Annotated in this window: 60 protein-coding genes and 1 pseudogene (2 of these 61 cut by a window edge); 31 read left to right on the forward strand and 30 right to left on the reverse strand. The window is 34.2% G+C overall.

Annotation, left to right across the window (positions count from 1 at the left end):
• The 21 genes and pseudogenes from pseB to BST93_RS08520 form a co-directional block, all read left to right on the forward strand.
• On the forward strand, positions 1-806 hold the 3' portion of the coding sequence (gene pseB / locus BST93_RS08425) for a UDP-N-acetylglucosamine 4,6-dehydratase (inverting) (RefSeq protein WP_105018808.1). It extends 223 nt beyond the left edge of the window; 806 of the gene's 1029 nt are visible here — the last part of the coding sequence; its start codon lies beyond the left edge, outside the window; it ends in the stop codon at positions 804-806.
• 1 nt (position 807) lies between these two features.
• Complete coding sequence (gene pseC, locus BST93_RS08430; RefSeq protein WP_105018809.1) at positions 808-2001, forward strand: UDP-4-amino-4,6-dideoxy-N-acetyl-beta-L-altrosamine transaminase; 1194 nt, start codon at positions 808-810, stop codon at positions 1999-2001.
• Entirely contained in the window at positions 1994-2680 is a 687-nt protein-coding gene (gene pseF, locus BST93_RS08435; RefSeq protein WP_105018810.1) for a pseudaminic acid cytidylyltransferase, read from the forward strand. Before pseC ends, pseF begins: the two co-directional genes overlap by 8 nt.
• Before the next feature lie 4 nt (positions 2681-2684).
• A complete protein-coding gene (locus tag BST93_RS08440) occupies positions 2685-3224 on the forward strand; it encodes a GNAT family N-acetyltransferase (protein ID WP_258150506.1) in 540 nt (179 codons plus the stop codon).
• Positions 3221-3618: pseudogene (locus BST93_RS08445) on the forward strand (formyltransferase family protein); the annotation flags it as partial. The gene BST93_RS08440 and the pseudogene BST93_RS08445, both read left to right, overlap by 4 nt.
• A 39-nt stretch (positions 3619-3657) precedes the next feature.
• Positions 3658-4089: a hypothetical protein gene (locus BST93_RS08450; protein ID WP_105018813.1), complete on the forward strand. Its 432-nt coding sequence runs from the start codon at positions 3658-3660 to the stop codon at positions 4087-4089.
• The gene (gene pseI / locus BST93_RS08455) at positions 4089-5021 is read left to right on the forward strand and encodes a pseudaminic acid synthase (RefSeq protein ID WP_258150507.1); all 933 of its coding nucleotides are present in this window, start codon (positions 4089-4091) and stop codon (positions 5019-5021) included. The genes BST93_RS08450 and pseI overlap by 1 nt, the downstream gene beginning before the upstream one ends.
• Positions 5018-5128, forward strand: a complete 111-nt coding sequence (locus BST93_RS14830) for an SAF domain-containing protein (protein ID WP_373420738.1) — start codon at positions 5018-5020, stop codon at positions 5126-5128. Before pseI ends, BST93_RS14830 begins: the two co-directional genes overlap by 4 nt.
• Before the next feature lie 38 nt (positions 5129-5166).
• Positions 5167-6360: a polysaccharide biosynthesis protein gene (locus BST93_RS08460; RefSeq protein ID WP_105018814.1), complete on the forward strand. Its 1194-nt coding sequence runs from the start codon at positions 5167-5169 to the stop codon at positions 6358-6360.
• Positions 6351-7574 carry a hypothetical protein gene (locus BST93_RS08465; protein ID WP_105018815.1) on the forward strand — a complete coding sequence of 408 codons (1224 nt, stop codon included), beginning with the start codon at positions 6351-6353 and terminating at the stop codon, positions 7572-7574. The genes BST93_RS08460 and BST93_RS08465 overlap by 10 nt, the downstream gene beginning before the upstream one ends.
• Positions 7555-8310, forward strand: a complete 756-nt coding sequence (locus tag BST93_RS08470; RefSeq protein WP_105018816.1) for a phytanoyl-CoA dioxygenase family protein — start codon at positions 7555-7557, stop codon at positions 8308-8310. The genes BST93_RS08465 and BST93_RS08470 overlap by 20 nt, the downstream gene beginning before the upstream one ends.
• 14 nt (positions 8311-8324) lie before the next feature.
• The gene (locus BST93_RS08475; RefSeq protein WP_146104999.1) at positions 8325-9608 is read left to right on the forward strand and encodes a hypothetical protein; all 1284 of its coding nucleotides are present in this window, start codon (positions 8325-8327) and stop codon (positions 9606-9608) included.
• On the forward strand, positions 9595-10809 hold the full coding sequence (locus tag BST93_RS08480) for a glycosyltransferase family 4 protein (protein WP_105018818.1): 1215 nt from the start codon (positions 9595-9597) through the stop codon (positions 10807-10809). The genes BST93_RS08475 and BST93_RS08480 overlap by 14 nt, the downstream gene beginning before the upstream one ends.
• A complete protein-coding gene (locus BST93_RS08485; RefSeq protein ID WP_105018819.1) occupies positions 10802-11401 on the forward strand; it encodes a sugar transferase in 600 nt (199 codons plus the stop codon). Before BST93_RS08480 ends, BST93_RS08485 begins: the two co-directional genes overlap by 8 nt.
• Before the next feature lie 3 nt (positions 11402-11404).
• The gene (locus tag BST93_RS08490) at positions 11405-11998 is read left to right on the forward strand and encodes an acetyltransferase (RefSeq protein ID WP_105018820.1); all 594 of its coding nucleotides are present in this window, start codon (positions 11405-11407) and stop codon (positions 11996-11998) included.
• On the forward strand, positions 11988-12518 hold the full coding sequence (locus BST93_RS08495) for a sugar transferase (RefSeq protein WP_105018821.1): 531 nt from the start codon (positions 11988-11990) through the stop codon (positions 12516-12518). Before BST93_RS08490 ends, BST93_RS08495 begins: the two co-directional genes overlap by 11 nt.
• A 26-nt stretch (positions 12519-12544) precedes the next feature.
• The gene (locus tag BST93_RS08500) at positions 12545-13684 is read left to right on the forward strand and encodes a DegT/DnrJ/EryC1/StrS family aminotransferase (RefSeq protein ID WP_105018822.1); all 1140 of its coding nucleotides are present in this window, start codon (positions 12545-12547) and stop codon (positions 13682-13684) included.
• Between the two features lie 500 nt (positions 13685-14184).
• Positions 14185-17469, forward strand: coding sequence for a T9SS type A sorting domain-containing protein (locus BST93_RS08505; protein WP_105018823.1), 3285 nt, complete (start codon positions 14185-14187; stop codon positions 17467-17469).
• A gap of 69 nt (positions 17470-17538) precedes the next feature.
• The gene (locus BST93_RS08510) at positions 17539-19476 is read left to right on the forward strand and encodes a polysaccharide biosynthesis protein (protein ID WP_105018824.1); all 1938 of its coding nucleotides are present in this window, start codon (positions 17539-17541) and stop codon (positions 19474-19476) included.
• Between the two features lie 5 nt (positions 19477-19481).
• A complete protein-coding gene (locus BST93_RS08515) occupies positions 19482-20264 on the forward strand; it encodes a polysaccharide biosynthesis/export family protein (RefSeq protein ID WP_105018825.1) in 783 nt (260 codons plus the stop codon).
• 8 nt (positions 20265-20272) lie between these two features.
• On the forward strand, positions 20273-22663 hold the full coding sequence (locus BST93_RS08520) for a GumC family protein (protein ID WP_105018826.1): 2391 nt from the start codon (positions 20273-20275) through the stop codon (positions 22661-22663).
• 17 nt (positions 22664-22680) lie between these two features.
• Here BST93_RS08520 and BST93_RS08525 read toward each other — a convergent pair whose 3' ends face one another.
• From BST93_RS08525 to BST93_RS14665, 15 genes are all read right to left on the reverse strand, one after another.
• Positions 22681-23415, reverse strand: a complete 735-nt coding sequence (locus BST93_RS08525) for a tyrosine-protein phosphatase (protein WP_105018827.1) — start codon at positions 23413-23415, stop codon at positions 22681-22683.
• A gap of 4 nt (positions 23416-23419) precedes the next feature.
• A complete protein-coding gene (locus BST93_RS08530; protein WP_105018828.1) occupies positions 23420-24805 on the reverse strand; it encodes a tetratricopeptide repeat protein in 1386 nt (461 codons plus the stop codon).
• 101 nt (positions 24806-24906) lie between these two features.
• A complete protein-coding gene (locus BST93_RS08535; protein ID WP_105018829.1) occupies positions 24907-26097 on the reverse strand; it encodes an aspartate aminotransferase family protein in 1191 nt (396 codons plus the stop codon).
• Positions 26087-27787: an OstA-like protein gene (locus BST93_RS08540; protein ID WP_105018830.1), complete on the reverse strand. Its 1701-nt coding sequence runs from the start codon at positions 27785-27787 to the stop codon at positions 26087-26089. The genes BST93_RS08535 and BST93_RS08540 overlap by 11 nt, the downstream gene beginning before the upstream one ends.
• A gap of 7 nt (positions 27788-27794) precedes the next feature.
• Positions 27795-28583 carry a hypothetical protein gene (locus BST93_RS08545; protein WP_105018831.1) on the reverse strand — a complete coding sequence of 263 codons (789 nt, stop codon included), beginning with the start codon at positions 28581-28583 and terminating at the stop codon, positions 27795-27797.
• Entirely contained in the window at positions 28580-28813 is a 234-nt protein-coding gene (locus BST93_RS08550) for a DUF6095 family protein (protein ID WP_060522665.1), read from the reverse strand. Before BST93_RS08550 ends, BST93_RS08545 begins: the two co-directional genes overlap by 4 nt.
• A 2-nt stretch (positions 28814-28815) precedes the next feature.
• Entirely contained in the window at positions 28816-29631 is an 816-nt protein-coding gene (gene murQ / locus BST93_RS08555; protein WP_105018832.1) for an N-acetylmuramic acid 6-phosphate etherase, read from the reverse strand.
• A gap of 22 nt (positions 29632-29653) precedes the next feature.
• Positions 29654-30790: a 3,4-dihydroxy-2-butanone-4-phosphate synthase gene (ribB, locus tag BST93_RS08560; RefSeq protein ID WP_060522662.1), complete on the reverse strand. Its 1137-nt coding sequence runs from the start codon at positions 30788-30790 to the stop codon at positions 29654-29656.
• Between the two features lie 46 nt (positions 30791-30836).
• Positions 30837-32267, reverse strand: a complete 1431-nt coding sequence (locus tag BST93_RS08565) for an LptF/LptG family permease (protein WP_060522660.1) — start codon at positions 32265-32267, stop codon at positions 30837-30839.
• A gap of 1 nt (position 32268) precedes the next feature.
• Positions 32269-32934 carry an outer membrane lipoprotein periplasmic chaperone LolA1 gene (gene lolA1 / locus BST93_RS08570; protein ID WP_240919377.1) on the reverse strand — a complete coding sequence of 222 codons (666 nt, stop codon included), beginning with the start codon at positions 32932-32934 and terminating at the stop codon, positions 32269-32271.
• Positions 32915-35356, reverse strand: coding sequence for an FtsK/SpoIIIE family DNA translocase (locus tag BST93_RS08575; RefSeq protein ID WP_105018833.1), 2442 nt, complete (start codon positions 35354-35356; stop codon positions 32915-32917). The genes lolA1 and BST93_RS08575 overlap by 20 nt, the downstream gene beginning before the upstream one ends.
• Before the next feature lie 79 nt (positions 35357-35435).
• Positions 35436-35813 (reverse strand): diacylglycerol kinase, encoded by a 378-nt coding sequence (locus tag BST93_RS08580; RefSeq protein WP_105018834.1) that lies wholly within the window; start codon positions 35811-35813, stop codon positions 35436-35438.
• Positions 35814-36314, reverse strand: coding sequence for a thiol peroxidase (tpx, locus tag BST93_RS08585; RefSeq protein WP_105018835.1), 501 nt, complete (start codon positions 36312-36314; stop codon positions 35814-35816).
• Positions 36315-36316: 2 nt separating this feature from the next.
• Complete coding sequence (locus tag BST93_RS08590) at positions 36317-36841, reverse strand: NADPH-dependent FMN reductase (protein ID WP_105018836.1); 525 nt, start codon at positions 36839-36841, stop codon at positions 36317-36319.
• 67 nt (positions 36842-36908) lie between these two features.
• On the reverse strand, positions 36909-37352 hold the full coding sequence (locus BST93_RS14665) for a c-type cytochrome (RefSeq protein ID WP_308736865.1): 444 nt from the start codon (positions 37350-37352) through the stop codon (positions 36909-36911).
• Between the two features lie 211 nt (positions 37353-37563).
• Between BST93_RS14665 and BST93_RS08600 the strand changes: the two genes are divergently transcribed.
• Positions 37564-38496 carry a LysR substrate-binding domain-containing protein gene (locus tag BST93_RS08600; RefSeq protein WP_105018838.1) on the forward strand — a complete coding sequence of 311 codons (933 nt, stop codon included), beginning with the start codon at positions 37564-37566 and terminating at the stop codon, positions 38494-38496.
• 75 nt (positions 38497-38571) lie between these two features.
• Here BST93_RS08600 and BST93_RS08605 read toward each other — a convergent pair whose 3' ends face one another.
• From BST93_RS08605 to holA, 3 genes are all read right to left on the reverse strand, one after another.
• On the reverse strand, positions 38572-38769 hold the full coding sequence (locus BST93_RS08605) for a hypothetical protein (RefSeq protein WP_042278618.1): 198 nt from the start codon (positions 38767-38769) through the stop codon (positions 38572-38574).
• Between the two features lie 185 nt (positions 38770-38954).
• A complete protein-coding gene (gene menA / locus BST93_RS08610) occupies positions 38955-39953 on the reverse strand; it encodes a 1,4-dihydroxy-2-naphthoate octaprenyltransferase (protein ID WP_105018839.1) in 999 nt (332 codons plus the stop codon).
• Complete coding sequence (gene holA, locus BST93_RS08615) at positions 39950-40957, reverse strand: DNA polymerase III subunit delta (RefSeq protein WP_105018840.1); 1008 nt, start codon at positions 40955-40957, stop codon at positions 39950-39952. The genes menA and holA overlap by 4 nt, the downstream gene beginning before the upstream one ends.
• A gap of 34 nt (positions 40958-40991) precedes the next feature.
• Here holA and BST93_RS08620 point away from each other — a divergent pair, with 34 nt between their 5' ends.
• From BST93_RS08620 to BST93_RS08630, 3 genes are all read left to right on the forward strand, one after another.
• Positions 40992-41438, forward strand: a complete 447-nt coding sequence (locus tag BST93_RS08620) for a type I restriction enzyme HsdR N-terminal domain-containing protein (RefSeq protein ID WP_105018841.1) — start codon at positions 40992-40994, stop codon at positions 41436-41438.
• Positions 41435-42442, forward strand: coding sequence for a glycosyltransferase family 2 protein (locus tag BST93_RS08625; RefSeq protein ID WP_105018842.1), 1008 nt, complete (start codon positions 41435-41437; stop codon positions 42440-42442). Before BST93_RS08620 ends, BST93_RS08625 begins: the two co-directional genes overlap by 4 nt.
• Positions 42443-42521: 79 nt before the next feature.
• A complete protein-coding gene (locus BST93_RS08630; RefSeq protein ID WP_105018843.1) occupies positions 42522-43394 on the forward strand; it encodes an OmpA/MotB family protein in 873 nt (290 codons plus the stop codon).
• Positions 43395-43440: 46 nt separating this feature from the next.
• Here BST93_RS08630 and BST93_RS08635 read toward each other — a convergent pair whose 3' ends face one another.
• Positions 43441-44133 (reverse strand): NUDIX hydrolase, encoded by a 693-nt coding sequence (locus BST93_RS08635; RefSeq protein ID WP_105018844.1) that lies wholly within the window; start codon positions 44131-44133, stop codon positions 43441-43443.
• A gap of 10 nt (positions 44134-44143) precedes the next feature.
• Here BST93_RS08635 and BST93_RS08640 point away from each other — a divergent pair, with 10 nt between their 5' ends.
• On the forward strand, positions 44144-44863 hold the full coding sequence (locus BST93_RS08640; protein ID WP_258150508.1) for a peptidylprolyl isomerase: 720 nt from the start codon (positions 44144-44146) through the stop codon (positions 44861-44863).
• An 86-nt stretch (positions 44864-44949) separates the two neighbouring features.
• Here BST93_RS08640 and rplS read toward each other — a convergent pair whose 3' ends face one another.
• The 3 genes from rplS to trmD form a co-directional block, all read right to left on the reverse strand.
• Positions 44950-45303 carry a 50S ribosomal protein L19 gene (gene rplS, locus BST93_RS08645; RefSeq protein ID WP_042278627.1) on the reverse strand — a complete coding sequence of 118 codons (354 nt, stop codon included), beginning with the start codon at positions 45301-45303 and terminating at the stop codon, positions 44950-44952.
• 121 nt (positions 45304-45424) lie between these two features.
• A complete protein-coding gene (locus tag BST93_RS08650; RefSeq protein ID WP_105018846.1) occupies positions 45425-45787 on the reverse strand; it encodes a T9SS type A sorting domain-containing protein in 363 nt (120 codons plus the stop codon).
• A gap of 59 nt (positions 45788-45846) precedes the next feature.
• Positions 45847-46527, reverse strand: coding sequence for a tRNA (guanosine(37)-N1)-methyltransferase TrmD (gene trmD, locus BST93_RS08655; protein ID WP_105018847.1), 681 nt, complete (start codon positions 46525-46527; stop codon positions 45847-45849).
• 104 nt (positions 46528-46631) lie between these two features.
• Between trmD and mtaB the strand changes: the two genes are divergently transcribed.
• From mtaB to cmk, 3 genes are read left to right on the forward strand one after another with little or no spacing between them, the layout of a single operon-like run.
• Positions 46632-47954, forward strand: a complete 1323-nt coding sequence (mtaB, locus tag BST93_RS08660; protein WP_042278629.1) for a tRNA (N(6)-L-threonylcarbamoyladenosine(37)-C(2))-methylthiotransferase MtaB — start codon at positions 46632-46634, stop codon at positions 47952-47954.
• Between the two features lie 57 nt (positions 47955-48011).
• On the forward strand, positions 48012-49025 hold the full coding sequence (porQ, locus tag BST93_RS08665; protein WP_105018848.1) for a type IX secretion system protein PorQ: 1014 nt from the start codon (positions 48012-48014) through the stop codon (positions 49023-49025).
• Entirely contained in the window at positions 49025-49717 is a 693-nt protein-coding gene (cmk, locus tag BST93_RS08670; protein ID WP_105018849.1) for a (d)CMP kinase, read from the forward strand. Before porQ ends, cmk begins: the two co-directional genes overlap by 1 nt.
• On the opposite strand, the gene BST93_RS08675 is transcribed toward cmk, so the two are convergent.
• The 3 genes from BST93_RS08675 to BST93_RS08685 are packed head-to-tail and all read right to left on the reverse strand — an operon-like array spanning position 49714 to position 52167.
• Complete coding sequence (locus BST93_RS08675) at positions 49714-50979, reverse strand: hypothetical protein (RefSeq protein ID WP_105018850.1); 1266 nt, start codon at positions 50977-50979, stop codon at positions 49714-49716. The two genes, cmk and BST93_RS08675, sit on opposite strands and share 4 nt — an antisense overlap.
• A 3-nt stretch (positions 50980-50982) precedes the next feature.
• The gene (locus tag BST93_RS08680) at positions 50983-51444 is read right to left on the reverse strand and encodes a DUF1801 domain-containing protein (RefSeq protein WP_105018851.1); all 462 of its coding nucleotides are present in this window, start codon (positions 51442-51444) and stop codon (positions 50983-50985) included.
• Positions 51445-51453: 9 nt separating this feature from the next.
• Complete coding sequence (locus BST93_RS08685) at positions 51454-52167, reverse strand: outer membrane beta-barrel protein (protein ID WP_105018852.1); 714 nt, start codon at positions 52165-52167, stop codon at positions 51454-51456.
• An 80-nt stretch (positions 52168-52247) separates the two neighbouring features.
• Here BST93_RS08685 and BST93_RS08690 point away from each other — a divergent pair, with 80 nt between their 5' ends.
• Together BST93_RS08690 and BST93_RS08695 are read left to right on the forward strand one after the other, a co-directional pair.
• Positions 52248-52535 carry a 4a-hydroxytetrahydrobiopterin dehydratase gene (locus BST93_RS08690; protein WP_060522635.1) on the forward strand — a complete coding sequence of 96 codons (288 nt, stop codon included), beginning with the start codon at positions 52248-52250 and terminating at the stop codon, positions 52533-52535.
• 46 nt (positions 52536-52581) lie between these two features.
• Positions 52582-53499: a hypothetical protein gene (locus BST93_RS08695; protein ID WP_105018853.1), complete on the forward strand. Its 918-nt coding sequence runs from the start codon at positions 52582-52584 to the stop codon at positions 53497-53499.
• Between the two features lie 2 nt (positions 53500-53501).
• Here the strand turns inward: BST93_RS08695 and BST93_RS08700 are convergent, their stop codons facing one another.
• The 5 genes from BST93_RS08700 to uvrB all read right to left on the reverse strand — a co-directional run.
• Positions 53502-53825: a translation initiation factor gene (locus BST93_RS08700; protein WP_042278637.1), complete on the reverse strand. Its 324-nt coding sequence runs from the start codon at positions 53823-53825 to the stop codon at positions 53502-53504.
• A gap of 2 nt (positions 53826-53827) precedes the next feature.
• Entirely contained in the window at positions 53828-54379 is a 552-nt protein-coding gene (locus BST93_RS08705; protein ID WP_060522631.1) for a mechanosensitive ion channel family protein, read from the reverse strand.
• Positions 54376-55287: a septum formation inhibitor Maf gene (locus BST93_RS08710; protein WP_105018854.1), complete on the reverse strand. Its 912-nt coding sequence runs from the start codon at positions 55285-55287 to the stop codon at positions 54376-54378. The genes BST93_RS08705 and BST93_RS08710 overlap by 4 nt, the downstream gene beginning before the upstream one ends.
• A gap of 74 nt (positions 55288-55361) precedes the next feature.
• Positions 55362-56870 carry a hypothetical protein gene (locus BST93_RS08715; protein ID WP_105018855.1) on the reverse strand — a complete coding sequence of 503 codons (1509 nt, stop codon included), beginning with the start codon at positions 56868-56870 and terminating at the stop codon, positions 55362-55364.
• A gap of 142 nt (positions 56871-57012) precedes the next feature.
• Positions 57013-57671 carry the 3' portion of an excinuclease ABC subunit UvrB gene (uvrB, locus tag BST93_RS08720; protein ID WP_085774585.1) on the reverse strand. It continues 1339 nt past the right edge of the window, so only the last 659 of its 1998 coding nucleotides appear in the window; its start codon lies beyond the right edge, outside the window; it ends in the stop codon at positions 57013-57015.

Raw genomic sequence — 57671 nt, forward strand, 5'->3', positions numbered from 1 at the left:
AAGCATTTGAAGGAATAGATATTGTTATCCATGCTGCTGCAATGAAACACGTACATCTTGCAGAATATAATCCCATGGAATGTGTTAAAACAAATATTAACGGTGCAGAAAACGTAATTGACGCAGCTCTAGAATCAAATGTTCAAAATGTAGTAGCACTTTCTACCGATAAAGCAGCAGCACCTATTAATCTATATGGAGCGACAAAATTGGCTTCAGATAAGTTGTTTATTGCTGCAAACAACATCAAAGGAAATAGAGATATTAAATTTTCTGTGGTTCGTTATGGTAATGTTATGGGATCTAACGGTTCTGTTATGCCATTCTTTTTAAAGAAGAAGAATGACGGAGAGTCTTTTCTACCAATTACAGATAACAGGATGACAAGGTTTAACATTTCGCTTGAGGATGGATGTGAAATGGTTTTCTATGCTATTGAAAACGCATGGGGTGGAGAAGTATTTGTTCCTAAAATACCGTCTTATCGAATTCCTGATGTTGCAACTGCGATTGCTCCAAACTTGGAACAAAAAGAAGTCGGTGTAAGACCTGGTGAGAAACTTCATGAAGAAATGATTACAGCATCTGATTCATTCAATACTGTTGATATTGGTAAATATTATGCTATTTTACCACAACCTTCTCCCTATTCAAGATATACCAAAGAGGAGTATAAAAAGGCATTTAATGGAGTTGATGTTGAAGATGGATTTGCCTATGATTCTGGTACTAATACAGAATGGGAGTCAATTGAAAGCTTGAGAGCGTTAGTTAAAAAGCATGTAGATCCTAATTTCTCAGTGTAATATGTCAGTAAGTATTCCATATGGTAGACAAAATATTCAGCAATCAGATATTGATGCTGTAGTAGAAGCTTTACAAGCAGACTATTTGACTCAAGGTCCTAGGATAAATAAATTTGAAGAAGAATTTGCTAATTACGTTGGGGCTAGATTTGCTGTGGCGGTATCTAACGGTACGGCAGCACTTCATTTAAATGCTCTTGCATTAGGGGTTTCCCCAGGTGACAAGGTAATTACTACTCCTATTACATTTGCCGCTAGTGCAAACTGTATACGATATTGCGGTGGTGAAGTAGTTTTTGCGGATATCGATCCCCAAACCTATTTGCTTGATATAAACAAAGTTCGTGAGTTATTAGAAGCATCTCCTAAAGGTACGTATAAAGGTATCATTCCAGTAGATTTTGCTGGTAGAGCGGTCGATTTAGAAGCATTCAGAGCTTTAGCCGATGAGTATGGTCTTTGGATTATTGAAGATAGTTGTCATTCTCCAGGAGGTTATTTTATAGATAGTTCTGGAAATAAACAACATTGTGGTAACGGACAATTTGCAGACCTAGCCATCTTTTCATTTCATCCAGTTAAACATATTGCTTGTGGAGAAGGAGGGATGATAACAACTAATGATGAAAGGTTATATAAAAAATTACTCAGTCTAAGAACACACGGTATTGTAAAGGACGATTCTTTATATATTAATAGTAAGGAGTTCGCTTCCGCGAAAGCGGAAACACAAGAATACCCAGGATGGTATATGGAAATGCAGGATTTAGGATATAATTATAGAATTACTGATTTTCAAGCTGCGCTAGGAAGTAGTCAATTAAAAAGAGCTGATCAAGGAATACAAAGAAGAATTAAAATCGCAAAAACCTATAATGAGGCTTTTATCAATAAATCGTTTATCCATGGTCAATCAGGTTTTATTGAAGGGCATGCTTATCACCTTTACGTTATAGAGGTTGACGATAGATTAGAGTTATATAACTATTTAAGGCAAAATGGCATTTTTGCTCAAATTCATTATATACCTTGTCATTTAATGCCTTATTATAGAGAGTTTGGCTGGAAAGAAGGTGATTTACCTCATGCGGAGAGTTACTATTCTAAATGTATAAGCTTACCGATGTTTCCTACTCTAACAAATGAGGAACAACAATTTGTTTTGGATACAATAGATAATTTTTACAATGTCTAAACTATGTATTATACCGGCTCGTGGTGGTAGTAAAAGAATTCCTAGAAAAAATATAAAATCATTTTTAGGAAAACCAATTATAGCCTATTCAATCGACGCAGCATTAAATTCAAAACTATTTGATGAGGTTATGGTTTCCACTGATGATGAGGAAATTGCTGAGATTGCCATGAAATACGGAGCCACTGTACCTTTCTATAGGTCTGAAGAGAACTCAAACGATCATGCTACAACATTTGATGTTTTAAAAGAGGTCATAGAGGAATACAAGCTTAGCTACAAAAAGGAATTTAAATATGCTTGTTGTATTTATCCCACGGCACCTTTTGTCACATCCAAGCGATTGAGTGAGTCATTAGATACTTTGATTAAAAACGATTTTGATACCGTATTTCCAATAATAAAATTTGGATTCCCGATTCAAAGAGCACTAAAGCTTTCGGAATCTGGTAAGATTGAGTTCTTTAATAAAGAACATAAAAACACAAGGAGTCAGGATTTAGAGTCGACATTTCATGATGCTGGTCAATTCTACTGGTTTAATGTGATTCGATGTTTAGAAGTAAAAACGTTAATAACTCAAAACTGTGGAAGCGTAATAATAAAGGAAACCGAAGGTCAAGATATAGATAATGAAATAGATTGGAAACTAGCAGAACTTAAATATGAACTCTTATAAAGCTTTGACCACGCAAGTTTTTTCAAATGATGAGTATAGAATAGTTCCTATTCGTATAGAAGATCGTTATGATATTATGCGATGGCGTAATGAACAAATATATCATTTAAGACAAAATAAGCCATTAACTAAAAAAGATCAGGACAATTATTTTGAAAATGTGGTTTCTAAATTATTTGATCAGGATAAGCCATCTCAATTTCTATTTTCATTTTTAAAAAATAACGTTTGTGTTGGTTATGGTGGTTTAGTACATATCAACTGGATTGATAAAAATGCAGAAATATCTTTTATTATGGATACAAAATCAGAAGATATTTATTTTGAAAAGTATTGGACTATTTATTTAGACCTAATTGAAAAATTAGCTTTTCAAGAACTTAAAATTCATAAGCTTTATGTTTACGCGTTTGATTTAAGACCTCATTTATATAAGGTGTTAAAGAAAAATGATTATTATCTTGACGCAATACTCAAGGAGCATTGTTATTTTAATAATAGATACTTAGATGTAGTAATTCATTCAAAAATTGATTCTAAATGAAAATTGGTGTACTAGCTAGTGGTAATTTAGGTTTTGAAGTAGTTAAAGGGCTTACTAAAATTCATCAAATTGAATTCATTTGTACCGACTCAAATTCAAATAGTATTATAGAATTTGCTGAATCAAATGGTATTAAAAATTACAAAGGCAATCCAAGAAATGGAAAAGCGATTAGAGTGATTGGTGATATTCGTGTGGATGTTTTATTATCAATTAACTACTTGTTTTTGATCGAGGAAGATTTAATTTCTTTACCTTCTATAATTGCAATAAACATTCATGGTTCTTTATTACCTAAATACAGGGGAAGAACCCACATGTTTGGTCCATCATTAATGGAGAAACGGTGGCAGGAATTACCATCCATGAAATTAGTAAGGGTTGTGATGAAGGTAAAATTATTGAGCAGTTAAAAATTCCAATTCATTCTGAAATGACTGGAGGAGAACTTCTGGCTGCGTATGGAAATAACTATTTACCTTTACTATTAGAGACTCTAAACAAAATAGAGAATAACGATTATCAACTAATCACTCAAAATGAAAACTTCGCAACTTTTTTTGGAAAAAGAACACCTGATGATGGATTAATTAATTGGGATTGGAGTAGAGAAAGAATTTTCAATTGGGTACGTGCGCAATCCAAGCCTTATCCTGGGGCCTTTACATACTTCAACGGGCATAAAGTTGTTATTGATAAAGTAAGTTTTAGTAATTTAGGATTTACATATGATATGCCAAATGGCATGATCCTGAGTTTAGATCCTATTGTGGTTAAATGCTGTAATGGTGCATTGGAGTTAAGGGATGTTAGAGAAAGTGAAATAATTAATAAAAGAATAAAAATTAAAGCAGTTTTTAATTAATGAGAATAGGAAATTTTAATATAACAAATCACGGTTCTTCTTTTATAATAGCAGAGTTGTCCGCAAATCATAACGGTAATTTAGAGGTTGCCTTACAAACAATTGAGGCGGCAAAACGTGCTGGAGCCGATGCCATTAAATTACAAACTTATACTCCGGATACTTTAACTATTGATGTGGATAATGAGTATTTTAGAATTAATGGAGATACCCTTTGGGACGGTAAAAGTTTATATGAGCTTTATAGTGAAGCTTACACTCCGTGGGAGTGGCATAAAAAGCTATTTGATAAAGCAAAAGAGTGTGGTCTGATTTGTTTCTCGTCACCATTTGATTTTACGGCAGTTGATTTTTTAGAAAACTTGAGTGTTCCTGCTTATAAAATAGCCTCTTTTGAAATTCAAGATATTCCCCTCATTAAGTATACTGCTAGTAAAGGAAAACCTATCATAATTTCCACAGGGATTGCTAACGAAGATGATATTCAATTAGCTGTTGACGCCTGTAGATCAGTCGGAAATAATGATATAGCTTTATTAAAATGTACAAGTTCATATCCCGCCCCTTTAGATATCGCAAACTTGAAAACAATTACAGATATGGGGAAAAAGTTTGATGTTAAAGTAGGTTTTAGTGATCATACTTATGGCTCGCTTGCGCCTGTGGTAGCTGTAACTTTAGGAGCAAAAATTATTGAGAAACATTTTATTTTAGATAAATCAATTGGAGGACCTGATGCTGATTTTTCTTTAGATGAAAACGAATTTACTCAAATGGTCACTGATGTTCGTAATGCAGAGAAATTAATAGGTAATATTGACTACACAGTTACGAAAAAAGTTGAAAAAAACAGAAAGTTTGCTCGTTCCCTTTTTGTAGTTGAGGACGTTCAAAAAGGTGAAATGCTTACTTCAAAAATATTCGTTCCATAAGACCAGGCTATGGATTACATCCAAAATATTATGAAAGTGTAATTGGCAAAACTGTAAATACTGACCTTTGTAAAGGAACTCCTTTAAAATTAGATCATATTAACTAAAATCTTGTCTTATAATAAATAAGATTTTACTCAGTTTTATGAAATTTAATGTTCTTTATTTTAACACTTTAGGTACGCTCTTTGATAAAGTGTTGCCTTTAATTATAACGTTACTTTTATCACCGTTTATTTCATCCTCAGATTTTGGTGAATGGGCATTATACTATCAATTTTTATTGTTTTCAAACGCGGTTGTTATATCTCCTTTACTTGGTTTTTTTAATCGTAAGTTTTTTGATGCTAACAGCCCAAAGAAAATGGTATTATATAACTACCCGATTTTATTAGTGCTTTTTGTTTCATGTCTGGTAGTTTATTACACCTTTTTTGCCTATTCTATCAGTAATTTATGGTACGAGGTTTTCGTAATCATTGGCTTTATTGCTTATAATTATTACACACAATATCTTAGATTTAAAGAACAAGATAGATACTACTTATATGTGTCATTAGGAAGATTAATCGTATTCTGTACCTATTTAGTGTATTCTAAATACTTGAATGAAATTATAGTATATAAAGATTTACTTATTGCAATGGCATTAGCGCATATCCTAGTATTGTGCTTAAGTATTTTTAATATGAAACTTTCACCAGAAAAAAAACTAATTGAAACTAAAGAATTTCTGAGTCTTTCATTCTACGGATTTTTCACGTCTAGTATTAATGGAATTGATAAATTTGTGATTGTAGCTTTAGGCTTCTCATCTCAGTCGCTTGGTATTTACTCTTACTTTTTGTCAGTGGCAGCTACTCCAAATTTGCTAGTTGAAATTGCAAAAAAAATTTTTACACCACTTCAATTCAAAGAGTTTTCAATGTTTGGCGAGATAACAAAAGAAACAACAAGAAAAATAAATTTATTCCTAGTTGGATTGTTCTTTTTACAAATAATTATTCCGCAGATTGTTTTTATAGTTCTAAGAGAATTAAATTTGATCAATCAAGACTTTTTGGCTTTTCAATCACCAATACTATTACTATTTATATTCTCAATAGGATTGTATATTTTTAGTATATACCATTTTATAAATCCGGTGCTTATTTATTTTAAGAAATCTATATTTATGTCTATTTCTTTATTTGTTTCCGTGGTCGTTTATCTATTGTTGATGTATATGTTTTCAGATGCTTTTGATATAATACTTTTCAGTTTTATCAAGAGTATTATGTTGACTATCGCTGTAATTATTACTTGGCTATTTGTTAAAAAAGTACGTAAATGGAATTAATTCATGCGTTCAGATTTTATAAAGATAATTATGATTTAATACAAAAGTTAAATCACAAAAGATATGTAGTTGTAGAGTATATTATTTTAATATTTCTCAGATTAGTTACATGGACTTATATAAATCGATTATTCAAGCTTTTTCTAAACCGATTGCTTAAGTCAAAGAAGTTCTCTGAAAGCCAAGTTGTGGTCTTCATTTTTGGACAGAACCATGCTAATGTATACCGGGAACTTGAAAATAACGGTTTTGATTTTTGTATTTACAATATCCTATCTTCTTCTGCAGTTGATAATTTGAAAGGTGAAACGATATCAATAAATAGATTATTATTGTTGATTTCAATTATGGCCAACTCTTCAAGATTCTTAAATTCTTGGAAAAATGGTAAAGACCTATATTATATCAAACATAATTTTTTTAGAATGTTGAAATTAAGTGGCTTAGAGTTAATTTTTGAACATCTTTTAAAGGATCAAAGAACCATATTAAAATTTAATGATCATAATCCATATAGTTTTTTACTTTTTGATCTGGCTAAAAAATTAAATGTTAAAACAGTTTATATCCAGCATAGTCCCGTTTCAGAACGATTCCCTGAATTACATCATGATTTGAATGTGTTATTTAGTGAAGATAGTGTTGAAAAATATAAGAATGAGAATAATAAGAGGATTATTAAACTTTTTGATTTCCGATTTCTTTCAGGTCTTAAATACAGAAAGTACAAAACTAGAAATAGAAAAATTTTAATAGCTTTCAATCAATTAGATGACTTGGACCAAGTTTTGAAAATTGTAAATAATCTAAATGCCGATTTTGAACTAATTTTAAGACCTCATCCTGCAGATAAAAGGGATATTAAGTCAATTGAGTTGATTGATAATGTAAAACGTAGTAGGAATAAATCCATTTTTGACGATCTTAAAGAGGTAACTTATGTCATATGTAATGAAACCGCCGTACCTTTGGAGTCAATATTTTTGGATAAATTAACTTTTAAAGCAGCATTTTTATCTGAAAGTTTTGATAACTATGGGTTTATTAGACAAGGATTGATTAAAGAAGAATTTACCGAACTACAGGATTTGGTAAACTCTATCAAGCAAAATAAGAACTTTAGTAATAAAGATAAACTCACCTTTTTTTTAGGTGATTTAACAAACCATAAGGATAAAATACGTAAGCTATACCATGAAATATTATCTGTCTGAAATAAAATACTTAATTAATGAAAAATTCAATAAACTTAGCAAGTCTGATGAGGAATTCTATGAAGTTTTAAGTAATGATGGAATAGCAGTTATTGAAGATTTTCTTAGTGATGATACTTGTAAGGAAATTAGAAATAAAATTGATCACCTGATAGATGTAAAATCCAAAGCTAACTGGGAAGATAAAGAGAAAAGCGATCAGAGGATTATGGGCGTAGAGCGTTTTGATAAGCGTTTTACGGATCTATTTGAAGTTGAGAAACTGAATAGTATTTATGCTAAGTACATTGATTCAAAAAACATGCATGGTTTCATCATGACCAATAGGGTTAACCACATGGAAAATAATTCTGGAAGTGGTGGTGGTTGGCATAGGGACATGATGAATAGGAGGCAGCTCAAGTTTATGGTTTATATTAATGACGTTTCAGAATCAAATGGCTGTTTTGAGTATTTGGTTGGAAGTCACAAACCTTCCATGAAAAGAAAATTGAATTCATCTTTAAAACTACCGTTAAGTACTTATCGATATTCTAAAGAAAATATAACTGAACTTAATAAACTAGGATATAATTCAACGTTATATCCTGCAAAGAGAGGAACTTTAATTGTTTTTGACAGTAGTGGAATCCATCGAGGGAAGCCACTATCATCAGGTGTACGTTATGCGGTAACCAAGTATATGTGGGACACTGCCATACCCAAACATATTTTAGATTTATTAAATAATAATTAATTCTTTTGGATTACTTGAATCATAAACTTGGAATTCCTAAATTAACTAGGCACATCTCAACTCAAGGATTTCGAGTCATTTTGTTATATCTATTTATTTTCTATTTGATACCTTTTATCGGTGTTTTCTTTTACTTTGATGATTATGCATTTCAATTCAATGGAATAGAAAACACTTATAACGTAGTCTATATTCCTTTAATTCTATTATTCGTTGTAATTCTAGATAACCTAATTGAAGATTTTAAGTTAGGGAATAAATTGTTAACTATGGTACTGTTGAATAAGAGATTGAATTTTGCATTATCATTTATAGGAGTAGCGTTATCAATAAACTTTTTTTTAAATTATTCTATTAATTACCGTCATGCAGGAGAAGGACTTGCGGAATCGGGTTTTTTAGTTATTGCTTTAGTAGCTTTAAAAGCGTATTTCAGGGTTTATTTAGTCTATCAATTGATTATATTTTCTCACGGTGATAAATTTAGCAAAAGTGATAGATGGTTGTCTTTTTTGATCTTGTTAATGTTTCTAATTAGTATAAATGCTTCCTTAGAGGTTCTCACAATTTTTCTATGTCTTTTATTAGCCTTAGGTATTAGCAAACCATTATTTATAGAAACGATTAATGTAATTAATCCGATCAAGCCCATTTTTAGGGGAGTGGTGTTAGGAATAGTGGTCATTTTAGTTGTGTTTATGGGTAATGCCAATAAAGTGGGTACTGATAAAGCCATTGAAAGATTTACTAATAAAGAAGAAATTAATAATACAGTTTTCAGGACAATTAAAAGAATATCAACTTATCATGTTAGCCTTTTAAATGTACCAACTCAATATCATGAGGACAATGAATTTGTATATGAGGGAATTCAAGGAACTTGGGATAATCTTAAGCTTCGAGTTTGTTTAGTATTTAGTAATGATTGTGGAAGTAAACCTCAGGTTTGGTCTATTTTTAGAGCTAACTTTCTTCAAATAACAAAAGTCATATTTAGTGATCGGGCAGGTGCTTCCCCTGGATTGTTTGCCTCAGCATTCTATATACCTTTTTTTCCTCTAAATCTTTTTATTATTTCCTTTTATATAGTTTTAATTTTAAGAGTTTTTTCAAAAATATTTAGTTATTCAAAAAAGAAACTTTCTTGGATATTTTTCTTTCTTCTACTTTTTTTAATTACCTACGTATTAGATAGTCCAGTAGATATTATAAATATTTTAGGTCCTCAATTTATTTTCTTAATCTTTCTTTTCTCTCTTCCTAACGCTTTAAGTTTAACCCTAGATGAAAAATGTTAATAAAATTCTATACATTCATCAATACTTTATCACTCCAGATCAACCTGGTGGAACTAGATCCTATTGGATTGCAAAAGAAATGGTTTCTCAAGGTTATCGTGTGACCATGCTTACCAGCAATTCAGATGGAGATAATAAAGTAAAACAATGTGAAATAGACGGTATAAAAGTAATTTACCTACCAAATAAATATTCCCAAAACATGGGTGTTCTAAGAAGATTTTATTCTTTCATTTCATTTATGTTTAAAGCTTCTATTTATGCTTTAAAAGAGAAGGAAGTAGACTTGATTTATGCTACTTCCACCCCATTGACCATAGGGATTCCAGCACTTCTATGTCGTTGGTTTAAAAAAATACCGTTCATATTTGAAGTTAGAGATTTATGGCCTGAAGTACCTATTCAATTAGGAGCTTTAAACAATAAATTTTTACAATGGGTAGCCATTAGTTTAGAAAAGATCATATATAAAAATGCTTTGTGGATTATTGCATTATCACCAGATATGGAAAAAGGTGTCAATAGATTTGGTTCAACTTTTGGCAAGACATCCATGGTTCCTAATATGTCAAAGTTAGAGGAGTTTAAAAAAGAAAGACCAAAAGAAGAAATTATTAAAAGATTTAATGTAGATAAAAGTATTTTTAATGTTGTTCATTTTGGATCAATGGGAATAGCAAATGGCCTTGACTACATAATTAAAGCCGCAAAGATTTCTGAAGATAATAATAATCCAATTCATTACCATTTTTTAGGTGCCGGACAAACAGAGGAAGAATTAAAAAAAATGTCTAAAAAACTAGACTTAAACAATGTTTTTTTTCATGGCCCACAACCCATGAAATTAGTTTCTGATTTTTTGGATTTATGTGATGTATCATTAGTTTCATTTGCAAATTACCCCATATTAAAATCTAATTCACCAAATAAACTTTTTGATAGTTTATCTGCTGGTATACCTTTGGTTGTTAATTCAGCTGGCTGGACGAAAGAAATGGTAGAAAAGGAAAAGTGTGGAGTGTACGTAGATCCAAATTCACCAAAAGATTTAGCTGAAAAGCTCGAATTGTTAAGAAATTCACCTGAGTTATTAGTATCCTACCGACAAAACGCAAGAAAACTTGCGGAAGAAAAGTATGATAAAAAGATACTTTGTAGACAAATTATGGATAAACTTAAAGATTTAGATAGGCATGTATGAAGTGCTAAAAATAATTTTAGATAAAGTTGTTGGTATTTTGTTATTGATAATTGTTTGTCCAATCTTTTTAATTGTGTTATTGCTATTGTCTTTTGCTAATTCGGGTAAACCCTTTTTTACTCAATTACGACCAGGGAAGAATGGAGACATCTTTAGAATTATCAAGTTCAAAACCATGAATGATAAAAAAGACGAAAATGGCGAGCTTTATCCAGATGATATTAGGTTAACGACAATAGGTAAAATCGTAAGAAAAACTTCATTGGATGAATTACCACAACTTTTAAATGTAATTAAGGGAGATATGAGTTTCGTAGGTCCTAGACCTTTGTTACCAGAGTACCTTCCTTTATACTCTAAAGAGCAGGCCCGTAGGCATGAAGTTAAGCCTGGAATTACCGGCTGGGCACAAGTTAATGGGCGTAATGCTATAAGCTGGCAAGAAAAGTTTAAATTAGACGTTTGGTATGTAGATCATCAATCCTTTGTTTTAGATTTAAAAATTTTATTTAAAACAGTTAAAAAAGTATTTATTTCAGAAGGTATATCTGCGGAAGGACAAGCAACAACTACAAGATTTAAAGGAAATTAATCTATGTATATTTACGGTGCTAGCGGTCACGGCAAGGTGATTTTAGATATTCTCAGACTCAATGAAATATGCGTGAGCGGATTTATAGATGACAATAGTAATATAAATACCTTTTGCGATCACCCAGTTCAACAAAACAGTTTGGTTGATAAGTTAATCATTGCAATAGGAGATAATCGGGTAAGAAAATTTATAAGTACTAAATATCTAGATAATAATTTTATAAAGTTATTTCATCCTAGATCTATTATAGCAATTGATAGTACTATAAATACAGGTAGTGTTACAATGGCAGGTGCTGTTGTAAATAGTGCAGTTACGATAGGCAAACATGTTATTATTAATTCTAATGCTACGGTTGAACATGATTGTGAAATTAAAGATTTTGCTCACATTTCACCTGGATCAACATTGTGTGGTAACGTTTCCATAGGCGAAGGGACCCACATTGGTGCAAATGCAGTTGTGATTCCAGGAATAAAAATAGGTAAATGGTGTAGGGTAGGAGCTGGAGCTGTAGTCATATCGGATTTACCAGATTATTGTACGGTAGTCGGCAATCCTGCACGAATTATAAAAATGGGCAATGAAGCGTAGTTTTGACGTTGTACTATCGTTTTTGTTATTACTACTTTTATTACCACCGCTACTTTTTGTAGTTATATTTTCATCAAGTTTGATTTTTACTCAGTATCGAATTGGTAAACACGGTGAACCTTTTCTAATTTACAAGTTAAAAACCATGCAGAATGGAAAAGTAACCCGAATCGGAAAGTGGTTAAGAAAGTATAAAGTTGATGAACTACCTCAATTATGGAACATCCTTAAAGGTGAAATGAGTTTTGTAGGTCCTAGGCCAGATATCCCTGGCTACTACGATAATCTTAAAGGAGAGCAGCGCACAGTGTTACTTTTGAAACCTGGATTAACCAGCCTTGCCGCTATAAAATATAGAAATGAAGAGCTCTTACTTTCTCAACAAGTAAATCCACTCGAATATAACGATACTGTAATTTTTCCAGATAAGGTAAGAATGAATTTAGAATATTTGGAGAAACGCTCGTTTTTATATGATTTAAAAATCATAATCCTAACTATAAAATCTCTTTTTAACTAGGCTATCTTTGCCACAAATAAATTTCTATGTCACAGGATAAAATTTGGTTGTCTTCTCCACACATGGGAGGAACTGAACGAGACTTTGTAAAAGAAGCTTTTGATACAAACTGGGTAGCACCATTGGGTCCTAATGTTAATGGATTTGAAGAAGATTTGAAAAATTACCAAGGAGAAAATGTTCACGTTGCAGCCTTAAGTAGTGGTACTGCGGCCATACATTTAGCCTTGATTCAGGCTGGCGTAGGACCAGGAGACGAGGTGCTTTGCCAAAGTTTTACTTTTTGTGGTACCACAAACCCTATATTGTATTTAGGAGCTATACCTGTTATGGTAGATAGCGAACCAGAGACATGGAACATTTGTCCAGAATCCTTAAAGCAAGCTTACGAGGATCGGGTTAAAAAGGGAAAAACACCTAAAGCCTTGCTTTCTGTTCACTTGTATGGAATGCCTTATAAAATAGATGAGATTCACGCTTTCGCGAAAGCGAAACAACTCACAGTCATTGAGGATAGTGCCGAGGCTCTAGGAAGCACCTACAAGGGTAGGAAGTGCGGAACTTTTGGAGACTATGGGATTTTGAGTTTCAATGGGAACAAAATCATTACTACTAGTGGTGGTGGTGCGATGGTAGTACCTTCTAAAGAAAGAAAGGAAAAAACAGTTTTTCTAGCCACGCAAGCTAGAGACAATGCACCGCATTATCAACATAGTGAAGTAGGATATAATTATCGAATGAGTAATATAAGTGCAGGAATAGGGCGTGGTCAAATGCAGGTATTGGACAAGCATATTTCCCTGCGTAGGGATATGCATCAATTCTATAGCAAATTATTTAATCAAATACCTGGGGTTATACTTTTAAGTGAACCCAATTCTGATTTTTATAGTAATCATTGGTTAAGTGCTATTTTAATTGATCCTAAAAAATCAGGTGGTATTACAAGAGAGGATTTACGTCTTGCGTTTGAGGTAGAGAATATAGAATCTCGACCTTTATGGAAACCTATGCACCTGCAACCTTTGTATCATGAATACCCATTTTATGGAACTGGAGTTTGTGAAAGGCTATTTGAAAATGGATTGTGTTTACCTTCAGGATCTAACTTAACCGATTCAGATAGAAGTCGAATAGAGGAAGTGGTTCATAAGCTTTTTAAGTAACAAAATTCGTTACTGCAAATAAAAATTTTTAGACTACAACATTTCGTAGTGTCTTGTTTTTATTGGTTTCAAACCATCCAAAAAGTCAGTATACATAGTGATAGTGATTTCATTTTAATAAAGGATAGTGATTTTTAATGTTTCGAATACTAGATGATTCTATTACATTGTTCTAAATCTGATTTTTTTAAATTGATTCTAAGCAGATTTATATATTGGTTAGTTAATACAATTGTTATCTCATTTAAAACTAATAGTTTATAATTTTTACCTAAGGAATCAAAGCAGGTAACTAATACGAAGTCCCGTTTTGTGATTTCAAAACTTATTCGATAAGTGGTTGTTTATTCTTTATGATCTATCCGAATTATCCGACAAACTGATCGGTTTTTTCTATTAACAACCCAAGCCATTTTATTTAATATAACCTTAATATTCAGAGCTTAAAAAAGAGTTAAAAACAGACTATTTTTGAGATCTAATTAACTATTAATCAACTTATGAAAAGAATTTTACTATTAGTTGTGTTATTTACTAGTTTGTATTCTAACTCTCAAACGGTCTTCTACACTCAAGATTTTGAAGTTTCTCAAACAGGATATACCAATACACCAAATCAAACGCCAGATGCTGATCCTGGTGATCAGTATTTTAGCAATGCCGTAGCTACTAATACATCAATATATGAGAGTGGTTCACAGTTATATACGAACGTTACCAACAGCTCACTTTTTGTTGGAAGTGCTCCCAATGTAATTAATTCAGGAAATCCAGGAATTTTGTTACTAGATCCCATTTCAGTTTCAAATGCGACAGATGTTGAGATCTTAGCTGATTTTGGTGCAGTTCCTAATGACTGGGACGATGTTGATGGGCTTTTTATGGAATATAATTTTGATGGAGGTCCGTGGCAACCTTTACTTGAATTTAGTCATTCAAATGGTTCAAACGATCCTCTGGTTCTACAAGTTAATAATGGTGTAGGGACAACTGATTCGGCTACTGGATTGGTTTTAACTTTTAACCTACAGACAGTTAAAGCTACCTTGGGATCGACGGGAAGTATTTTAAATGTTAGAATAATATGTGATTCAGGTAATAATTACGAGGCATTTGGAGTTGATAATATAATTGTAAGAGGTACTCCAGTCGGAGGTAACCCAGCTCCTGGTATAGCTAATGTATCCGTTTCTCCAAACACGCCAACATCAAGTGATAATGTTACCATTAGTGCTGATGTTACTGATGACGATGGAATAGATAGCGTTGTATTAAATTGGGGTACTTCGAGTGGAAGCTTAGGGAACTCCATCGCCATGACTGTGTTGTCAGGTGATACTTATACTGCTGATATTCCAGCTCAAGCTAATGGTACTGAAGTTTTTTTTGAAATCGTAGCTACTGACGACAATGCTAGTCCAGAGATTACTACTACTATCGAAGCTTCTTATCAAGTCTTTGATCCAGAACCTCAAGGTTTTGGCGTTCCAAATACAGATGTTAGATATACCATTGATTTTGGTAACACCGTGGCAAATGTTAATAACGGTAGTTTTGATGGATCCGGTTTAGCTCAACTTCCATCAGCAGGTCAATTGGATTCAAATACTTTCTCCTTTGACGGATTTAATGATGGAGATACCGATTTTGATGCTGACTACACTTCAGGTGATTATGCCAGAGGTCAAACTACAGGTGGCGTGAGTAGTGGTGGTTTGTATGCATTTGATCTAGGTGCAGGAAATACAGCACTTGGAATTCAACCTACAGGTTCAGATTTTACTCCAGGTACCGTTTATTTTAAATTTAGAAACGATACAGGTGAAACCGTAACTAATATTTCAATTGCTTACGATGCATACTTCTTAAATAATGAGAATAGAACAAACAGTTTAGTACTTGCTCACGGTCCATCAAAAACGAATCTTACTTCAGTTACTGATTCTTTTATTGAAACAGGGATTGGACAAGATGCCGTAGAAGAGTGGGAACGTAACTTTGTAACAGCGGATATCACAGGTCTTTCCATTTTAGATGGTGAAACCTATCTTATCGCTTGGGAATCTAGTGATAGTGGTAGTGGTAGTTCTGATGAGTTAGCTATTGATAATATCCAACTTGTAGTAAACCCAACATCAGAAAGCCCAAGACTTTTTGGAGACGTTAATTCTTTAACTGTGTTAGGAGATGTAATTGTTAGTTCAAGCAGTAGCGTAAAGGAATTTGTTAATCTAGTAGATGGTGTTGTATCGACCAATGATAATTTAAGTTTATCAAGCTCAGACGGAGCAAGCGCTTATATTGCAGAAGTAACAAATGGATCATTGAACGGTGATTTAATAGTGGAGCAATTTTTTCCAGCTAGACGTGTATTTAGATTCGTTTCTTCACCAGTAAACATGACATCATCGGTTTTTGATCAATGGCAACAATCGGGTCTTAATCCAGGAGATATTGGTTATCAGGATAATGTAGGTACACAAATTACAGGTGGAATGGTCTCCAACGGTTTTGATCAGTCACCAACAAACAATCCATCGATTTTTAACTTTGACAACTTGCCGTCCCAAACATGGAATGCAGAAGCAGCTACAAATAATTTAAATTTAAATGCCGGTGACCCTTTAAGACTATTTATTCGTGGTGACAGGTCTGTAGATTTAACATCGGCCACTCAAACCGCAACAGATACTAAATTAATAACCAAAGGAAGTTTACAAACAGGAGATGTTGTGAATTCTTTTTCAAATACCTTATCTAACGGAGAGTTCTTGTTTGTAGGAAATCCATATCCTTCACAAGTTGATTTCAATTTGGTTTTACAAGATGGTGGAACAACTGATATTAATGCAGCTAATTACTACGCTTGGGATCCAACTGTTCAAACTAATGGTGCTTACGTATCCTATGACTTTGGTTTAGGAATAAATACGGTAGCAGGTTCACAAGTTGATGAAAATTTACAGCCTACTCAGGCAGTATTTGTTGAGGTAAGTGATGATAGTACAGCTCCTTTTGATCCACAAATAACATTTAAAGAGTCTCACAAGATTGCTAGTAATCAAACTAATGCTGTTTATAGATCTAGTAGTATGGATTACTTTAGAGTTAATTTGAGCCCAATAACTAATGGAACAACTATCGCCGCCGTAGATGGGACTATTGCTAAATTTTCTAATCCTACTTCTTCTACTATGACCAAGTTCATGAATCTTAATGAAAGTATTTGGATTGAAGATAATAATGAAAATTACGCGATAAACTCCTATGGTTTACCATTTGATGGGATGGAAATTCCGTTGAATTTATCTGGATTAATAAATGCTCAATATGAGCTCTCACTTGACCTACAGCTTACAGGTACTAATCTACAAGTAGTTTTAGAAGATGCTTATACTAATACTGAAAAGGTATTAACTGCTTCAGATAATACGTACGTGTTTACCCAAGATCCTGCTACTACCTCTAGTTTCACAAACAGGTTTACCATCAAGTTTACTACTGTGACATTAGGACAAGGTGATATCGCTTTCGCGAAAGCAGTGACCGTGTATCCAAATCCTATTAGTAACGGTGATGTATTAAAAATGAATGGTTTAAATCCATCATCATCATACTCCTGGAGCGTAACCGATCTAAGAGGAAGAGTTTTAACTTCCAATATCCAAAAAGGTAGCGAGATTATGAATGATGGATTGTTAATTACGAATTTGAAGTCTGGTGTTTATCTCGTGCAATTGGAATCCAATGGTGCCCTAGCAACTCAAAAAATTGTGGTTGAGTAATCTTACAAAATTTAAGAATAATTAGGAAAGGTAATCCGTACGGATTACCTTTTTCTTTATTTTTGCGGCATGAAGTGGAATTACTTTAAAAAACGATCAGCCAATGTTTTATGGGGTGAGAAAAGCTCTTTGAGTTTTAAAAATTTGAATTACCTACCTAGATGGGTGATCCTTACCATAGATCTCACCATAGTTCTTATCTCTTTTTTATTGAGTTTTGCGATCATTAACCGCATTACCCCTAATTTTTATCATGTACTTACTCTAGAGCAACAAGGCTTAACTATTGGTCTAAGTTATTTGATGTTCTTTTTTATTTTCAGCACCTATTCTGGTTTAATTCGTCACAGTACGTTTGTAGATTTATTTAAAGTAGCGGTGGCTTGTAGTTCGAGCATTCTTTTACTTTTAATAATTAATTATCTGTATTACTTCACTTTTCATTCAAAGATTTATTTAGTTCCTTTTTTACTGGTAGATCTTATGGTGACTTTTACCTTATTATTTGCTTTTCGATTTACCGTAAAAGGTTTCTATAAGCTCTTTTCTACTATCAATACGGAGTCCATTAATGTCCTAATTTGGGGCGTAAATGATAATTCTATTGCTTTGGCTGAGGCAATTTCCATATCGGATAATGCAAAGTACAACTTAAAAGGATTCATAAGCTCCTCTAAAAGGATGGGGCGAATTAAGATTCAAGGTAAGAGTGTTTTTAAAAACGATGATGAATTATATGAGAATATCGCTCCCTTGAAAATAGGCGGAGTTATTATAGCTGACAATACGATTTCTCGCAAAGAAAAGAATAAAATTGTCGATAGTCTACTAGCCAAAGGACTTAAAGTGTTCAATGCTCCTAAAATTGATGAGCTAGACGGATCCTCTAATGTGAATGAAAGTATTAAGAAAATACAAATTGAAGATCTTCTAGAGCGTAATCCGATAAGATTATCAGACGATAAAATTAATGAATATTTAAGAGGTAAAACAATTCTCGTTACTGGTGGAGCAGGATCTATTGGAAGTGAGATTGTCAGACAAATTTCAAATTACAAGCCCAAGAAAATTTTGGTGTTAGATCAGGCTGAGTCACCACTATATCATGTTGAAATAGAGGTGAAAAAAGCATTTCCTGAGCAGGAATACGATTTTCTTTTGGCCGATGTTAGAGAGCATCATCGATTAGAGTCTATTTTTCAGAAAAATGATATTTCAGTTGTTTTTCACGCGGCTGCTTACAAACATGTTCCATTAATTGAACACAATCCTAAGGAAGCTATCAATGTAAACGTTTTGGGAACTACACATCTTGCAAATTTAGCAGTTAAGTATGAAGTGTCTAAATTTGTGATGGTAAGTACTGATAAGGCTGTTAATCCAACTAATGTGATGGGTGCGAGCAAACGTTGTGCCGAAATGTACGTACAGTCTCTACAAAAAGAAAATCATAAAACTACTTTTATAACTACCAGATTCGGTAATGTACTTGGTTCTAATGGATCGGTGATACCTTTCTTTAAAAAGCAAATTGAAGAAGGTGGACCTGTAACAGTTACTCATAAAGATATTATACGTTTCTTTATGACTATACCAGAAGCCTGTCAATTGGTACTCCAAGCCGGGACTATGGGTAAAGGAGGTGAGATTTTTGTGTTTGATATGGGTAAACCAGTGAAAATTATGAATCTGGCAGAGCGTATGATAAGGCTTTCTGGGTTTGAACCGAATGTTGATATAGAAATAAAAGTAATAGGTTTAAGACCTGGTGAAAAACTCTACGAAGAATTGTTAACGGATGAGTCGACTACTTTACCTACACACCACGAAAAAATCATGGTAGCAACGGTAGATTCATACCCATATACCGATATACATAATAATATCGAGGACTTAAAAAAGCTTACCTTAGGTTGCAATGATGAAAGTATTGTTTCCAAATTGAAGGAAATTGTACCTGAATTCAAGAGCAATAACAGTATCTTTGAGGCCTTAGACAAAAATTAAATTACATGAAAATTGCTAAGCTTAAAAGCTTAATACTATTACTTGTCCTTTCAGCTCTTTCTTTTTCGTGCACGACAAGAAAGCAGATTGTATATGTTCAGGATATTAACGAAAATCTTCCTGTCGAAAATAACAATTATGAGGTAACGATTAAACCCGATGATTTACTGCGTATTACTGTAACAACAGATGATATGACAACGGCTCAACAATATAATAAGTTTGTTCCAGCGATAAATCAAAATACTACCCAAATTGTTAGTCAACAAATGCTAGACGGTTATTTAGTAAAACCTGATGGAACAATCACATTTCCAGAGTTAGGGGAAATCTTGGTTAAAGGTAAAACCTTAATGGAAGTCTCGGAATTATTAACCTCCAAGCTCTCCAAATACCTGAAACAACCTGATGTCGAAGTGAGATTACTGAATTTTAAATTTACTGTAATAGGAGAAGTAAATCGTCCAGGGACTTATGATTTTAAGGATAACCGAATTTCGCTTATACAAGCATTAGGTTATGCTGGTGATTTGACTATTGATGGTAGAAGAGATGAAGTTCTTATTATTCGTGACAACGAAGGAAATCAGGAAACCTTAAAAGTTGATTTAACTAGTTCTGCTTTTATAAATAGCGAAGCTTACTATTTAGAACAAAATGATACTGTTATAGTGCAACCTAATGGTGCTAAGGCTAGCTCAGGAGGTTACACTCGATATGCAGGTGTATTCGTGAGTATTGCGAGTTTAGTGTTATCAGTAATTATTTTAATTACACGTAATAATTAAAGATATATATGGATTCAAATAATCGAACAAACCAGAATAATCTTAATTTAGCTGATCAACTAAAACCTTATTTAAAGGCCAGCCCTTTTATTATATTTTCAATATTTCTCTGTACAGTTTTAGCATTTATATATTTACGCTATGCTGTGAACGAATATTCAGCGGATACCTCAGTGATCATTAAGGATACTCAAATGGGAGGCGGAATATCCGAACAGTTGGCTTTAGGGGATATTGATGCTTTTGGAGCTTCTTACAATTCTTTAGAAAATGAAATGGAAATTTTAAAATCTAAAAGGTTGATAGAAGATGTAATTAATAAACTCGATTTGGCCACCAGTTATCAAGTCCTAGGGAATATAAAAGATTCATATGTTTACAAACAATCTCCTATTTTAATTAAACGATTTACCGATAGTCTGCATTATAAAATAGATAAGCCAATCCATATTTTTTTAAAAAACCCTACTGATGAGGCCGTAAACTATAAATTGTCAGATAAGGATAGTTGGAAAAGTATCAAGTTTGGATCACCTTTATTAATAGGAGATCGGTTAGAGATCATCTTGTTACCTAATCTATCAAATAAAAATAGTCAAGAAAGTTTAGAAAATTTATCTGAAAAAGAGTTTCAGTTTACTTTAAAGCCTATCAGTAAAACTATTCTCTCTTATCAATCTAATTTAAAACTAAGTAAACCTGATAAGAGAAGTAGTGCCTTGAAATTATCTATTACTAATCCAAATAAGGAAAAGGCAATAGATTTTTTAAATACCTTGGTAGATGTATATAATCAGGACGCTATTCAGGATAAAAATATAGTAGCCTTAAACACCATTGATTTTATAGATGAACGTTTAAAAGAAGTTCAAAGAGATCTAGATAGTGTTGAAACTACCCAACAGTCCTTTAAAGATTCTAGAGGTATCACAGATTTATCTGTTGAAGCTGGTTTGGATTTACAGCAGTCAAATCAACTTCAAGCCCAAATAACTGCCGTACAATCTCAGATTGAAATGGCGAAATCTGTCAAAAGATATATGAATACAGATTCGAATACCACATTGCCTACTGGTATTGGGCTGGAAAATCTTACCATTGCTGATTTGTCAGAAAAATATAATACCCTTGTATTAGAATATAATAAACGACTAGAATCTGCTACAGAAGAAAATCCGGTAGTTATCAATTTATCGACTCAGATTGATGCAGTAAAAACATCCATTGAAAGTTCGATTGATTCTTATATTAAGAACTTAGAAATAAATTTAAACAATTTAAGAAATCAAAAGGCGAGGATAGCAGGACAAATTGCCGCAGTCCCAGATAAAACAAGATACAGTCGAAGTATTGAACGTAACCGTTCAGTAATTGAAGCTATTTATCTCATACTAAAGGAAAAAAGAGAAACTACAGCTATTTCTGTGGCTTCTGCTACTCCTAAAGCTAAAATAGTAGATAGGGCGTGGGCTACAGATGATCCTGTTTCACCTAAACCAAAAATTATTTATTTTGCCGCTTTAATTATTGGTTTATTAATTCCCGTCGCCGTCATTTATCTCAAGACTCTTTTTAATAATAAAATAGAAAGTCGTAAGGATCTTGAAAAGTCGCTGGCTGAGACTGCAATTCTAGGCGAAATCCCAAAACTTGCTAAAGATGATAAGGATCGTATACAGACGAACGATAGATCCGTACTTGCTGAGGCATTCCGAATTCTTAGGACGAATTTAGCTTATAAGCTAAATGCTTTACCTGAAGAGCAACGTGCTCAAAAGGTTCTAGTCACATCAACGGTAAAAGGAGAAGGGAAAACTTTTGTAGCCTTTAACTTAGCACTTACTAATGCTTATTCAGGAAAAAAAGTATTATTAATTGGAGGTGATATTAGAAATCCACAATTACACAGGTTTTACAACAAACAATTTAAACGCAAGCGTGGAGTAACAGAATTTCTGACTAATGATTCAATCAAAATCAAAGATCTTGTTATTACCGATCCAGATAATTCAAATCTAGATATAGTACTGTCTGGAGCTATACCGCCGAATCCAGCGGAGCTTTGGATGCAAAAAAGAACGCAAGACTTATTTAATGAAGCTGAACACAATTATGATTTGATCATCATCGATTCGGCACCAACTATTTTAGTAACCGACACCTTGTTGATTAACAAATACGCCGATGTTACCGTTTATGTAACTCGTGCCGATTATACAGAGTTTTCACTATTAGAGTATATTTCAGATACTCTGAAATCAGAGAAGATTAAGAATGCTGCATTAGTGATTAACGATGTTAAGATGGCCAACTTTGGTTATGGTAATAAGTATGGTTACTCTTACGGAGCGGAAAAACAAAGTTTTTGGACCTCTTTGAAGGAGAAGTTTAAAAGATAATAGACCAGACCATTTTACTAGGAATTAAAAATAAGCTGGTGGTTCTCCATCAGCTTTTTTGTTGCAGGTAGCCACTTACTCTTAATTTGAATATTTTTCAATTTTTCTAAGTGTTCTGGCTTGTGAGCATCGGTGCCTATGTAGCTGTAGTACCCTTGAAGTAAGTATTTTTCAGCTTTCGAGAAAGCATCCTTACCATAATGATCACTTAACGATAATAAATTAAGTTGTAACTCAAAACCTCTTTCTATCAAACTCTCCATTTTTGAACTTCCAAAATACCGATAACGTTCTGGATGAGCGAGTATCGGAATTAAGTCCATAGAACACATTTTAAATACAAGATCGTTTAAATTTTGTGGTGGTTGAAAGTAACTTAACTCGGTAAGGATATAAGTATCCTTGATACATAAATATTTATCTTGATCGAGAAGGGATTCAAAACTACTATCCATCATATATTCAGATGCGGCATGAACAATAAAGTCACGAGCATGTGTTCCTACTAATTCTTGTTTTGTATTACGAAAATGGTTTGTGATTTTTATATCATCATTGCCGTAGTAATCCTCCATAGTGTGTGGAGTAGCTATAGCGTGTTTAAATCCACACGACTTCATTCCTTCTACCATTTTTAATGTCATGTCTAAATCCTTAGAGCCATCATCAATATTGGGTAAAATATGATTGTGAATGTCGGTTAATCCGTCAATCAAATCAACAAGGAAATGCTTTTTTGAAAAAAAGAACATATAATTATAATCCTGTTATTAACTGTTGAATTTCATCGGACTTATACACCTTGGGGAAAAGTAATTCAAAAGCAATGATTTGTTCAGGTTCAGCCTTTAAACAATTTTGCAAATAATACTTTCCCTTGAAAGGTTTCCCGGTGAGGTAGTAAACTCCGCTCAATCTACATTCTAAGTCTGGATTATTAGGATAAAACTCAAGACCATGTTCCAAGGTAATAATGGCAGCTCGCCATTCTCCAAGTTGAATAAGGATATCTGCACGCTCTATCCATGTGTCAAATTCATAATTTCCTAATTCGATAGCTTTTCTATAACCGTATTCAGCCTCTTCAAAAAAATTGAGTTTGTTATTTAACACTGCAAATCGAATCCAGTATAAAGCGTTATCACCATCTATTTCTATTGCTTTGTCTAAATAGTTGAGCGCTCGTTGATAATTTAATCTCTCGGTATAAAAATCCACAATGGCTATCCAACCTTTGTCTAACAGTGGATCTTCTTTTACGGTACGTTTTAGATATTTAATCGCTTCTTCTTCATTCCCTAATTTAAGATGACACTTTCCTAATCTTAGGTAGGCAAAGGAAGTTGGATCGTCTAGCCCTAGGGTAAGCTCATAATTAAAAATGGCTTCGTTGTATCGCCCGAGTTTTTCAAGGACTTTACCTTTTTCTAAATAAGCACCGACAAAGGTATCATCAGATATTATTGCAAAATCAAATGCAGAAAGTGACTTTTCATATTCTTTAAGGTCAAAATATTGCTTTCCTACTTGATGCCAAGCTACCTCACTATAAGGATTGGAGTCCAAATACTTGTTTAAATAGTCTATCGCCAGCTGATTTTCTTTTAAAAAATCAAAACAGTAAATGATGTTGTATAAGGCAGCATAGTCTTGATCGTCTAGCTCTAGACACTTCATAAAGTTCACCTTAGCATTAGAATAATCCTCCATAAAAAGAAATTCCATGCCGATCAAATTATACACATCAGCTTGATCCTCGGTGAGGTCTAAAGCTTCATTTAATAATTTTATTGCCTTGTCGTGATTCTCAGTCTTTGAGTAAATATTTGCCTTTTGAATAAAAAGTTCGGCATTATTGGGCTCCATTTCATATAGCTCATCTAAAAGCGCATGAGCCTCTTTAAAATGATTATCAAATATGAGCATTTCTGCCTTGAACAAACGTATAGTAACTGAACTAGGGTGTTGTGATAATGCTAGACTAATGGCTTTACGAGCTGTAACCATTTGCCCTACATTAAGATAGTGTTCTATGATTTGCTCAAATTCGTCACTATCGAAAAATCCTACTTCATTACTGCGTAGCATAAGTTCAAATTTCTCAATGCTGTGCTCGTGTTCATTATTATACTCAAAATGCATAGGCAGAATTTTAAAAATTCGCGTACTTAAAATTGTAAATATTATTGGTTAGTCAGCGGTTGTGCTTCAAAGTGTTGTCAACAAATTATAAACAGGCTTATTTAACTGCTATAATATTCATCAATAGTTTCTTTTAAAACCGCACAGGCATGATCAATTTCTTGATCAGTAACTGTATAAGGTGGACTTATACGTATTGCTCTTTTTTCAAACAACAATAGGAAAAAGATGACACCTTTCTCTCTACATCTATCCACAATTCGTGCCGTATATTGATCGTCAGGTAAAATAGCGGCAATCATAGCACCTTTTCCACGTATTTCCTTAATGTTATTGTGTTGTAAGCTTTCGCGAAAGCGTAATTCTATTTCCTTAACTCGTTCTGGATAACCTTTGTCCTCAATAGCTTGCAAGGTTGCCAGGGCAGCAGCGGCTATAACGGGATTTCCACCAAAGGTAGTTATGTGACCCAGCATAGGAAACTCTTTAAACTGTGTCATGTGTGACTGTCTGGCAGTGAGAGCTCCTATCGGTAGTCCACCTGCTAGACCTTTTCCAGTGATAACCATATCTGGTATGATATCATGCTGTTGAAAATAGCAGAAACTTCCTGTGCGCCAAATCCCTGGTTGAATTTCGTCAACGATTAATAATGTCCCTGTTTGATTGCATCGCATTCTAAGGTGTTGCAACCAGTGACTAGAAGGCACTTTAAAACCAGCACCACCTTGAATAGTTTCAATAATTACCGCAGCTGTATTTTTAGTAATTAATCTTAACTCTTGAACACAATTAAAGGTAATGTGGTGAACGTCTGGTAATAGTGGTCTGAAAGGTGCTTTACGCTCTTCATAATCCATTAATGCCAGAGAACCGGTTGTATTGCCATGATACGCATTTTTCATAGCAATAATTTGTGATCGACCGGTAACTCTTCTAGCTAATTTTATGGAAGCTTCTGTAGCCTCTGTTCCGCTATTTACCAGATAAGTAGTGTCTAATGGATCGGGCAGTAAGGATGCAATTTTTTTACATAATAGGGTAGCAGGTGACATGGCATATTCTCCATATACCATAACATGCATATACTTATCTAGTTGATCCTTGATAGCTTTTACAACAGCAGGATGTGAATGTCCTAACGGTAAAGCACTTACTCCAGCGACCATATCTAAATATTTATTACCATGAGTATCAAAGAAATAGTTCCCATTTGCATGGCTTATTTCTAATCCCGGAGCAAATGGATTGGTTTGTGCTTGATATTTAAAGAAATCTGATTTAATTCCCATTATTTTCTTCACCTGATGGTTGCTGTAATTCTTTGGACTGATTTTCTATACGATTTTCTAGTTCGCCATTTTGCAAGACCGAATTCTCATTAAGTTTTCCATCATCTTCATCAAAAAAACCTTCATCCAGTTCAGGTAAAGGAATTCCTTTAATTTTTGTGAATACAGGTGGTTTTTTGCCTTTGAATAAATCAGCTTTTGTATTTAATCGTTCATCACCTCGCCAGTTAAATCCTCTCAGAGTTCTAGCATTCTCTGGTAGTTCTTTTGGTGGATAAAGTATGTCTTCAGAATTATCAGCAGGAGCAATGATGGATATTGCCTTGTCTTCAAATTCTATTTCCATGGTTCCACTTGTACCTTTGTTAATTCCTATTAATTCCTGTTTGTCGTTACGGCTATAAATGAGGTTTTCTACATTTTTATTGAGAAAAACTTTATCTAATTCATTGTTCTTGAAAAAGCCAGTCAATTCCTTTCCTTTAATTTGGTTAAAGCCGCCACTGGAGTCTTGATCAATGATAAACGCGTTATAGAAAACTCTTAAACTATCTAACTTTTCGGTTTTGACATTACTTTGTAAGAAAATCGAATCACCCGTCATTTGACTTTTACCACTCCATAGTATTGGTTTCCTAATCATTTTGGTTAATCCAGTGCTTTGTCTTGTGGTTATAGAGTCACATTTACCGCTTAAGTCTGTTTTAAAAAGTCTTACATCGTTATAACCTCTTACAAATCTATTGTCTTTGGGACCCGTTACAATTAGTTGGTTTGCAGTCATGTAAACACTGTCTTGCTGTTCTATCGTTATAGCTAGTGGACGTTTAGTAATCATAACCGAATCCTTATCTCTGTAAACTTCGGCGTAATGTCCTTTGATGATACTATTATTGATCGTATCGGTCACAACTATATTGTTAGTTGCGCTTGCAAAATTTCTGGGCCTACTGAAATAAAGACTATCTCCTGTAATAGTTCTCGTGTTGTAATCAATTCGGGAGTTTTTTACAAAATAACCTGTATCACCTCGAGTATCATAGAAACCTCGTTCACAATATACCTTACTGGTCTTACCTGTTATGGTACTCGGTCCATACATAAAGGCATGTCCATTTTCTTCGTAAAAATCTAGATGATTCGAGTTTATGGTATATTCAGGATTAGTTACTACTACATTGTCTATAAATCGGTACTTCTGCTCTTGTATATAAAATCTTCCTACTCGGCTTGTTAATGTGCTAGCACTATCTCTAACGGTACCACCAGACCTATAATAAGCTTGCTGTTTTATTCGATTGAAAAATAGAGTGTCGGTAGTTAAACGAGTATCGGGTGTAATCATATTTACCTTTTCACTCGCGAATGCTAATTGGGTATTACCATTATATTCGGCATAATTACATGTCATTGTGATACTATCACCTTGTTTCATGATGACGTTTCCTACTGCGCGTAAAAAGTTATCTTTTTGATATAAAACAGCTCTATCGCAAGTCATTTCAATACCTCTATGATTCACTACAACCCTGCGAGCATTATCCTTAGAATAGATAACTGCATCGGGTAGGACTGCTTCATCGATAGTTTGATATCCTGCAGTTACCCGGATAAGGGAATCTACTGGCTGTTCTTGTGCTGTGAGCGCTTTCGCGAAAGCGAAACATAAAAAGACAATGAGATATTTCAATCTTTATTTAATTTATTTGAATCCAGTCTACAGGAGAATTGTTTACTGAAGTTGATGTATAGGTAACGAGACTAGGCCTTGCGGTATTGTCTACTTTAACAACCTCTTGTACACTATAAGTAATTAAATTCCAACCTTTAAGTAGGTTGATGTCGTACTTGTAATTAGTTGTAAAAATACTAGTCGAATAATCTTCAACTAGATTGTCTTGCTGGTACTCACCTTTAATTAAAACGGGATTATTAGTATAAATATAATATGAAAGCCATCCTGTTTGGGTTTGAGGTATTGCTTGAATCTCATTTTTAATGAAGGCAGCGCTGCTTGCAGGAGCAATTAGAACTTGATCATCAACATCATCTTGCGCCACTTCAAAAGTATAGAATTTACCGGCAAGGCTTATTTGTGAATCTAAACCTTGAGTTTTTAAGCTGTCATGAGGAAGAAATAATTCTGCAGCGTTAGAAAGCTCTAATTCATATTCGGCAGAGTCGCTTTTGTTGTATTCTTCAAATTTATTTGAGGAAATTTTATTAAAACTAGGTGGTAATTGAAAGGTGAACTTTCCACGGTCATCCACACTTCCTGTGTTTTCTGGTTGAACATAGAATCCCAAAATATTAATAGGACCTTTATCACCTTCATAATTAATTACGTTACCAGTTATCGTTGCTTGTTCGACAGGTTGTACTATAGACTCCTTAGATGTTGTTTGAGTTTCACCAGTAGCATCTGTAGCATTGTTTTGTTTGCACGATATTATGGAAATGATTAATAGTAGATAGATAAATTTCATCTTGACTTTTTGGTTTTAAACATAGCATCTAATACGGTCATAATACCACTAAAAATTAAAAATATGGCCAATATACTAAAGGCTATTCCAGGCATGAGAAAAATGATCGGATGGTCACTTCCTGCTCCTAAATAAATTAAAATAGGACCAGCAAATATAAATAGGACACTTAAAGCTAGTCTTTTAAGTCCTTTTCCTAGTATTTCTTTATCTGTAGATGGCTGTTCCATAATTAACAAATACCATAATTATCCAGTGCAGCTCTTACGCTTCCATGTTCTAGCAATAAGTTATGAGCCTTTTCATAACCTAGACCTGTGTTTTCCATAATCATTCTTGTACCACGATCTACTAATTTATCATTGCTAAGTTGCATATCTACCATTTTATTGCCTTTTACATGACCTAACTTGATCATAACACTGGTACTAATCATGTTAAGTACCATTTTTTGAGCAGTGCCAGCTTTCATACGGCTACTTCCTGTAACGAATTCTGGTCCTACAATAGGAACTATGGAATCATCGGCTATTTGATCAAGTGGACTGTTAAGATTGCAGGTTATCCCTCCGGTATGTATACCTAATTGTTTACAAGCTTGTAAACCTCCTATTACGTAAGGCGTTGTTCCACTTGCAGCAATTCCTATGACTACATCTTGGGCATTTATATTGTATTTTTTTAAGTCTTTTATAGCTTGTTGATCGTTATCCTCTGCATTTTCAACAGCTTTTCTAATTGCCGCATCACCACCTGCGATTAATCCAATAACTTTGTCATAAGAAACACCGAATGTAGGTGGACATTCACTGGCATCCAATATGCCTAACCTTCCACTTGTACCAGCCCCAATGTAAAATAAACGACCACCAGATTTCATTTGATCAACAATACGATCAACTAGTTTTTCAACAGCTGGCAGTACTTTTTTAACAGCTACTGCAACCTTGTGATCTTCGGCATTGATGTTTTCAAGCAAAGTTGCCGTTGACATCGTCTCTAGATTTTGATAAAGCGAAGACTCTTCTGTTGTTTTTTTGAATTGCATAAAAGCTGAGTAGTTCTTTTGATTAGTAATCGGTAGTATTCACTACTTCTAGGCCATAACCAACCATTCCTATACGTTTACTTTGCTCAGAATTGGTCATTAAATCTAATTTACTAATGTTTAAATCATGTAAGATTTGCGCGCCTATTCCATAGTCACGATTGTCCAGTTGTTTACGCGGCGCTTTTACTTGTCCAGACTCCTGAATTTCCTTGAGCGTTTCAAGTCTAGCTAGCATATTTTCTGGTTCAAACTGTTGATTGATAAATACAATGGCTCCTGAACCGCGCTCATTAAGTTTATGAAACATTGCATCGAGTTTTCTGTCAGCTTCAGAGGTTAGGGTAGAGAATAAGTCGTTATTAACTTTGGTACTATTCATTCTTGTTAAGACTGTTTCATCGTCATCCCAACTTCCTAATGTTAAGGCCAAATGAATTTGCCCATTTGTAGTTTGTTGATAGGCTCTTAAACGATATTCTCCAAATCTTGTGGTAAGCATGAAGTCTTCTTTCTTGATAATCAAGCTGTCGTTTTTCATGCGGTAGGCAACAAGATCCTCAATAGAAACCAATTTTAGATCAAACTTTTTTGCCACTTCATAAAGTTGTGGAAGTCTAGCCATGGTTCCATCTTCATTCATGATTTCTACAATCACTCCAGCTGGTTCATGACCTGCTAGTCTTGCAAAATCAATGGCAGCTTCGGTATGACCAGTTCTTCTTAAAACTCCACCGTCTTTTGCTCTTAAAGGAAAAATGTGACCTGGTTTACTAAAATCGTGAGGTCTAGTATCTGGATTAATTAAGGCTTGAATAGTTTTGGCTCTATCGCTAGCGCTTATTCCAGTTGTTACTCCATGACCTCTTAAATCTATTGAAACTGTAAATGCAGTTTCCATAGGGTCGGAGTTATTAGTTACCATGGCTTGTAAATCTAATTCTTTACATCTTGAGTCTGTAATAGGAGCACAAATCAAACCACGACCATGAGTGGCCATAAAGTTGATCATTTCTGGTGTTACAGATGCTGCACTAGCCAAAAAATCACCTTCATTTTCACGATTTTCATCGTCTACAACAATGATTACTTTACCTTTTTTAATGTCTTCTATTGCGTCTTCAATGCGATCCAGCTTAATTTCTGCAGGAGCAATCATATCTTTAATTTTTAAGGAGTAACAAAGATAAGGATAAGCAAGATGCCTATGCCTTATTTGGCTTTTTTTTGAATATTCTAAATAGGCTATCCATAGCACCACCTACATCAAAGAAACCTTGATCTGAAGTCGCTCGATAGGTAAGAATAACCCCAATAGGAAATATGATCATGGTACCCAGCCATGCACCTAACCAAACAGGAATAGCACCTCGTGTGGCAGACTGTTCAGCACCAATGTTAATAAAGTGATAGGTAAGGAAAAACACAACAGCAACTACAAGAGGTAGTCCTAATCCACCTTTTCTAATTATTGCTCCTAACGGAGCACCAATAAAGAAAAGAATAATACAGGCTATACCTAGTACGTATTTTTTGTGTATTTCTATTTCGTGTTTCCACAACCGTTCATTTTCAGTTTTTTCAAAGGATATCCTACTTTGAATGGCAGATCGATCAGATTTAGATCTATTAATCGCATTTTCAATAGCCCTGCGTTGATCAAAGATGCTCATCGTATCAAAGAAGTTTTCTTTGTAAACAATCGAATCAATTTCTTTAACTCTATTGTCTATATTTTCAGGAGTCCATTTAGTGTGTTGTGTTTGATGATACACTTTCATATTTTGCTCAAAAGTGTTTACAAAAGTGTCTATACGTTCTTTCAACTCGTTTATTCGTAGCATCTTTTGATTGTCGGTGACAGTTTCCGTATCTAGATCTACCTCGTTAAGTTCAGAAACGTCAACATTCAATTCGTATTCCTTAAACTCACCCTTGATAAAAGGAAGGCTTATACGTTGTTCAGCAGTTTTGGGAATCATTTCTTCGTAATAATTACCATCATAAAGTACCAGCTGGATTACGTCACTTTTTAAACTACTTTTAAGTTCACCTTTTTTACTTTTAATTACCGTAAAATTTCCGGTACGATTGGGTGTTTTTTTATGTATAATCACATCTTCCAGAAATCTACCATTATCACCAGATTTCTTGGTCACTTTAATATTATAGTCTCCTAATTGCTCAAAAGAACCTTCAACGATAGCCATAGCTGGCTTCATTCTTTTAATATTATTAATGAGGTTTTTTTGTTTTAAATTACCCCATGGTATCACTGTATTTGCAAAGAAAAATGATGTGACACCTATACTAAGTATAATTATAGTAAGAGACCTCATAGCACGTTGCAATGAAATACCATTGGATTTCATGGCTGCAAATTCATAGTTTTCTGCCATCTCACCAAATACGAGTAAAGCGGCTAACAGCACACTCAAGGGTAATGATAAAGGAATCGTAAGTGGTATGTTGTAATACAGAAAGAGAAAAATAGTTTCTGCATCTAGATCTTTACCAGCTAGGGCCTTTATATATAACCAAATAGCTTGTAAAACTAGAATAAACGTAAATACAATAAAGACGCTTAAAAACGTCTTTGTAAATTTAGTTAATATGTAGCGGTCTAGAATTTTCAAATTAGTCCAACTCTTCTATGTCGTAGCCGCTGTACTCTTCTTTATTAAATACAAAAGAATTCTCAGGCAAGGGCTCATTTACCTTCAAAGATTTAATGGTAAAGGTTATAACTGTCCCGTTCTTTTCAGTAACAATAACTTCATTAATATGCTTTGTATTGGAGTCTATACCTATTAAAACACTTTTGTAATTGCTATCTGATTTAATTGGAGTAAGTTTTACAAATTGTATTTTACGACCGCCTACATTTTTGACAATATCCATCTTTTTATTATAGCCTTTATTGTAAAAGGATAACATGTTTGATGGTGTTATAGATTGTGCATTGTCATCATCTAGGGTTGATACTGTAACCTGCTCATCCTCGCTATTAATGACATACTGTTTAGTACCGTCAAAAATTATGGTGGTTCCTAAATAACCTACGTTATATTTTTCGCCAGACATTCTCGCACTTCCTTGAATGTCCATATTAGTTTTACTTTTTGCGTTGCGTAAATTCCCTTTGTACAAAAAGCTGATGTTTTCATAGGATTGGAATTTTGCTGTTACTTCATCAAGTAATTTTTCTGCTTTAGCATCTTGTGCTGTTACCGCTTTCGCGAAAGCAAAAATCATAAACACTGCTGTAATAATGTGTTTCATTTTAGGAGTTCTTTTCTTCATTTAACAATTGTTCTAGAGAGTTTAAATCCGGTACTAGGACTTGTCTTGCTTTACTACCTTCAAAAGGGCCTACAATTCCTGCAGCTTCTAATTGATCAATGATACGACCAGCTCGATTGTAACCTAACTTTAACTTACGTTGTAATAAAGAGGCGCTTCCTTGCTGTGCCGTAATAATTACCTCGGCTGCATCACGGAATTTACTATCTCTTTCTTCTATGCTTATATCAAGACTCGTGCCACCGTCTTCTCCTACATACTCCGGAAGTAAGTGAGCATCTGGATATGCTTTTTGCGAGCCTATAAAGTCGGTAATTTTCTCAACTTCTGGAGTGTCTACAAAGGCACACTGAATCCTGATTAATTCATTTCCAGCGGTGTACAACATATCTCCACGGCCTATTAATTGATCGGCACCACCGCTATCTAGGATGGTACGGGAATCAACCTTTTGCATTACTCTAAATGAAATTCTGGCAGGGAAGTTTGCCTTAATCATACCAGTAATTACATTAACCGATGGTCGTTGAGTAGCAATAATCAAGTGAATACCAACCGCACGTGCAAGTTGTGCAAGACGAGCAATAGGAGTTTCTACCTCTTTTCCAGCAGTCATTATCAAATCGGCAAATTCATCTACAACCAAAACTATGTAGGGTAAAAATTTATGCCCATTTGCAGGATTAAGTTTACGCGATTTAAACTTGGCATTATACTCCTTAATGTTACGACACATAGCATCCTTAAGAATGTCGTATCGTTGGTCCATTTCAATACATAAACTATTAAGTGTGTTGATTACCTTAGAGTTATCAGTGATGATGGCATCCTCGCTATCTGGTAGTTTTGCTAGATAATGGCGTTCTATTTTATTAAAAAGAGTAAGCTCTACTTTCTTTGGGTCAACAAGAACAAATTTTACTTCGGCAGGATGCTTTGAATAAAGCAATGAAGTAAGTATACAGTTTAATCCTACCGATTTACCTTGACCGGTGGCTCCAGCCATCAATAAGTGAGGCATTTTTGCCAGGTCAACAACAAAGGTCTCGTTTGAAATATTTTTACCAAGTGCAATAGGTAATTGCATTTCGGCTTTTTGAAATTTAGGAGACGAGATTACCGATCGCATCGATACGATTGACGGCTTTTGGTTAGGTACTTCAATTCCTATTGTTCCTCGACCTGGAATAGGTGCTATAATTCGAATACCTAATGCACTTAACGATAATGCAATATCGTCTTCAAGATTTTTAATTTTAGAAATACGAATCCCAGCTTCAGGTACAATTTCATAAAGAGTAACTGTAGGACCTATGTTTGCAGTGATTTTTGCGATTCCTATTTTGTAGTTCTTAAGGGTTTCTACAATACGATCTTTATTGGCTGCAAGTTCTTCTTCATTAATAGTGATGGTTTTACCTTGTGAGTAATCCTTTAATAAATCAATAGGAGGGAACTGGTAGTTACCCAATTCAAGCGTAGGGTCAAACTCTCCAAAATCTTCTACCAGCTTTGAAGCTTTATTATCTATAAGTTGCTCTTCATCAATTACTTCACCTACTTCTAGATCGACTTCCTTTTCTGTGGTTTTTAAAGTAGGCTCGAGTTCTGGTGATAGTTCTTCCTCTTCTTCTTGAGCAATATTTATTTCCATATCACCACTTTTCATGGTGGTAGGCTGCTTTTCTATTTCGTTTTCTGTAGTTGGTTCACTTGTCGTAGTGGCAGTATGTGTAACAGATTCTTCCCAGTCTTTTTCTTCATCTGTAGATTCAATATGGGAAGAAACGTCTTCTATCGAATTTTCCACAGTTTGTTTTGCTTTAGCAAAACGAGCAGCAATTTTCTCTGGAGTAAGTTTTAATCTTAGAGTTAAGTATACAATCGCAAAAAAGGTAAGTATAAGTATACTTCCTATCAGGCCTACGTAATCTTGAAGAAGGTCATTAATTTCAAAACCTACAGTTCCTCCTAGTAAAGCACTGTAATTATGGAAATATCCTAACACAACACTTAACCATATCATAAGTAATAATCCCCAAAACCACAGTTGCAGGATACGCTTTCGCGAAAGCGATAAAAAGTTCTTGCCTGCTGCAAATAGATAGACACCTGTGAGTATAGTGAGTACAGCGATTGAAAATGCGGCTATTCCAAAACCTTTATAAACAAATATATCGCCTAACCAAGCACCTAGTTGGTTGAGCCAGTTTTTTGTCACAACTGCACGATTTCCTAGATCTACTAGTTCACTTTGATCTTCCCTCCAAGTAAATAGAAAGGACAAGAAGGAGAAGAAGAATATGGCACCTAGAGCCATAAGTCCAGATCCGAGAATAACCTCTTGTCTACGTGTAAGAGAAAAGTTTTTGATTTTAGAAATCAACGATGGTGGAGTAGATGTTTTCTTTTTGCGCGCCATGAATTATAATGAACGAACAAAAATAACAATATTGTACATTCCTTAAACATTTGAAACGTACAGATATCAACAGGATTTATTAACTAAAAAGTTCTACGATATAAGGTATGTAGATGATTAGACCGACAATACTTGCTGTTATTGCGGTTATAAAAACAGCTCCTGCTGCTATGTCCTTGATACGGCCTATTTTTTCGTGAAATTCTGGATGAATAAAGTCGGCAATGCCTTCAATGGCAGTGTTTAAACCTTCTAAACTCATTATGCCTCCTATACACATACATTGTATCATCCATTCTAACCTTGTGATATTAAATACAAAACCAGCAATTGTCATTACAACACCGATGATCGCCTGTACTTGTATACTAGGCTCTGATAAAATAAGGGCAAAGGCTCCTTTAAAAGCATAGCCCACGCCCTTTATTCTACCAATAATAAATTGTTTTAAATTCAATTATAAAAGTGATTTAAGTGCCGAAAGATAGTCAGGTTCATCAGCAATTTCACCAACTTGCTGATTATAAATTACTTTTCCTTCTTCGTCTAGAACTACGACGGCTCTTGAGTGAAATCCTGATAATGGACCACTTGTCATTTCTAACCCATAACTTTTACCAAATTCACCTGTTATGACATCGCTTAAGTTAGTGACGTTTTCTATATCCTCGTCGCTTGCAAATCTTTTTTGAGCAAACGGTGTATCTCTTGAAATACAAAGCACTGCTGTGTTATCAAGTTCAGTCGCTCTTTTATTAAAGTTTTTTACGCTTGTTGCACAAGTGTCGGTATCTATACTAGGAAAGATATTAAGCACAAGGCGTTTTCCCTTAAAATCGTTTAAGGTTTTAGTGTTAAGATCTGAATCTAATAATTGAAAGTCTGGTGCTTGTGATCCTACTTCAGGTAATGATCCTGATGTAGATATTTCATTGCCTCCTAAAGTTATTGTAGCCATAATTATTTTATTTTATGAAGTAAATCGTTTAATGCTTGTTTAATATCTGGATTGATTATACCCTTTTCAACATCAAAGTTTTCATTGAATGAAGGTACGGATAAAGCTCCTATTACACTAGCGTCATTTCTAGGGAATCTATCTCTAGCTATTTCCAATACCGTGGATGCACCACGTGATCCTGGTGAAGTAGCTAGTAATAAGGTCTTGCGATTATGAAATCCTTTTGTATCTGGCACTCTAGATAACCAATCAAAGATATTTTTAAAAGCCGCTGTATAACTTCCGTTGTGTTCTGCAAGAGAAATAATTAAAAAGTCGCTATTTTTTATTTTTTGGGATAGTTCCAGAATTTCACTGGGTATACCTTTTTCAATCTCTTTGTCAATACCGTAAATAGGAACCTCGTATTTATTGATGTCTATTAACTCTACATCTAAAGGAGCTAATAGAGTAGCAACATGAGTAAGCAGTTTCTTATTTATAGATTGCAAACTATTACTAGCCGCAATTGCAAGTATTTTCATTATTGATATTTAAAAGTAAAAATACCTTAGAATATAAATGTATGGAGTTGTGAAAATGTTAATGTGTTTATTTAGGAATTTCCACGTAAGCTAGTATAGCATCAATTTGCTCGTTTGATAATTGAGGGAATGCATTCATATTACTTTGATTCCATTCATTGTAAAGTTTTACCGCTGTTGGGTCACCACTTGCTATTAATGCACTGCTATTTTTGATCCATTTATATAACCATTCTTTTTCTCTTCTTTCTGTGACACCATGAAGAGCAGGTCCGGTAGCCTTTTTGTAACGTTTATGGCAGCTAGCACAGTTTGTATTGAATAGTTCTTTTCCTTGTTTTTGGACATCGGTAAGTTCTACAGCAGGTTTACTCACAACTGCTACTTCTTGAATAGGAGCAGTGGTTTGGGATTGCGTCGAAACATAAAACGCAGTACCAAATATCACTAATACAATCATTAACAATAAAGTGAAAATAATACCAAACGCTTTGGATAAATCTTGAAACATGTTTTTTTGTTTTAGTCTAGTTTAGGTCGTTATAATTACAAAGAACCCAACCTGATCATACTGATGGTAATTTGGTTTATAATTATTGAAAACCGCTATCATTTTAGCCAGTATAAAAGTAGTTGACAATTTGTTGACTGCTTTTTAATTGGGATTAATTTAGCATCGATAATATATATAATAAGCATTATTTTTGTAGAAAATATCTATCATGACAATTACCCAGTTAAAATACGTTCTAGCTGTTGCTCAATATCAAAATTTCACCAAAGCTGCAGAGAAAGTATTTGTGACCCAGCCTACTTTGAGTATGCAAATTCAAAAACTTGAAGAGGAGCTAGATGTCCAAATTTTTGATAGGTCCAAAAAGCCGATTGAACTTACTGAAACAGGGAAGAAAATTGTGAATCAAGCTCGCAATATTGTGAATGAAAGTGATCGTATTCAAGACATTGTAGATCAGGAAAAAGGCTTTATAGGTGGTGAATTCAAATTAGGCGTTATTCCTACTGTAATGCCTACTTTATTACCTATGTTCTTAACTAATTTCATTAATAAATATCCAAAGGTCAAATTAATTATTGAAGAACTTACCACCGATAGTATTATCGATAGTTTACAAGACGGAACAATTGATGCAGCTATAGCCGCTACACCTTTAAATCATGAGTTAATTAAAGAGCGAGTTTTATACTATGAACCTTTCGTTGTTTACGATCCAAGAAAAGCAGCTACCACTTCAGGTAAGATAAAAGTCGACGATATTAATGTAGATGAGCTATTGTTGCTAGAAGATGGTCATTGTTTTAAAGACAGTGTCCTTAATCTATGTAAGGGAAGTAGAGATACAGATGACGATAGATTTATGCTCGAGAGTGGTAGTTTTGAAACGCTTACAAAATTAGCCGATGAAGGTTTAGGGATGACTTTGTTACCTTATTTAAACACGTTGGATTTAAACGAACGTAAACAAAACAATTTGATTCATTTCGAAGAACCTTCACCTGCAAGAGAAGTAAGTTTAATATATCATCGCAGTGAACTTAAATTACAAATCATAGAGGCCCTGCAAAAGGTAATAGCAGGAGTTATTAAGGGAGCTATAGCGTTTCAAAACGTTCAAATCATAAGTCCAAAAGCATAAGCTTTATAATATAGTATCAATATAAAAAGCGACCTACAAGAGGTCGCTTTTTTCGTTTTAAAAATTAATAGAAAGCTATTTTGGTAATAGCGGAATGCAAGTTTTAAGCTCTGGATTTGAAGCAAAAAGCTCATCTAACCAGATTTTGAGTTCAGTAAGTTCAAAAGGTAATAAGCGTTCTACGGCCTTTTCTAATTCCTTACAGAAAAGTGCTGGACTGAAAGAAACTTTCACTAGCACTGTTTTAGTGTACTCAAACATTGCTCTAGCCATATTAAATAGGGTTTTTAGGTTAAAGTAATATTTTCTATAAGCTGTTATTTAGTGTCATTAAAAATAATAAAAAACTATATGTAATAAAATAGTTTAGGTTAAAATTAAAGATCTTTATTAACAATGTGTAATTTTTATGAAATTAATGATCTTAATCTCAATAAATTATCAATATGTTAAATAAATCAAAAAACTAAAACCTGGCTTGTAAAGCTTAAAACGGAAATCAAGAAGGTAGAGAGTGCTACTTTTTTTAATTCTGGATCTAATGAAATAGGTTCCTCGGTATTGTGTACTCTTATGATGTGGCTAATCAAAGGAATAACCCCAAAAAGAGGAATAAGTAGTAGGTAAGAAGTAATTTCATCAAAATAACTAAGTTGTGTAAACTGTAACAAAAGATGACAGACAAGCATTAATAAAGCAATAACTACAATGAAGAGATGTAATTTCTTGGCTCTCTCAAAACCAATTTTTACTACTAGTGTGTTCTTACCAACCTTGCTATCGCTTATCACATCCCTCATATTATTTAGATTGAGAACGGCAACACTCAATAAACCTATAAGTGTTGACGGAATAATGTTTATCATATATACTTCCTTGGTAATCAAATAATACATTCCCATAACGCTTACAGGTCCAAAAAAGATAAAAACAAATACATCGCCAAGTCCCTTGTAACCGTAGGCATTGTCACCTACAGTATACTTTATAGCTGCCCAAATTGCAATGATGGCTAGAAACAGAAATACCGATGCAATTAAAACCTCATCAAAACTTAGACTCATAGCTATTAATGCTATAGCGCTTATTAGAGATATGGTAGCCGTAAGAATAATCGCTATTTTCATTTGCTTTGCAGTGATTGCTCCGCTTTGTATAGCCCTTTCAGGACCTATTCGATCCTCATTATCAGTACCTTTAACACCATCTCCATAATCATTGGCAAAATTAGATAATACTTGAAAGCCTAAAGTCGTGATTATTCCAAGTAGGGTGATGAACCAAAATTGATTAGAAATACTGAAATCCATTTCAGTAAATATGGTAACACTTTCCTTATTTAAATTTATAGAGAATAGGGCGCAGGAGCATCCCATTAAAATACCACTTATGCTTAAAGGTAGGGTGCGCAACCTAGCTGCACTTATCCAAGATTTAATTTTACTCTTCTTACTCATCGTGACATAATATTTACAATAAGCTCCTTAAGAATATCATTTTGTGATAGTTGGTGACTGCCTACACCTTTAGATTGCATATCTGCTTTACGAATTAGTTTTATGGCTCTACTGCAGTATTTCATAGGGAAGTTACGAGCAGCAGTTATTATTTCATTTGCAAAATACGGATTGACACCAGCTGCTCGAGCAACATTTGCAGGATTTTTATCGGATAACGCGTGTACTTTTAATAATTGAGTATAAAATGAATACAATTGGCCTATGGTAAGTACGATAGGATGGTCCTTCGGGTTTTCACCGAAGTAATTAATTATGCGATGTACCTTTACGATATCGCGATTTCCTATTGCCTTTCGTAATTCAAAATTATTGTAATCCTTAGAGATTCCAATGTTGTCCTCAATGACCTGTGGTGTTATAGGTTGATCCTTGGGATGAACAATTTCTAATTTGCCTAATTCATTATTAATTTTACTTAAATCCGTTCCTAAATATTCCACAAGCATTTGTGTGGCTTTAGGATCTATACGATAACCTTTAGATTTTAGTATATCCGTTATAAAAGCAGGTACTTTATTTTCATATAGCGGTTTGCTTTCTAAATAAACACTATGCTTTTTAAGCAATTTACCTGCTTTTGAGCGACCATCTGGAGTCTTATATTTATAGGCAAAACATAAAATTGTAGTTTGCTGCGGTTGCTCTAGATAGCTCGTTAACTGATCAAGTTGTTTTGATAAATGCTGTGCTTCCTTCACTATGACCACTTGATAATCTGCCATCATCGGGAATCGTTTTGCATTCTCCAGGACCGCGGCCATATTTGTTTCCTTTCCATAAAGAATAACTTGGTTAAAACCTTTCTCTGATTCATCCAGTACATTATTTTCTATATAATTAGAAACTAGATCTATAAAATAGGATTCCTCGCCACACAAAAAATAGACAGGTTGATATTTTTTCTGTTTAAGATCAGATAGGATTTTTAAGGCATCACTCATGTAATGGCACGTAGGGTTTTTGTATTATTGCTTTATGATTCCACTGCATTTACCAGCCGGAAAATTTAGAGTCAAAAGTACTGAAAAAGGGCGCTTGATTTTTGACCAGGTTAGAAAAAAATTTGTTGTACTCACTCCAGAGGAATGGGTAAGGCAACATGTGGTGGAGTTTTTGCTTTCGCGAAAGCGTATACCCTTAAATCTTCTTACAGTAGAAAAACAAATAAGTGTATCGGGTTCAGTCAAGCGGTATGATATCGTTTCCTATAATAAGGATGGAAGCGCTCATCTAGTCGTAGAGTGTAAAGCACCTGATGTTAAAATTACCCAAGAAACCTTTGACCAAATCGCGAGATATAATAAAGAATTACAATCGGAGTATTTGATGGTTACAAATGGATTAGATCATTATTTTTGTACCATGGATTATGAAACAAGAGGTTATACATTTATCCCGGATATTCCAGAATATTCTTTATGAAAATTGCCATAGCTATACTTAATTGGAATGGTTTGTCTTTACTAAAGGAATATTTACCCGAGGTAGTAAAGTACAGCAATGAACATCCCATTTACATTATTGATAATGCATCAACTGATGATTCTGTTCAATGGATCAAAAGTCATTATGAAAATAAAGTCGAGATTATTATTCTGGATCAAAACTTTGGTTATTCAGGTGGTTACAACCGTGGTATTGACAAGATAAAAGAAGAGTGGATTTGTTTACTAAATAGTGATGTTAGAGTCACCGAGAACTGGTTGGAACCTATCACAAATGCCATAGAAAAATATCCAAAACTTGCGGCCTGTCAACCGAAGATTTTAGATGATAAACAAAAGGAACTTTTTGAATATGCAGGCGCAGCAGGTGGATTCTTGGATCGTTTCGGTTACCCATATTGTCGTGGACGTGTTTTTGATACTATAGAGCAAGATTACGGACAATATGATACGGTAGTAGATATTGACTGGGCTAGTGGCGCTTGTTTATTTGTGAATAAAAGGGTGTTTACTGCCGCTGGTAGGTTAGATGAAGATTTCTTTGCCCATCAAGAAGAGATTGATTTGTGCTGGAGAATAAAACTTCTAGATAAAGAAATTAAGGCTATTCCATCAAGTCAGGTCTATCATAAAGGTGGTGCGACACTAAGCTATACCAATCCTAAAAAAACCTATTTGAACTTTAGAAATAGTTTGTTTGTTCAAGTAAAAAACAATCATCACTCATTATGGCTGCTACATTTATTTATAAGAATGGTACTAGATGGTCTAGCAGCTTTTAAATTATGGAGCGATTACGGATTTACTTTTTTTGTTGCTGTTTTAAAGGCTCATAAAGATTTCTATTTATCTCTCGGAAAGTTTGTAAATAAACGTAAAGCGATTAAGAAACAATCGGTTGTTGAAAATGTTTCTTTAACTTCATTCTCTGTAGTTTTAAAGTATTACTTCTGGAAGAAAACGCGTTATCAAGATTTATAGAAGATTTTTGATAATCTAGTGTTAATAGCGCATGATTGTGTTTTGACTTTTATATTTTTGATCAAAATTTATAATAAAGATGAAGAAAATAGCAGTATTATTATTAAGTGGGATTGTGCTTGCTAGTTGTGCTTCTAAAAAAGAATTGGAAGCCGCACTAGCTAAACAACAAGAGACTAAAGAATTACTAGATACAGCAACCGTGAAGCTCAACGCATGTGAATCGGATTTAAAAGCAGCAAAAGCTAGTATCGACTCTAAAAACGATCAAATTTCTACCTTAAAGAATACTAATGCAGCTCTTATGGATAATAACGGTGAATTAGTTACTCTTTCTACACAGGGTAGTCGTAACCTAGAGCGTAGCTTAGAAAGCATTCGTGAAAAAGATTTACAAATCAAATCTCTTAACGATGCTATCAGTAAGAAAGATAGTGTAACTATAGCCTTAGTAACCAGTTTAAAAAGTTCATTAGGTAACTTAAACGACCAAGATATCGAGGTTAATGTAGAGAAAGGCGTAGTTTATATTTCGATCAGTGATAAACTCTTATTTAAGAGTGGTCAGGCACAAGTACAACAAGAGGCAAAAAGAGTATTAGGCAAAGTAGCAACTGTTGTAAATGATAAACCTGAAATAGACATAATGATTGAAGGTCATACAGATAATAAGCCTATTGCAAGTGCCAATTTTAAAGACAATTGGGAGTTAAGTACTGCAAGAGCTCTTGCTGTAACTAGAGTATTACAAGAAGAGTTTAGTGTGGACCCTAAACGTATGACAGCGGCTGGTCGTAGTTATTACATGCCTGTTGCTTCAAATGATACGGCTGAAGGACGTGCCAAAAACAGAAGAACTAGAATAGTTGTATTACCTAAACTTGATCAATTCTTTAACATGATTGAAGAAGGTATGGAACAAGCTAAAATAGATGCGAAGAAGCAAAATTAATCCTGTTTATACAGAAATGAAAAGCTCCAATTAATTGGAGCTTTTTTTATTTGTTTACAATCTGCCTCATCAATACTTTATATTCTGAAAGCATCATGGCAGTTGCTCCCCAAACGATATTTCCTTGTAAGCGATAGCAGGGCACACTAACTTCTGTCATATAACTAGTTGATAATACCACTCTATCCGAATCAGAAGTTTCTAGAAATTCACTCAAAGGGACCTCAATTATTGATTTAACTTCTTCAATTTGAGGTGTGAAGGATAAAAAATTATTTGTATCAAGTTCTTTTTTACCATTAAAATCAAGCTGTTTATGGGGATAGTACGCCAAATAATTATACACAAGATAATTGCTAGGTGGAATATACAAGGGTGTGCCTTCGATGATTATTTCTTGAAATTCATAAGGTACGCCAACCTCTTCAAAGGTTTCTCTCAAAGCAGTATCTTCAAAACCGTTATCATCCGGTTCTGTTTTTCCTCCAGGAAAGGCAATTTGTCCACTATGTTTACCTTTGCTTTTTTGCCTTTCAATGAGAACAAAATGAGCCTCGTTGTTTTTAGGATATACATACATCATTACAGCAGCCTTTTTAGGTGTATTTTTTTCTAAGCCTTCTGACTGTAATTCTTCTAATCTTTCCAATGCAGCCATTTTAAGCTGACTTTCTGCTCCTGGAGCTTCAAGATTTTTTAATTTTGGTACCCATTGCAAAAATTGCTCGTATGAAATCATTATACTGTATTTGTCTAATTGTCTTTTTTATTCATGTAAAGATACACCTGTAACTCTTAATGAGGTTGATACTCCTAGTAAGGAATCAAATGCAGGAAAATGGATTACTAAGGAAGAAAAAGAAGAACGACGTTTAGAGAAAATTTATACACGTGCAGTAAGCGCCAAAGGAGATACGCTTTTACATTACATACCTCAGGATAGTGTGCCATTATTTTTTAAGCGGTATGGAAAAAAGAATCCTGAAACTCGTGTTCTTCTCTCGACAAAATATGGTGATGTAACCTTTGAATTATTTAAAGAAACTGAACTTTATAGATCAAGTTTCATTTACTTGATCAAGAATGGGTACTTTAATCAAACAGTATTTCATCGAGTAGTAGATGATTTTATCGTACAAGGTGGTAACAGCGATGATTCATACCCATCATTGATGCGTAATAGTTCGGGAAATTACCAACTGCCACCTCATTTTTTAGACAACGTAAGACATGAACGCGGTACTTTGAGTATGGCAAAATCATGGGATAATAATCCAGACAACTGGCACAATGCTTTTGACTTCTTTATTACGTTGAAAAAGGCAGAACATTTAGATGGAGAGCACACCATTTTTGGTAGAGTAGTGGAAGGTATAGAAGTATTGGAACGTATCTCTCAAATTCCTACAGATTCTAGAGACTGGCCTGAAGAAGATGTTTATATGACTTTTAAAGTTTTAAAAGAATAATTAAATCCAATAATTGAGATTTGGATCATTTTATATCAAAAAAAAAGCTGTCCGTTTGGACAGCTTTTTTTTTGATATAATGAAAATTACTTTCTTTGAGCTTCTTTGATACGAGCTTTCTTTCCAGTAAGTTCTCTAAAGTAGAAGATACGTTTTCTACGTACTTTACCTCTTTTATTGATTTCGATTTTCTGAATAGCTGGAAGGTTGATAGGGAAAATTCTTTCTACACCAATACCACCACTCATTTTTCTAATTGTAAAAGTTTTAGTAGCTCCAGTACCTCTTAATTGTAGTACAACACCACGGAAAAACTGAGTACGGCTTTTTTCACCTTCTTTAATCTCATAATAAACTGTGATAGTATCACCAGCTGAGAATTTTGGTAAATCTTTTGTTGAAATAAATTCGTCTTGTACGAACTTTACTAAATCTGACATTTTTATAGACTTATTATATTTAATTAAAACAACATACACGAACCTCGTCAGAGGTTGATTTAACGAGCTGCAAAAATAAACACTTATTTAAAAGTGTACAATAAATAAAATAAAAAAAACTTTATTGAATGATAAGTTTCTTAACGTGACTATTTCCTTCCGTATTAACTCTAAGGAAATAAATACCAGCGCTTAATTTTGAAACATCAAAGGACATTACACCCGATTTGATTTTACTGTTTGTTCGATAGACTTCTTTTCCTAGCGAATTAATGATACTTAATTGTAGGCTGCTGGAGTTAGTATTATTCAATGAGAACTTTAAAGTTCCGTTCTTTACTGGATTGGAAAGTAAAATTAGATTTTCGTTTCCTATCTGATTGTAAGAATAAGTCGATACAGGAGAGGTAGGTACTATTACAGAAGCCTTCACTGTAAAGCACAAACCAAGTACTAGGGTAAAAGAGAGTAATAGTTTCTTCATTTTCTACAATTTCAAAATAAAGATACAATTATTTTGCCAAACTGTGACGTTAATTTAAGTTAATCGTCTTTTAATAAGTCAGGGCGACGTTCTTCCGTGCGTTTAAACGCTTGTTCTTCTCGCCATTTATCTATGGCTTGAAAATTTCCGCTTAGTAATATATCAGGTACTTGTTGACCTTTATAATTCGCAGGACGCGTGTATACCGGTGGCGCAAGTAAGTCGTCTTGAAAACTATCGGTAAGTGCACTTGTTTCGTTTGATAGGACACCAGGAATTAAACGTATTACTGCATCACATAGTACGGCAGCTCCTAATTCACCACCAGAGAGTACGTAATCACCTATGGAAATTTCTTTGGTAACAAACATATCTCTTACACGTTGATCGACACCTTTATAATGACCACATAAAATGATAATGTTTTCTTGAAGTGAAATAGTATTTGCTATTCCTTGATTCAAAGTCTCTCCATCTGGCGTCATGTAAATGATTTCATCATAATCACGTTCTTTTTTGAGATCCGAAATTAAGTGATCTATAGGCTCGATCATCATCACCATGCCAGCGCCACCACCATATTGATAATCATCAATTTGATTGTATTTATTAAGACCGTACTTTCTCAAATCGTGTAGATGTACCTCAACAAGACCTTTTTCCACAGCACGTTTTAAAATACTGGCTTCAAATGGACTAGTTATTAATTCTGGTAAAACGGTGATTATATCTATGCGCACTATTCTTATTTTCTTGCAAAAATACTAAGAATAAGCTGTTATAGGATTCTGCTTTTCAACTCATTCCTTTCAATTATCTTTGCAGCCTATTTAGGAAAAGGAATATGGAGGTAGCAACAGCTGCAAAATCAGTCGCATTTTACACATTAGGGTGTAAGCTTAATTTTAGTGAAACCAGTACCATTGCACGCAGTTTTAAAGACGAAGGCTTTGATAGAGTGGATTTCAATGAAAAAGCAGATATTTATGTAATCAATACATGTAGTGTTACAGAAAATGCCGATAAACGATTTAAGTCCATTGTAAGAAAAGCACAACAGCACAATGAAGATGCTTTTGTAATTGCGGTAGGTTGTTATGCACAATTAAAACCTGCAGAACTGGCAGCCGTTGATGGTGTAGACCTAGTTCTTGGAGCTACTGAAAAGTTTAAGGTAACAGATTATCTTAATCAACTGTCTAAAGAAGAACCAGCGCAAATTCATTCCTGTGAAATAGACGATGCCGATTTTTATGTAGGATCCTATTCTATAGGTGATCGCACACGAGCTTTTCTCAAAGTACAGGACGGTTGTGATTATAAATGTACCTATTGTACCATACCACTGGCACGCGGTATTTCTAGAAGTGATACTCTTGAAAATGTAATGAATAACGCTAGAGAGATTAGCAATAAAGGTATCAAGGAAATTGTCCTCACCGGTGTAAATATAGGCGACTACGGAAAAGGTGAATTTGGTAATAAAAGACATGAGCATACTTTTCTAGACCTTGTACATGCTCTAGACACGGTGAACGGTATAGAAAGATTACGTATCTCTAGTATCGAACCTAATCTACTTAAAAATGAAACCATTGAGTTCGTTAGCCGTGCAAACGCCTTTGTGCCACATTTTCACATTCCCTTACAATCGGGTAACAATGAATTGCTAGGTAAAATGCGTCGCCGTTATAATAGAGAATTATATGTTGATCGGGTTACTAAAATTAAAGAGGTAATGCCTGATTGCTGTATAGGTGTAGATGTTATCGTGGGATTTCCTGGAGAAACAGATGAACACTTTCTAGATACATATCAATTTTTATCAGAACTGGACATTTCTTACCTGCATGTTTTCACATACTCAGAAAGAGATAATACACTTGCCGCAACCATGGATAGTCCTGTACCAATGAATGTGCGTAAAAAACGTAGTAAAATGCTACGAGGTTTATCGGTTAAAAAACGTCGAGCCTTCTACGAAAGTCAATTAGGTAAAGAAAAAACGGTTCTTTGGGAAGCTGAAAATAAGGAAGGTTTCATACATGGTTTTACTGAAAATTACGTAAAAGTAAAAACCTTTTGGAACCCTAATCTAGTCAATCAATTAGAGCCTGTAAGTCTAGATTACATTGATGAAGATGGCCTGGTACGCATCAAATCATAGTTCTCTTAAAATTTTTTAAACTTGCATGCGTTATTGCTACATAATTTGGGACACTTAATGAGGTATATTTTCTGTTTGATTTTTCTTTTTTCCGCTTTCGCGAAAGCGCAAATAGGAGGAACCTCAACGTATCAATTTCTTAATCTCGTATCAGGAACTAAGCAGGCTGCTTTGGGCGGTAGAGTGCTTACCAGTGTAGATTATGATCCCACTACAGCATTTTACAATCCAGCGACTATAAATCCCAAAATGGATAATCAATTACAAGTAAATTATGCTAATTGGTTAGGTGATATTAATTATGGAACAGCCAGTTATGCTTATACTTGGGACAGACATGTGCAAACCTTTCATGTAGGTGTAACCTATGTGAATTATGGAACATTTGCCGGTTACAATGAACAAGGGATTTCAACGGGAGATTTTAGTGGTAATGAAACAGCAATTTCTGCTGGATACAGTTACAACATACCTTGGTCTGATTTTTATGTAGGCGCAAATGTTAAGTTCATTTCTTCAAAACTTGACATCTACACCTCACTAGGTGGTGCGCTTGATTTAGGGTTGCTTTATTACAATGAAGATAAAGCGATAAGAGCCGCGCTGGTAGTTAGAAATTTAGGAATACAGTTTACTCCATACAATGAATTACAAGAAGATTTACCGCTAGAGATTGCTTTAGGATTTTCAAATACCATGAAACAGTTACCTGTAAGACTTCATGTTACTTTGGAAAATTTGCAAAAATGGAATTTGGCCTTTTCAAATACCGCAAATGCTCAAACAGATCTGGATGGGAATGTGATAGAAGATGAACCTGGATTTTTTAATAATATGCTCAGGCATACCGTTTTAGGAGTAGAATTATTTCCTGAGCAAACTTTTGAAATAAGGTTGGGTTACAGTTTTAGACGCGCTGAAGAATTACGTATTCAGGATACTCGAGCATTTAGTGGATTAAGCGCTGGGTTTAGTTTAAAAATGAATAAAATGCGATTCAGTTATTCGCATGCTCGCTATAGTCTGGCAGCGCACACCAGTTTTATAGGAGTTAATATAGATTTACAATAATGGGAAGAATTATAATTGCCATAGATGGGCATTCAAGCACTGGTAAAAGCACAGCTGCTAAACAACTTGCAGAACATTTAGATTACGTTTATGTTGATACAGGTGCTATGTATCGTGCTATTGCCTTTCATGCATTATCTTCAAATATGGTTGAAAATGGTAGGCTAGATAAACAAGCCTTAATAGCTGCATTACCTGGTCTTGCCATATCATTTAAATTAAATCCAGACACTCATAAAGCAGATGTTTATTTAAATGGAACAAACATTGAAAAAGAAATACGTACACTCGAGGTAAGTAATATTGTAAGTCCAGTTGCCGAAATAAGTGAGGTAAGAGTTAAACTTGTAGAACAACAACAAGCCATGGGCCAGGAGCGAGGTATAGTTATGGATGGTAGAGATATAGGTACTGTGGTTTTTCCCAGTGCCGAGCTAAAGGTATTTATGACTGCCGCTCCAGAGGTAAGAGCAAAACGCAGGTATGACGAGCTAGTGCAACGTGGCGATCAAGTAACCTATGAAGAAATTCATAAAAATGTTTTACAGCGAGATCATATTGATTCTACTCGTGAGGACAGTCCTTTAATCCAAGCAAAAGATGCTAGATTGTTAGATACTAGTGAAATGTCTAGAGAAGAGCAATTTGAATTACTTAAAAAATGGGCAATGGAGACAATTGAAGCTTCTTAATGTCTATTGTCACAACTTAAAATAATATTAGGATAGTTGCTTTCAAGGTAGTACAACTTTGGACAACCAAAAGATTCACTACTCAGGCCGTAAATAAGTGGTGGTTCATTTTTAAATAGTTTCATTGCAAATTGTGAGGAGCTTTCAAGATAATCTGTATTTAAAGGAATGAGACCAGTACTTTCTCCTTCTTGCTCAATAAATGAGTTGGTAATTTCACCATTTTCTTTTACTACAATCACATAACGGGTTAGTAAGTTATACTTGTTTACATGATCCAGAGAGTATATTGTATAGTTGTTATAAATAGTGTAAAACAATTTAGTCTTAGGTTCATTTGAAAACTCTGATTTAAGATAAGGAAATCGTTTTGTATATAGTTGTCTTAGACTTTCTGTTTCTTCTTCTGGATACCATTTTAAGTATTTAAAATCTGTTGCAGTTTCAAATGGATTATCAATAGCTATGGTAGCAAAATCAAAATCAGTATTTGTATTTTCTGGTAATTCTAGACAAGTTTCAAAATCATAAACGTTGTATTCACCGCTACCGCTGGCATAAACGTTCACATTTGCGATAAGTTTTAAGTCTTTAATAGGATAACTTGCGACTTGACCAGTAGTAATTTTTGTTACGTGTAATTGATCATATTTAGTAATGCCACCTGCCTTTAAAAAGTTATCTCTATACGCCTTGTCCCATTCAAAGTACTCTTTTGAATACGTTTTTTCTTCATCCAGAGCAGAATAAAAGTTCGAATTATAATTAGGGGCTTCACTTATATTTACATTGTCTTTGTAATTTTCATCTTCTCCATAGGGATCAATTGAAGTGACGTAGTATACTTTTCTATCTGAATAAACAGGTGAATCAGATACAAAAGCATCAACAACATATACCGTATCTTTTTGTTTTTTAATGCCTAGCCAAGTACCTTCATAGATTTGATCATCATCAGCTATCTCGTAATATTTATTGGTGTACTCAACCACTTCAATAGTTTCGTTTAGGAAAAACTTTCCTAGAACTTTACCATCAGGCTCTTCTCTGTAATTAAGACCAGATTGGGCTGAGGCATATCTTATAACGGGTTTATTTTCAATAGAATCAATAGGTTCACTTACGGTTGTCTTGTTTACATTTACTTGTTTTATTGCTTCCTTTGATTCTTTAATTTCTATAGAGTTGGATCGTTCTTTTTGATTACAGCCTACAGATGCTAAGAGAGAAAAAGTTATAAAAGCGACATACAAATTTTTCACCGATTATTTTTTTGCTAGATTCTCTTCATACACTTGAATCCATTTATCAACACTCATTTTGGATGCTAGTTCGGCTATTAGTTCAAACGGTATGGCATCTGGTTTTTTAAAACGCACACAGCTTTTTCCCATATCTAATTTATACTTAGAATGCTTGGGATATTCATCTACAAACCATTGATAGGTAGGTTGGTGTGCATACATTCCCATATGATATAGCGCGATGTAATTTTTTTGACTTGCTATATTGATAAAGGGTAGAGGAGTCACCTTTTTATTTGCCCTATACCCATGTGGATAATCTTCTAATGAGATATAAAATCCTGGCATGTTATATAGCATACCTTCTGTAAGTCCAGCCGGTAAATTGCTTTTTAAAGTATCATATAATTTAGTAAAGGGCTCTTTACGTTCTTCTGGAATTTGAGTAATATAGTCCTGTATATTTTCAGCTTTAATGGTCATAATATCTATTTAAAAGGAATCATCTCTCATTTCTCCATTGCTATATTCTGGTCCTATTGCGATTTTAAGACCTACATTGAATAAAATGTTTGAGAAATTGGTTAATTTACGATCAACAGTTCCATTTCCACTAAAATAGGCTATTGGTTCTCCTAGTGTACTCATATATTGTGGAGAAAAGAAAACCTGAACGCTTCTTCTAAAGTAATAATTAAAACGCAAGCCTACCTGTAGCACGGCAGCGGTTGTATTAAAGTTTTCGCTATCGGTAGCGTAATTCGTTTCTATGAGACTTGACGTTGCACTACTTTCTTGCTCATCAATAAATTGAAATCCTATTCTTGTGAATGCGTCTAATTGAAATCTATTGTTAGTAAAGCTATATTGAGGTCCTATTGCTAGAGTAACGGCACTCCAGTTTTCTTCATTGTTAATGGTTGTTTGTTGAGTGCTTCCGATGGGTGAGAACTCATTATAAACATATCTAGTGCTGGCTGTAAGAGCCCAGTGCTTGTCCATGTAGAAATCATATCCTGCACCTATATTTAATCCAGATACAGCAACATCTTTATAGTCTCCTGTAGGTGATGAAAGTCCGAGATCGATCACTAGATTATGCTTAGGAACCTCTCTTAAATGTACTGCATCTTTAGGTATTGAGTCATTCTGTCCTTTAGCATAAAAGGAAATAGTTAATAAAAGAGTAAGAAATAATATTCTCATAAGGTTAGGGATGAATTATTATGATAGTTTTGTGTACGCTTTCGCGAAAGCGTGATTAAATTTAAACAAAATATACAGCTATGAACAAATTAACCGAGGCACAAATTGAAGAACATTTAAAAGAAGTTGAAGGATGGGATTATTACGACGATGCTATCCATACTACTTTTGAATTTGACAATTTTATGGATTGTTTTTCTGTGATGACGCGAATTGCTATGGAAGCAGAAAAAATGGAGCATCACCCAGAATGGTACAACGTTTATAACACACTAGAAATCACGTTGAATACACACGATGCTGGTGGTTTAACAGAAAAAGATTTTAAGCTCGCTAAAGCTATCGAGTACATTGTAGGTGATGAATAATTAGAATCATTTATATTTAAGCCGCTTTTATAAAGCGGCTTTTTTTATGAGGATTTTTATTTCATTATTATTTGTTTTTACCATTGCTACAACGACTGCTAGCGATAACCCACGTCAATATTTAAAGTTTATCGATGACCTTAATGAAGATGTTGTTGTTCAAACCTGGGAATACATGAACGCTTATACGAATGGTGGTAGTCTAATTGAACTAAAATCCAATAGGAAAAGATTAGAAAACTATTTACTGCGAGCATTAAAAAAGGTTCAAAAACGTCCTACCGCACATGAGGATTTTAAAAATCAAGCCAAAGCCTACTTTGAAGGTAATCTGGCAATCGTAAAAAAAGATTTATACGTTTTATTACGAAATAAGGAACTTAAAAAGGTTGAGGTAGATCCTTATGAATTACAATTAAATATACGTAGAGCTATTGTACAACTGCGCGTTGATTATGACAATGCCGTTCAAAACTTTGCTAGTGAACACAATTTACAACTAGAACTCAATAGGTCTGATGTGGCAATTGCGATGAATACTACAATGGCTGCCTATGATTACTATCATCATTACAACATCCAGATTAAAAAATTAATTAATCTTGAACAGCAATATTGGACCGATTTACATAATAAAAGTGGCAACCAACTTAACTCTATAGAAAATCAATTGTGCCAGGCAAACCTTGATTTAATTGAAGTGCCTCAATTACTGAATAATGATTCATCTTTAGTTACAGCTGCACAAGAATATATGAGTTATATACAAACATTGTGTGGTCAGGAACTTCAAGAAATTAAAAATTTCAAATTAATAGAAAGCACAGGCGATCGTAAAAAAATAGCTCAAGCAACTAGTGCTTATAATAAAGCTATCAAGGATGCCAATGATAAAAGAAGGAGTCAAATAACGCAATGGCAAAATAAAACAACAGCCTTTTTACAAAGACATGTAAAAATGTAAACCTATCCGCCTACTCGTTTAACCTTAAAGCCTTTGTCTTTAAGAATATCCATAATTCTATCTCTGTAATCACCTTGAATTATGATTTCATCATTTTTAAAACTACCGCCTACTCCTAGAGTTGTTTTAATTTCTTTGGCTAATATTTTGAAGTCACTAGTCGCACCATTGTAGCCTGAAATAATGGTGTTTACTTTTCCTTTTCTCTTCTCAAACTTGCAGAGTAATGGATCATCTTGTAGCCAAACATTGCTTTCTGGTGCTTTTTCTTCCTCCTTATAATCGTGATCAGGAAATAGATTTTTAAGTTGATCTTGTAAGTCCATAATTAAGTAGCTGTGGGATCGGTTTCATTTGTTATATCAAAGATAGACTCTTTTCTTTGATGTAATATAGAAACGCCTTTTTGTAATAATAAGTTATTGGGGTAAGTTATTTCCTCACCTTCACTAGTTTCTAGTAGTGTATAAAATCCTTTAATATCCTTAATGGTAGCGGTTACAGGTAGATCTTTATCATGAATACGCACTCTGTCACCTATCTTATAGGGAAAAGTAAAGTAAAGTATGAAGCTAGCAGTAACATTGCTCAAAATACTCCAGTTTGCAAATAAAGCAACACCTACAACGGCAAATGCACTACCTAGTGCTACCCAAAAACCATCGTTATTAATACCCCAAACAAGTATTATACTTATCAAACACAAGGTCCAAAGTATATAACCAAAATACCTGCTTACGTATTGCTTGCGCAATTCTGATCTTGATACGCGCTCTGATATTTTTGAAGCACTCCATATAATCAATCTATGGGTAACAATCCCTAAGATAACGATGATTACAGTGATTATAAATTCCTCTTTTTTTAATAGTTCGATCATAGTTGCAAACTGTCCCTTAAGTGTGCGAATTTATTAGAGTTTTTATTCCAATAATCGGTTTTTATCGTTTTTTTAAGGCTGGCCGTACTTACCATAGGAATTTGATTATCCATGTAGCGTTCCATCCAGTTTAATATCCTGAACGGAAACTCTTTTTCAGTTTTATAAGCAATAGTTCTATTGATTTCAGGATAATTTACACTGTATAAATATCCATCTGGTAATTCTCTAAGTTTGGCTATCGCCTCCATTGGTTCGGCATCTATATGCTTAAGCCTTAAAAATTCTGCACTAGGCACGATATTAAGGGTGTCTACTGGCATTTTCAATGGTCCTAATCTCAATTGACTAGGAATTTGATTTTCAAGTAGTGCGCTCTCTATTTGGAAACTTTTATTGCCTTCACTTTGAAAATAAGAATGCAATTGAACATCATATGACGTATTGTTCTCATTGAATTGCATATAAGTATGACCGCACCATTCTTGAATTGAAGCTGCAACTTTGATAGCATTACCTTCAAAATCTAAAGGTAAAAATGTACTGCTCATCATTTTATAAGGATAAATACCAGTATTAAAATCCCTTGTTGCATTAAGTTTAAGGACTGAATAATTATCATCTTTAATACGATCAGCTTTAATTTGGTCCTTAGAATCAAACGGTTCAGTTACATAGATTAATACTGCTGTACCTTGTCTCATTTCTCCATAACGTGCTTGATTCAACTCATAACTAGAAATTTCTGCGGTACCATCAAACCAGTAAGATTTAAAATTTTCATCTAAAGAACGAGATTGTCTTTTTGATTTTGTCGGAGTACTGACTTCATCGGTAGTTGATGTTTCTTTCTCAGTTTGACAAGAAATAAGTGTTGCGACTAGTACATATAAATAAAAAAACTTCATAACCTTTTTTTCAAAGTTATGAAGTTTGCGATTAATAGGTGTTAAGCTTTCGCGAAAGCGAAACGTAAAAATAATTATTGGGATCTTATTAGAATATATACGTTCCTTAAAGCAATATTATTACTTCCTACCCAAGAATGTAATTTAATATCTTGTGCGGACAAACCTGCATTAAAAGGTTCCCAAGGGCTTGTTGCGATTGTTTCTGTATTTCCAAATCCATCATCAAAAGTATTAGAATATGTCCACGCAGAACTAGAAGTTATGGGAAAATTATCAGTTGTTGTAGTAGTCGATCTTAATTGAAAGTTTGCAGTTGAAGCATTGTTGTTTCGATACCTAACCACCATTTTAATTTCTATATTTCCTAGACTGTTATATAATGTAGGCTCTAGCGCAGCGTTTGTCAAATTAATATTTTGACCAGAAGTATTGTTAATTACATAACCAGTTCCATCATGTTGCGTATATAATTGAATCGTTGAGAAAGGTCTGATAGTTGGAGAAATTGTTATTGAATTACTTACCTCGCTTACAGTTATTCCATTGCCACCTGTTATTGTGGCTGTTTCAGATCCTGTTGTGTTACTTGTTATGGTTGCTGTATTTACACCGCTATTATCAACAGTTAAAACTCCTTCATTGGTAGCACTAGCATCTGCTTCGTTTTGCCAACTAGCGTTTCCGCTTCCATCAGTAGTAAGAACTTGTCCAGCAGTACCATCCACCGTAGGTAATTCATATCCATCGGTATCAGCTTCATTCCTTATGGCAAATCTATCACCTGAAAAATACCCGGAATAGGCATTACTGGATCCATCATTAATTGCCTGAGAATATATCCCGTATCTCACTCCTGTACTTGTTGAATTACCACTAACTGTTCTAATTCCATAAATAGTGCCTGCAGATGTGGATCCCGTATCGATATTGTTATTAATACCATAACTAGTAGCAGTGCTTGATGAATTTATCTCTGTAAGATTATTTAGCCCTATATGTGTACCATCTCCACTGCTTGATATTTCATTATTAATTCCTACTTTATTTCCTCTTGCAGAACTTGTGTTGTTTACGTTTATGGAAAACGTATTGGAAGAAAGGGCACTACTAGAATGTCTATTAGTTATGGATAATGTGGTGCGATCTTCAGAAGCTAGAGCTCCTTGGTTTTCAATACTCACAACACTTGCAGGTACTCCATCGTTACCGAAGCGCGTTCTTCCCGATCTAAATATTTCTGAAGTTGTAGCGGTGGCATTAGTAGTTGTTCCACTGTCAAAAAATGCAGCAGTACCGCTGGATAAATCAGTTACGTTTTGGTAGGCACTACCATTACTAAAATAAAATCCTATTGGGTTTGAGCCGTCCACAGTGTCTAAGTAAATTATGGTACCAGCAGGAGCAGCTGGTGAAGGTATATTACTTACTCTAGGGACCATAATTCCATTAAATTCTCCTGGCCCTAACGATGTACTTGCTTCAACTTGTAAGTCAGTTACTGGTGTTGCTGTACCTATTCCTACTTGACCTGTAACCGAGTAGCTGATAGCTATTAAAAATATGAGTAAAAACTGTTTCATATCTGATTTATTAAGAGCCTTAAATTAATCAGTTTATTACTACTATATTTTTTAGGTTGACTGCTTACAGACAAAAAATGCTTTACATCTTAAAAAATAGATGTAAGGTTTAAATAATCGTTAATATATAGCTATCAGTAAGTTAAGAACTTGCTTTTTCTTGATACATCTTAAGTTGGTCTCGTAATCTAGCAGCTTCCATGAAGTCCAATTCTTTGGCAGCTTTCTCCATCGCCTTGCGTGTATCTCTTACTTTTTTGTCTAATTGCTCTTTTGATAAGTATTCAGCTTCTTCTTCAGCTGCTTGTTGAGTGAGCACTTCTTCAATGGCATAGCTAGCAGCATTTTTACGAGCAATAGTATTGTCCAATGATTTTTTGATCGCAGTTGGAGTTAGACCATTTTCTTCGTTATAGGCAATTTGCTTGCTACGTCTATATTCCGTTTCATCAATAGTTTTTTGCATGCTATCAGTGATTTTGTCCGCATATAGGATGGCTAGACCATTTACATTACGAGCAGCACGACCAATAGTTTGTGTTAAAGATCGATTGTTTCTTAAAAACCCTTCTTTATCAGCATCAAGTATAGCAACTAATGATACTTCTGGTAAATCTAATCCTTCTCTTAATAGGTTTACACCAATCAACACATCAAATAGACCTCTTCTTAAATCGCTCATTATCTCTACACGTTCTAGCGTGTCGACATCACTGTGAATATAGCGACATCGCACACGTATACGAGTGAGATACTTTGTCAATTCTTCTGCCATTCGTTTTGTAAGAGTAGTAACCAGTA

Source organism: Nonlabens tegetincola (assembly GCF_002954355.1).
In the GTDB taxonomy this organism is placed as follows: domain Bacteria; phylum Bacteroidota; class Bacteroidia; order Flavobacteriales; family Flavobacteriaceae; genus Nonlabens; species Nonlabens tegetincola.

Coding starts and splice junctions, on each gene's coding strand:
- porQ (WP_105018848.1), top strand. CDS start 48,012: ATGAGGTATATTTTCTGTTTGATTTTTCTTTTTTCCGCTTTCGCGAAA.
- BST93_RS08590 (WP_105018836.1), bottom strand. CDS start 36,841: ATGAAAATACTTGCAATTGCGGCTAGTAATAGTTTGCAATCTATAAAT.
- BST93_RS08495 (WP_105018821.1), top strand. CDS start 11,988: ATGAAGCGTAGTTTTGACGTTGTACTATCGTTTTTGTTATTACTACTT.
- BST93_RS08700 (WP_042278637.1), bottom strand. CDS start 53,825: ATGGACTTACAAGATCAACTTAAAAATCTATTTCCTGATCACGATTAT.
- BST93_RS08505 (WP_105018823.1), top strand. CDS start 14,185: ATGAAAAGAATTTTACTATTAGTTGTGTTATTTACTAGTTTGTATTCT.
- BST93_RS08695 (WP_105018853.1), top strand. CDS start 52,582: ATGAGGATTTTTATTTCATTATTATTTGTTTTTACCATTGCTACAACG.
- BST93_RS08605 (WP_042278618.1), bottom strand. CDS start 38,769: ATGGCTAGAGCAATGTTTGAGTACACTAAAACAGTGCTAGTGAAAGTT.
- BST93_RS08680 (WP_105018851.1), bottom strand. CDS start 51,444: ATGACCATTAAAGCTGAAAATATACAGGACTATATTACTCAAATTCCA.
- BST93_RS14665 (WP_308736865.1), bottom strand. CDS start 37,352: ATGTTTCAAGATTTATCCAAAGCGTTTGGTATTATTTTCACTTTATTG.
- BST93_RS08550 (WP_060522665.1), bottom strand. CDS start 28,813: ATGGAACAGCCATCTACAGATAAAGAAATACTAGGAAAAGGACTTAAA.
- BST93_RS08480 (WP_105018818.1), top strand. CDS start 9,595: ATGAAAAATGTTAATAAAATTCTATACATTCATCAATACTTTATCACT.
- holA (WP_105018840.1), bottom strand. CDS start 40,957: ATGAGTGATGCCTTAAAAATCCTATCTGATCTTAAACAGAAAAAATAT.
- BST93_RS08485 (WP_105018819.1), top strand. CDS start 10,802: ATGTATGAAGTGCTAAAAATAATTTTAGATAAAGTTGTTGGTATTTTG.
- pseI (WP_258150507.1), top strand. CDS start 4,089: ATGAGAATAGGAAATTTTAATATAACAAATCACGGTTCTTCTTTTATA.
- BST93_RS08525 (WP_105018827.1), bottom strand. CDS start 23,415: ATGTTCTTTTTTTCAAAAAAGCATTTCCTTGTTGATTTGATTGACGGA.
- BST93_RS08600 (WP_105018838.1), top strand. CDS start 37,564: ATGACAATTACCCAGTTAAAATACGTTCTAGCTGTTGCTCAATATCAA.
- BST93_RS08620 (WP_105018841.1), top strand. CDS start 40,992: ATGATTCCACTGCATTTACCAGCCGGAAAATTTAGAGTCAAAAGTACT.
- BST93_RS08635 (WP_105018844.1), bottom strand. CDS start 44,133: ATGATTTCATACGAGCAATTTTTGCAATGGGTACCAAAATTAAAAAAT.
- BST93_RS08705 (WP_060522631.1), bottom strand. CDS start 54,379: ATGATCGAACTATTAAAAAAAGAGGAATTTATAATCACTGTAATCATC.
- BST93_RS08530 (WP_105018828.1), bottom strand. CDS start 24,805: ATGCATTTTGAGTATAATAATGAACACGAGCACAGCATTGAGAAATTT.
- BST93_RS08500 (WP_105018822.1), top strand. CDS start 12,545: ATGTCACAGGATAAAATTTGGTTGTCTTCTCCACACATGGGAGGAACT.
- BST93_RS08715 (WP_105018855.1), bottom strand. CDS start 56,870: ATGAAACAGTTTTTACTCATATTTTTAATAGCTATCAGCTACTCGGTT.
- BST93_RS08470 (WP_105018816.1), top strand. CDS start 7,555: ATGAAATATTATCTGTCTGAAATAAAATACTTAATTAATGAAAAATTC.
- BST93_RS08490 (WP_105018820.1), top strand. CDS start 11,405: ATGTATATTTACGGTGCTAGCGGTCACGGCAAGGTGATTTTAGATATT.
- BST93_RS08650 (WP_105018846.1), bottom strand. CDS start 45,787: ATGAAGAAACTATTACTCTCTTTTACCCTAGTACTTGGTTTGTGCTTT.
- mtaB (WP_042278629.1), top strand. CDS start 46,632: ATGGAGGTAGCAACAGCTGCAAAATCAGTCGCATTTTACACATTAGGG.
- ribB (WP_060522662.1), bottom strand. CDS start 30,790: ATGATTGCTCCTGCAGAAATTAAGCTGGATCGCATTGAAGACGCAATA.
- pseF (WP_105018810.1), top strand. CDS start 1,994: ATGTCTAAACTATGTATTATACCGGCTCGTGGTGGTAGTAAAAGAATT.
- BST93_RS08710 (WP_105018854.1), bottom strand. CDS start 55,287: ATGAAGTTTTTTTATTTATATGTACTAGTCGCAACACTTATTTCTTGT.
- BST93_RS08515 (WP_105018825.1), top strand. CDS start 19,482: ATGAAAATTGCTAAGCTTAAAAGCTTAATACTATTACTTGTCCTTTCA.
- BST93_RS08510 (WP_105018824.1), top strand. CDS start 17,539: ATGAAGTGGAATTACTTTAAAAAACGATCAGCCAATGTTTTATGGGGT.
- murQ (WP_105018832.1), bottom strand. CDS start 29,631: ATGCAATTCAAAAAAACAACAGAAGAGTCTTCGCTTTATCAAAATCTA.
- BST93_RS08465 (WP_105018815.1), top strand. CDS start 6,351: ATGGAATTAATTCATGCGTTCAGATTTTATAAAGATAATTATGATTTA.
- BST93_RS08460 (WP_105018814.1), top strand. CDS start 5,167: ATGAAATTTAATGTTCTTTATTTTAACACTTTAGGTACGCTCTTTGAT.
- pseC (WP_105018809.1), top strand. CDS start 808: ATGTCAGTAAGTATTCCATATGGTAGACAAAATATTCAGCAATCAGAT.
- BST93_RS08630 (WP_105018843.1), top strand. CDS start 42,522: ATGAAGAAAATAGCAGTATTATTATTAAGTGGGATTGTGCTTGCTAGT.
- BST93_RS08535 (WP_105018829.1), bottom strand. CDS start 26,097: ATGGGAATTAAATCAGATTTCTTTAAATATCAAGCACAAACCAATCCA.
- BST93_RS08625 (WP_105018842.1), top strand. CDS start 41,435: ATGAAAATTGCCATAGCTATACTTAATTGGAATGGTTTGTCTTTACTA.
- BST93_RS08450 (WP_105018813.1), top strand. CDS start 3,658: ATGACTGGAGGAGAACTTCTGGCTGCGTATGGAAATAACTATTTACCT.
- tpx (WP_105018835.1), bottom strand. CDS start 36,314: ATGGCTACAATAACTTTAGGAGGCAATGAAATATCTACATCAGGATCA.
- BST93_RS08690 (WP_060522635.1), top strand. CDS start 52,248: ATGAACAAATTAACCGAGGCACAAATTGAAGAACATTTAAAAGAAGTT.
- cmk (WP_105018849.1), top strand. CDS start 49,025: ATGGGAAGAATTATAATTGCCATAGATGGGCATTCAAGCACTGGTAAA.
- menA (WP_105018839.1), bottom strand. CDS start 39,953: ATGAGTAAGAAGAGTAAAATTAAATCTTGGATAAGTGCAGCTAGGTTG.
- BST93_RS08685 (WP_105018852.1), bottom strand. CDS start 52,167: ATGAGAATATTATTTCTTACTCTTTTATTAACTATTTCCTTTTATGCT.
- rplS (WP_042278627.1), bottom strand. CDS start 45,303: ATGTCAGATTTAGTAAAGTTCGTACAAGACGAATTTATTTCAACAAAA.
- BST93_RS08545 (WP_105018831.1), bottom strand. CDS start 28,583: ATGAAATTTATCTATCTACTATTAATCATTTCCATAATATCGTGCAAA.
- BST93_RS08520 (WP_105018826.1), top strand. CDS start 20,273: ATGGATTCAAATAATCGAACAAACCAGAATAATCTTAATTTAGCTGAT.
- lolA1 (WP_240919377.1), bottom strand. CDS start 32,934: ATGAAGAAAAGAACTCCTAAAATGAAACACATTATTACAGCAGTGTTT.
- BST93_RS08575 (WP_105018833.1), bottom strand. CDS start 35,356: ATGGCGCGCAAAAAGAAAACATCTACTCCACCATCGTTGATTTCTAAA.